This is a genomic window from Campylobacter parajejuni (assembly GCF_046764905.1).
Taxonomy (GTDB): domain Bacteria; phylum Campylobacterota; class Campylobacteria; order Campylobacterales; family Campylobacteraceae; genus Campylobacter_D.
In genome coordinates this window covers 111,730-156,856 of record NZ_JBKORB010000005.1, presented here as the reverse complement: position 1 = coordinate 156,856, position 45,127 = coordinate 111,730, and the positions used below count along the sequence as shown (strand labels likewise).

Genomic DNA, 45,127 nt, shown 5'->3' with positions numbered 1-45,127 from the left:
GATTTTATGAATTTCATTCATATTAGAACCTACTCTAGCTTGTAAGACATCAAGAAGTTTATTAAGAACATTTTTAAGTTCAATGAGTTGTGGGTTTCTTGGATTAGCTGTAATTCTTGCTGTAAGATTACCACTTTCTACTACTGAAACTGTTTCTACACTTTCTTTTACAGCTTGATTATCTTGTTCTAAACCTTTTTTAGTAGCTAGAATGTTTTCATTGATGGCATTTGATATTTGACCAAATTCATCATTAGTTTTTACATCAATAGTAGCTATGTTCTTTGTTTTATGATTGATGAAATCAAAGAAGGAATTGATGTTTGACGAAATGGCAATGATGGAAAAATTGAGTTGTTTATAAAAAAAGAAAGCAAAAGGACAAATAGCAACAATGAGTAAGGTAGCAATGGCTAATGACTTGATAAATCCTGCTTGAAAATGCTCAGGGATAAGTTCCATTTCTTTTTGGATGTAAGGCTCCAGAGTATCGACATAAACGCCTGTTGAAATCCATATATCATCGGTGTTAGGTATCATAACGCTATAAGCATTTTTTTGAGCTATGCTTGATTGGCTTCCGCCCTTAGTAAAATCATAAAACACAAAACCCCCGCCATTCAAGGCTTTTTTGTATAATTCTTGAACATAATAAACACCATTGGCATCTTTAGCGTCTTTTAAATCTTTGCCGATTAAATCTTTTCTTACAGGGTGAGCGACATTGGTTGTTTTTTTATAAACGAAAAAATAACCGCTCTTGTCTTGTTCAAATCTAAAATTTTCAATGGCTTTATCGATGATGGCGATTTTTTCTTTTTCATTCGGGACATTTTCTAATAAATCACCTAAAGACTGAGCCATTGCTAGGGTTAAGGTTTGGATTTTGTTATTGACTTCTCCTTCTAGTATATCGCGGGACTCATTCATTAACATTTTTAAGCCATTTTGATTATTAACGAAAAAAGTTGCAAAAGTCGCTATGACAGAAATCAATGCTGCGAACGCTAAAAGAAGCATTTTACCACGGATTGTAAATTTCATAATTATCCTTTTTTAAATTTTTAACGAAAATTGTTCGCAATTATAATATTTTATTTATAAATATTTCTTTAAAATGTAATAAATATCAAAAAAAAAAAAAACAAAATTTAACTATATTTAAATATAAAATCCATAATATTAACTTATTGTTTAAAATTAAATTTAATTCTAATGGTAAGTAAAATTATAAAATTCTCAAAATATAAGGTATTTTTCTACAAAAGGCTTTTTTAAATCAACTTAGATGAATTTAAATACACTTAAGAGTATGATAAAATTGAGGATTGTTAAAGCTTGGTGGGAAAGGAACACTCGCACTAAATTCCTTATAAGTATGACCCGGAAGAGTGTTTATAATTTCTATGGTATAGGAAACGCTGGTGTTTTTCATCTGGGCATTTTTAAGATTTTGCTCTTTAAAAATTTCAGCACCGACTTCTTTTTGATTGAGTATGCTTAACATTAAATAGCACTTTCTAATGTCAAAGCGTGTGAGATTTTGAACCTTTCCGCTGATGATAACGCTTTCGTGTCTTAAATCCCTTGTGTAAGTGAGTTTGCTTAGTTCTGCTTGAGTGATGAATTGGTTAATGGTAAGAAAAATAGAATAAATAAGCAAAGCCGTGAAAATGCTTGCTATGGTATAACAAGCCAAAGCGATTTCTCTTTGCTTGATTTTTAAGAAAATCAAAAGACAAACTAGACCAAAACAAAGGATTAAAACGACAAAGACTATGATATGAAACAAAGTAATTTGCATTAAAAACACTCCGAATTTAAACGAATAGTGTAGTTATTGTCGTAATTAAAATTTTCAAAGGAAATTCTTTGGAATTGGCTTGTATTTTTTTTAAGCTCTTTTAAATCTTTACTTTTTTGTCTTAGGGGTAAAAATTTCTTTTTGTATTTTTCTACTATGCCATCATCTGGCAGTGCGTCTGTGAAAATTTTGGCTATGACTTTGCATTCTTTAAAATTATGCTTAGAAGTGTTAGTGATATTAAAATCAATCATCAAAGCTTGGGTGCTTTGTATCATTTTATGTTCGATTATGGAAGTTTGCCTACTTCTTGCTTCTTTGTCAATGAGTTTATAGCCATAAACATAGACTAAAAAACAAAGCACAATATCTAAGCCTATGATAAAAAGAGCTATCACAGGTCTATGACGTAAAAATACGCAAAGTAGTAAAACGCAAGTGAAAAGGAAAAAAACTAACAAAATCAGCATATAATCGACCAAGTATAAATGTGTGGTGTAGTAAAGCACGATTTCTCTTAGTTTTTCCACCCACTTATCCTTAGTTCATATTTGCAGAACTTTGCTTTTTCGCGTCCTTAGTATCCACCCATATATTTGGCACTGCTCCGCCCGGAGTTAAGAAAATTTTCGCATCTTGATTGACTTTTAAAGCTTCGTTAAATTCTTTTTGTGTTTCGATTTGCTTGAGATTAAGCAAAGGAGAATTTAAGCTATTGGCGATTTCTTTGTTAGAATAAGCCTGTGCATCTGCTTCGATTTTAACAGCTGTGGCTTTACCTTTGGCACTGATTATGGTAGCATTAGCTTCCCCTTCGGCTAGGGCGGCTTTTTTTAGGGCTTCTTGATTGGCTCTTTCGACTTCGTATTTGGTTCTTTCTGCTTCTTGTTTAGCGATTTGAACGCGTTCAATTTGCTCTTTTACCTTAGCAGGCAGTATAATCTCTCTAAGTTGCACAGCACGAAGTTCCACAGGCTCATTTGGCTGGGCTTCTATGGTCTTTCTAATGCCTTCTTCGATTTGGGTTGCAATAGCGTTGCGATTGGTTGGAAGCTCTTCAGCTGTGTATTTACCTACTACACTACGCACTACATCACGCACCACAGGGTCTATGATTTTATTTTCCCAGTTTAAACTCCAAGTTGCGATGGTTTGTGGGACTTGAAGGGGATTTAAGCGGTATTGCACTGTTACATCAATAGACACAGGCAAACCGCGAGAATCAAGCACCGAAATGCTGTTTTTGTTAATCACACCTGAGCCTGAAGCTAAATTTTCATTACTTCCTTCTATGGAAGCATAGTTGATTTGCCTTACTCTAGTATCGATGATGGTGATTTTTTGTATAAAAGGCATGAAAAAATGAAGTCCCGGCTCCAAAGGATTTGGGTCGTATTTACCTGTGGTTGATTTAATCCCCATTTCGCCTGAATTAATCACCATAAAAGGCTTTGCAACCACTAAAAACAAAACAACAATAATAGCCCCATAAATAAAAGGAGCCAATTTTCCAAAGCCCTTAAAATTAAACTCAGGAGCTTTGAAGTTGAAATTTTGGCGGTTGTTGTTTGCGTTATTGTTATTTGAATTTCCATTTTTTTTATTAAAATAATCATTTAAATCAGCTGGCATTTCTTTCCTTTAAATATAAGTTAGCATAGCGGCGTATTTTTCATGGCGTCCATAAACCACATCAAAATACGCATTTTGAAGTTTTTTTGTGATAGCACCCCTGCTACCCTTGCCTATAATTCTCGCATCGATATTGTTAATAGGCGTAATTTCAGCGGCTGTTCCAGTGAAAAATGCTTCATCAGCGGTATAAACTTCATCTCTTGAAATTCTTTGACGCAAGACACTAATGCCAAGGTCGTGAGCGAGTTTGAGCGTTGTGTCTTGAGTAATGCTTTTTAGGGAAAAATCATTAGGTGGAGTGATTAAAACCCCGTCTTTTACCATAAAAAAGCATTCTCCTGTGCCTTCTGCGATAAAGCCTTCTTCATCTAGCATTAAAGCCTCTTCATAACCTGCTTCAATGGCTTCGAATTTAGCAAGCTGAGAATTAAGATAATTCGCACTGGCTTTAGCCTTGCCCATGCAGGATTTTACGCTGTTTCTTGCAAAAGATGAAATTTTTACTTTTATGCCTTTTTCTAAGCCTTCTTCGCCTAAATAAGCCCCCCATTCCCAAGCAGCAATGCCTACTCTTACAGGAGCTTTTATATGATAAAGCCCCATAACTCCATCGCCTAAGAAAATCAAAGGGCGTATATAGACATTGCTTTTAAAATGATTCGCTCTTAAGAGTTCTATTTGAGCATTCTCAAGCTCTTTTTGAGAAAAAGGACAATTTAAAAGAGTGATTTTTGCAGACTCTAAAAGTCTTTTGGTGTGTTCTTCAAGTCTGAAAATCGCCAAGCCTTTATCTGTTTTATAGGCTCTAGTTCCTTCAAAAACTGCATTGCCATAGTGTAGAGAATGGGTTAAAAAATGCAAAGTGGCATCTTTAAAATCAATCAATTTCCCATCCATCCAAATTTTATCTGCTGATATCATTTTTAGCCTTGTAAATTGTATTTATTGAGTGTTTAAAAAAACTTTTAATTCTAGCAAAAGTAGATTAATGATAAGCTTTGCTTCTATGAAATTTTGAAATTTCTTTTTGGTTAAATTTGATTTGAGATAATTTATAAATTTTAAAGGAGAAAATATGCCAATAATTAATATCAAACTTGCTAAACCGGCTTTAAGCAAGGAAGAAAAAGCCCAGCTAATAGCCGATATAACCGAGCTTTTAAGCACTAAGTATAATAAAAACAAAGAAAGAACCATAGTGATGATAGAGGATATTGAAAATTATGATATAGGTTTTGGGGGTTTAAGCGTGGAGCAAATCAAAGCAAAACAATGTTAAGACTTGTTTGCTTGTTTTTACCCATTTTTTTGTGGGCTAAACCTGATTTGGATTATCAAAAAATAGAGCCTTTGAGTGCTTTAGCTCAAAAAAATTTCAACATAGAAAAGAACAAGTTAAATTATAAGGATAAAAGCTATCAAATTTTCATCGCACAGAGTAAGGGTGTTGTGGCTGTTAAAAAAGCTTTTTATATCCTTGATGCAAACAAGCATTTTCCTTTGCTTTTAAATGCCTTAAGTGAAGCTTCTAAGCCTTATATTATCATAGGTATAGGTTATGATAATGAGCTAGGCTATGATTTAGAGCAAAGGACAAGGGATTATACGCCTAAGGTTGAAGGCGAGAGCTTGGGCGGGGGTGAAGCGGAATTTTTTAATTTTTTAGTTCAAAAGCTTTTGCCTACTATCAAGGCTAAATATCCTAGCGTGGAGAAACAAGCACTTTTTGGGCATAGTTTTGGCGGACTTTTTACGCTCAATGCCCTTGTCAATCACGAGCTTATTTTTGATGCTTATTTTATCGCTTCGCCTTCGCTTTGGTGGGGAAATGCGAGTTTTTTACCTGCTCGTTTTAATCCTGCAAAATGTCCTGAAATTATGATTTTTAAAGGAACACTTGAGAATACAAGAAAGCAAAATGAGCTTAAAAGTTCGCAATTAGCTCAAAATTTACAAGAGCAAAGCGGGTGCGAGGTGTTGTATAGTGAGTTAAAAAACAAAAATCACGGCAGTGTTATTAAACCTGCCTTAATTTTGGCTTTAAATCAATTTTTAAAGGAGTAGAAAATGTTAAACATAGGCGATAAAGCCCCTGAATTTGAGCTTTTAAACCAAGATGAGATTAATATAGCCTTAAGGGATTTTAGGGGTAAAAAGGTAATTTTATATTTTTATCCTAAGGATAATACGACAGGCTGCACCACGCAAGCTTGTGATTTTACGCAAAATTATGAAAATTTTGAGAATAAAAATGCTGTGATTATTGGCATAAGTCCTGATAGTGTCAAGAGTCATCAAAATTTCATCGCTAAATTTAAGCTTAAGCATATTTTACTCAGCGATAGTCAAAAAGAAATCGCTAAAGCTTATGGAGCGTGGGGACTTAAGAAAAATTATGGCAAAGAATACGAAGGGCTTATTCGCTCGACCTTTGTCATCGATGAGCAGGGCAAAATCGAAGCGATTTATAGCAATGTCAGGGTGGCAAATCACGCCCTAAAAGTGCTTGAGAGTCTTTAATGCTTGTGCATATTTGTTGTAGTGTGGATAGTCATTATTTTTTACAAGAATTACAAAAGGCTTATCCTAAAGAAAAACTTGTGGGCTTTTTTTACGACCCTAATATCCATCCTTATAGTGAGTATGAGTTAAGATTTTTAGATGTGAAAAGAAGCTGTGAAAAGCTAGGAGTGAAGCTTTACAAGGGCGAATACGAGTATGAAAAATGGCTTAATGCTGTAAGGGGCTATGAAGATGAGCCTGAAAAGGGGGCTAGGTGTGAAATTTGCTTTAATTTTAGAATGGGTGGCAGTGTGGAATTTGCCAAAAAGCTAGGCGAAAAAAGGCTGACAACTACACTTTTAACCAGTCCTAAAAAGGATTTAGAGCAGCTTAAAAATGCCCTGCAAAAAGAATGTGAGCCTTATGGTATAGAGTTTTTAGCTCCTGATTTTCGTAAAAACGGAGGCACGCAAAGACAATTTGCCCTAGCCAAGCAAAGCCAACTTTATCATCAAAATTATTGCGGTTGTATTTATGGGCTTAAAAAACAAAAGCAAAGCAAAGCCTTTATTGATGAGCTGATGAGTCCTATAACTAGACAAATTTTACCTGCAAGTATAGAAGAGAGAATAAGGCTTTATAAAAGAGTAAAAGTCCTTGAAAAAAGGGGCATTAGCTTTACTCTTAGAAGAGAGAAATTTCTTAATTATCGGCTTTTAAGTGCTGTGCTAAAACGGGATAAAAGGGTCATTAAAAGTCATATTTTATTTTATTCGCATTTTAAAAATGCTTTAAGTAAATTTTCTCTTAGTGAGCATTGTAAGGGCATTTTTCAAAGTATGAAAGATGAAATTTGCTTGTGGGATTTTGAGTATTTGAATGCAAAATGCAAGCATAAATTTAAAAATTTTGATGATTTTTTAAGGCGTCCTTTGAGTATCAAGCAAGAAATAGCCCTAAGGCAAAAGCATTTTGCTCCTTATAATCTTTCACCCATTATTGTGATAGAAAGCCTAGAAAAAGGCACTTATGAGCTAGTAGCAAGGAGTGAAATTTATTTTGATAGCAAAGAAAGTATTGAAAAAGGAGAAGATTAAAAAATGAAGAAATTATTTTTATTGTTTTTGCCTCTTTTTTTAGTGGCTGGGGAATTAAACAAATATGGCTTTGAATTTAAAAATGGAGCTTATAACTTGGTGGAATTTAGCAAGGCTAAACTTTGTCTTAATAAGCTTTGCGAACTTAGTGAGCTTAAAACAAAGGGCGAAAAAAGCTTTATTAGTTCTTATAAAGATGAGCAAAATCAGGCTTTAAACAGCTATGAAAATAATCTTTTCTTCATAGAAAATACTAAGCTTACGCTAGGGGAGCTTGAACGCACTCAAAAGCTTCATTTTCAAAGCGACAAACAAGCTTTCGATGCACTTTTAAAGGATAAGGAGCGTTTTTTAAATGAGAAGAGTTATTTTGGCGATGAATTCCATCAAAGACTTAAAATCAGCAAAATCACAAAGGATAAAATTTTCTTTGAAAATTTTGTAACTTATAGTTATTCTCAAGCTGCACATCCGAGCTTTTATCAAAGTGGCTTTTCTTTGGATACTAAAAATTTCAAGCTTAAAAGCTATATTCTAGCTGATGTGATTAAAGACAGCAAAGAAGTTAGAAAATTCCTTACAAAGGCTTTAGAGCAATATTTTAATGAGGATAAAGCTTATGATTTGTTGCGAAAAAATTATTTTGATGAAGATGAATGGGGTTTTAATCTTTTTAAACAAGAAGTGGTTTTTAAACAAGATGGGCTTTATATTAATTTGCGTTCTTTGCTGGGTGAAGCAGGACGGAATTTGGACTTTTTCGAGCTTGATTATAAAAGCCTTAAAAGCTTTGCTAAAGGGGATTTAGCAAGGCTTATTCAAGATTAATGTGAGAGTATTCTCTCATAATTTTATTTTTAAAAAGCTCTATCTTTGTAGCAACACTTTGCATTAAATCAATAGAGCTTAAAACATTGATTTGTGAGACCTTATTGTGTGGAGTGAAAATTTTTTCTACAATAGCATATACATAGGCAGATTTGCGTAAATTTTCAGGTGCATTTTCAGGATTTTTAAGATGATGAACGCTACCTAGTAAAAAGGGGTCTGAATTCCAGCTTGTCAGTAAGAATTCCAAAAATTCTATATGGTCGCAATCTAAAAATTCCTTTTCCACTTCCAAAATATTATCAAAACCATTTGCGGCAAGTTTGTCATAGAAGTCATCGGCTAGGTTATTCATTATCAAAATTTAAGAAAAGATGATAATACCCAGCCTTAAAAGCATTAGCGAAGGTAAGATAACATGCAGTCTTTTGTCTTCTTCTAAAATCCAGCTTGAGATGAAAAAAGCTTCTTTTTGACACTCCTTTAAAAAATCTTCTCCACTAAGTCCATAGGGAGAAATATCGCAAAAACATTTGAGTTTATTTTCTTTTTTAACACCCTTATCGTCCCTTGGAAGTATGTCAAATTTAAAATTATCCCGCACGAATTCAGCCACAAGCACATTTTTCACTCCATTAGAGCCTAGTAGAGAAAAAATGCGTTCTAGCGGGGTATCGGGGTCGAAATTATAGAGGGGCGAACGCACACTTTCAAGTAAAATTTGCCTGTCGTATTCGTTGTTTTTGAGAAGTTCTAGCATTATGGGATTGGGCATATATACCCCATTTTCCCTTAAGTATTCGTTAAAAGCGATTACACTTTTAGGTAAAGGTGGTAGGGTGTTTATCGCTTGAAGTAAAAAATCTTTCATAAATTTTTCCTTAAAATATTTAATATCTGCAAAATTTATAACAAAAAGGATAAAAATTTAATATTTTTCTAAAAAATCAAAAAAAAAAAAAACGATTTTTGTTTCTTTTCGTAACAAAAATTTTAATATTTTAAGTTTTTTAAAAATATTAAAAAATAAAAATTTTTCAAAATTAATCAGCTAATTTTTAATGAATTTTTTATATAATAAAATTTTCAATTGTTCTTAAGGTTAATTTATAATGATAGATGTAATGCAAATTCAAGAAATACTACCTCATCGCTATCCTTTTTTGCTAGTTGATAAAATTACAGAATTAAAAGTTAAAGAAGTGGTGCGTGGCTATAAAAATATCAGCATAAGCGATAGTGTTTTTACAGGGCATTTTCCAGCTCATCCTATTTATCCGGGTGTTTTGATTTTAGAAGGTATGGCTCAAACGGGCGGAGTTTTAGCCTTTGAAAGTATGGAAGCTAAGGTTAATCCTAAGGAAAAAGTGGTGTATTTTACCGGTATAGATGGGGCGAAATTTAGAAATCCTGTGCGTCCGGGCGATAGGCTAGATTATGAAATGAGCGTGATTAAAAATCGCGGGAATTTGTGGATTTTCAAGGGTCAAGCTTTTGTGGATGGAAATTTAGTTGCAGAGGCAGAACTTAAAGCTATGATAGTGGATAAATGATGAAAAAAATTCATCCAAGTGCAGTGATAGAAGAGGGTGCAGAGCTTGGCGATGGCGTTGTGGTGGAAGCTTATGCTTATGTAGGTAAGGACGCTAAAATTGCTAACAATGTCATCATCAAACAGGGTGCTAGGATTCTTTCAAACACAAGCATAGATGAAAATTCCCGTGTTTTTTCTTACGCCATAGTGGGCGATATTCCCCAAGATATTTCTTATAAGGATGAGCAAAAAACAGGAGTCATCATAGGCAAAAACGCTACCATACGCGAATTTGTTACCATAAATTCAGGCACAGCTAAGGGTGATGGTTTTACTCGCATAGGGGATAATGCTTTTATTATGGCGTATTCTCACATAGCTCACGATTGTCTTTTAGGAAACAATATCATTTTGGCTAATAATGCGACTTTAGGCGGACATGTGGAGCTTGGGGATTTTTGCGTAGTGGGGGGACTCACGCCTATTCATCAGTTTGTAAAAGTAGGCGAAGGAGCGATGATAGCAGGAGCTTCAGCACTTTCACAAGATATAGTGCCTTTTTGTTTGGCAGAAGGAAATCGTGCGAGTATTAGAAGTCTTAATCTAGTGGGCTTAAGAAGGCGTTTTGATAAGGATGAAGTCGATAAACTTAGCAAGGCTTTTAAATTTTTGTTTAGACAAGGGGATTTAAAGGAAAATGCTAAAAATTTACTTGAAAAGCAAGAAAGTGAAAATATTAAAAAAATGTGTCAATTTATACTAGAAACCAAGCGTGGAATTCCTGTTTATAGAGGTAAAAACAATGCCTAGAAAATGTAGCTTTTGTAATGAGATGGAAAATTCACAAAGAAGAATTTTAGCCAACGAAAATGACAATGCTTTTATTTGTGAATATTGTGTTGAAGGTGCTTATAGCATTATTTACGGAGAAGAAAAAGAATTTAAAGAACCCAAACAAAATCCTAATATAGAATTTAAAGACCTTACGCCCAAAGAACTTAAAGCTTATTTAGACCGCTATGTTATAGGACAAGATAGGGCTAAAAAAGTTTTCAGTGTCGGGGTATATAATCACTATAAAAGACTTTTTAAAGCAGAACTTCAAGACGATGATACAGAGCTTTTTAAGTCCAATATCTTACTTGTTGGTCCCACAGGTAGCGGTAAAACCCTACTAGCTCAAACTTTGGCTAAATTTTTAGATGTGCCTATAGCAATTTGTGATGCGACTTCTTTAACTGAAGCAGGCTATGTAGGCGAAGATGTAGAAAATATTTTAACGCGTCTTTTGCAGGCTGCGGACGGGGATATAGAAAGGGCGCAAAGGGGTATAGTTTTTATCGATGAGATTGATAAAATCGCTAGAATGAGTGAAAACCGCTCCATCACCCGTGATGTAAGTGGAGAAGGAGTGCAACAGGCTTTGCTTAAGATTATAGAAGGAAGTTTGGTAAATATCCCACCAAAAGGGGGAAGAAAGCATCCTAATCAGGATTTCATACAAATAGACACGGCAAATATTTTATTCGTTTGTGGTGGGGCGTTTGATGGCTTAGAGACTATTTTAAAGCGAAAGCTTGGCGATAAGGTAGTGGGCTTTTTTGATGAAGCAAAAGAAGAAGATAAGGCTTTGCTTGAAAAAATAGAACCTGATGATTTGGTGCATTTTGGTTTAATCCCCGAGCTTATAGGGCGTTTGCATGTGATTGCTTCCTTAAATGAGCTTAATGAAGATGATATGGTGCGAATTTTAACCGAGCCTAAAAATGCTATTGTTAAACAATACCAAAAGCTTTTTGCCATCGATGGAGTGAATTTAAGGTTTGAAGAAGATGCTCTAAGGGCTATTGCAGGGCTTGCATTAGAAAGAAAAACGGGAGCTAGGGGGCTTAGAAGTATTATAGAAGAAATGATGGTGGATTTGATGTTTGAATTACCAGAATATAAAAACTATGATATAGTTATTACCAAAGAAGTTGTTAAAGACAATGCAAAAGCTTTATTAATAAAAAGAAAAATAAGTTAAAAAGGATAGAAATGATATTAGACCAGCTGATAGGATTTTTTTCTAGTGATATGGGAATTGATTTAGGAACAGCCAATACGCTAGTTTTGGTAAAAGATAAGGGCATAGTGATTAATGAGCCTTCTGTTGTAGCAGTTGAAAGAGAAAGATATGGCTCAAAAGCAAAAATTTTAGCCGTGGGAAAAGAAGCTAAGGATATGGTCGGTAAAACCCCGGGTAATATAGAAGCTATTCGTCCTATGAAAGATGGTGTGATAGCGGATTTTGATATGACTGAAAAGATGATTCGTTATTTTATAGAAAAAACACACCGCCGCAAAAGCTTTTTGCGTCCTAGAATTATTATTTCTGTGCCTTACGGGCTTACTCAGGTAGAAAGAAAGGCTGTGCGTGAGAGTGCTTTAAGTGCGGGAGCTAGAGAGGTGTTTTTGATTGAAGAGCCTATGGCAGCAGCGATAGGGGCGAGTTTGCCTATACAAGAACCTAAGGGGAATTTGGTTGTCGATATAGGGGGTGGCACGACTGAGATTGGTGTAATTTCTTTGGGTGGGCTTGTGATTTCAAAGTCCATCCGCACAGCTGGAGATAAGCTTGATATGAGTATAGTTAATTATGTAAAAGAAAAATATAATCTTATCATAGGCGAAAGAACGGGTGAAGAGATTAAAATCACCATAGGTTCAGCCATTCAGCTTCCAAAAGAGCTTTCTATGGTGGTAAAAGGACGCGACCAAGTAAGTGGGCTTTTAAGTCGTATCGAACTTACAAGCGAAGATGTAAGGGAAGCCATGCGTGAGTATTTAAAAGAAATTGCCGATGCTTTAAAAATGGTTCTTGAAATGATGCCACCTGATTTAGCTAGCGATATAGTCGAAAATGGCGTGGTTTTAACAGGGGGTGGAGCCTTAATCCGCGGTCTTGATAAATATTTAAGTGAAATCGTTCGTTTGCCAGTTTATATTGCCGATGAACCCCTTTTAGCCGTAGCAAAAGGAACGGGTAAAGCTTTAGAGGAAATTTCATTACTGCAACAACTCACCAATGAAGAATAAGATTTTTTATGTTCTTGTCTTAGCCTTTTTGGTTTTTATATCTTTTTATTATGGAGGACTTGTTAAACAAAGCGTTCTCCGTATCAATGATATAGTTATAAGCAATTTTTATAATATTAAAGATTATTTAGGGGAAAAAATTTCCCAACATTTTAATCAAATTGACCAAATTCAAAAATTAAAAGCTAGAAATAAAGAATTAGAAGATATTGCCGTAAAGGTAACTAGCTTTGCAAATCAATTAAATCGTATTTTAGAAGAGCAAAATTCTACAAAATATTTACCCCAAGTTTCTTTAACTAGGGCTATTTCTTATGTCCAGCTTAATGATTATAAAAAATTATGGCTTGATTGGAGTAAAATTCCTAGTGGTAAAAATCTAGGACTGATTTATCAAGGATATACCGCAGGTATAGCTATCAATAAAAATGGCAGAGCTATGGCTCTTTTGCAAGGAGATGGGGGCTGCGTTTTTTCTGTTTATATAGGAAAGTCTAAGGCTCCGGGCTTGATTCAAGGCGAAGATGATAAGGTTGTGGTTAAATTCATTCCAAAATGGGCGAAGATTAATATAGGAGATGAAATTCTAACAAGCGGACTGGATAATATTTTCTTTGCCGATGTGCCAGTTGGGATTGTTACGCATATAAGCGATGGGGATATGTATCAAAGTGTGGAGGTAAAACCCTATGCTAGAATTTCCATTCCTGCTTATTTGCATATAGTGGATAATTTATAAAGTATTTAAAGGGTTTTTAAACTAAAAAATTTATAAAAACAAAATGGTTTTTGATTTTAAAACTTAGTCTAAAAGTAATTTTGTTATCATTAAGCTAAATTTATAGGAAAAGTTATGCCAAAACGAACAGATATTAAAAATATTTTACTCATAGGAAGTGGTCCTATTGTTATAGGACAAGCTTGTGAATTTGATTATTCAGGCACCCAAGCAGCCAAAACCCTAAAAGAGCTAGGCTACAAAGTTGTTTTAATCAACTCCAATCCCGCTACCATTATGACAGACCCTGAATTTGCCGATGCAACTTATATAGAACCCATTACAAAAGAAAGTATTTTAAGCATTATCAAAAAAGAAAAAATTGATGCTATTTTACCCACTATGGGTGGGCAAGTGGCTTTAAATGTGGCTATGGAAGTTTATGAAAGCGGACTTTTAGAAAATGTGAAATTTTTAGGAGCGAATCCTGAAGCGATTAAAAAGGGTGAAGACCGCCAAGTTTTTAAAGAATGTATGAAAAAAATCGGTATGGATTTGCCAAAATCCATGTATGCCTATGATTATGATGAAGCTTTAAAAGCCGTAGATGAAATAGGCTTTCCTTTGATGATTCGTGCTTCTTATACCTTAGGGGGTGCGGGTAGTGGCGTGGTTTATAATATGGATGAGTTTAAAGAGCTTACCCACGCAGCCCTAGCCTTATCGCCTATCCATGAAATTTTGATTGAAGAAAGTTTATTAGGCTGGAAAGAATACGAAATGGAAGTCATACGCGATAAATTGGATAATTGTATCATAGTATGCAGTATAGAAAATATCGACCCTATGGGCGTTCATACAGGAGATAGTATAACCATAGCCCCAGCCTTAAGCCTTACGGATAAAGAATACCAAGTAATGCGTAATGCTTCCTTTGCTATTTTGCGTGAAATTGGCGTAGATACAGGCGGCTCTAATGTGCAATTTGCCATAAATCCAAAAGATGGGCGTATGATAGTCATAGAAATGAATCCAAGAGTCTCACGCTCCTCAGCCCTTGCTAGTAAGGCAACGGGCTATCCTATCGCTAAGGTCGCTACGCTTTTAGCAGTGGGTTTTAGCTTAGATGAGATTAAAAATGATATTACAGGAACTCCAGCTTCTTTTGAGCCTGTGATTGATTATATCGTTACAAAAATTCCTCGCTTTACCTTTGAAAAATTTCCCGGAGCCAACACAATTTTAGGCACAGCAATGAAAAGTGTAGGTGAAGTGATGGCAATAGGACGCACCTTTAAAGAAAGCATACAAAAGGCACTTTGCTCTTTGGAGCGTTCTTTAAGTGGTTTTGATAGGGTGGAATTTGAAAGTAAAAATGAGCTTATTTTTAAAATTCGCAATGCCAATGAAAAGCGTTTGCTTTATATAGCTCAAGCTTTTAGAGAAGGTTTTAGCGTAGAAGAGCTTTATGAGCTTTGTAAAATAGATTCTTGGTTTTTAACGCAGATTAAAGAAATCGTGGATTTTGAAGAGCAAATTGATATGGATATTTTAAATAACAAAGCTCTTTTAAGAAAAGCCAAAACTATGGGCTTTTCGGATAAAATGATAGCCTTGCTTGTCAATTTGAAAGATAATTTAGAACTAAGTCAAAATGATATTTATTATGCAAGAATGAAACAAAAAATCATAGCCGAATTTAGCGAGGTGGATACTTGTGCGGGCGAGTTTGAAGCTTTAACTCCTTATCTTTACTCCAGTATCAATGTAAGCGAACTCACTCAAAGTAAAAACGAAAATAAGGACAAAAAAGAAAAAAAAGTGATGATTATAGGTGGGGGACCTAATCGCATAGGACAAGGCATAGAATTTGATTATGCTTGTGTGCATGCTTCTTTTGCGCTTAAAGATATGGGTGTTAAAACCCTGATGTATAATTGTAATCCCGAAACCGTTTCAACCGATTATGATACAAGTGATATTTTGTATTTTGAACCTATTGATTTTGAGCATTTAAGGGCTGTGATTGAAAGAGAAAAGCCTGATGGGGTCATAGTGCATTTTGGGGGACAAACTCCTTTGAAATTTGCTAAACGCCTTAGTGCTTTTGGGGCTAAAATCATAGGCACAAATGCAAGAGTAATTGATAAGGCAGAAGATAGAAAGAAATTTGCTGAATTTATTACAAAGCTAGGCATTAATCAGCCAAAAAATTCTACTGCAAGCAGTGTGGAAGAAGCAGTGCTTAAGGCTAGTGATATAGGCTATCCTGTGCTTGTGCGTCCAAGCTATGTTTTAGGGGGGCGTGCGATGCGTGTGGTAAATGATGAGAGTGAGCTTAGACTTTATATGCAAGAAGCTGTGGATGTGAGCGATAAAAGCCCTGTTTTGATTGATGAATTTTTGGATAATGCCACAGAAATTGATGTGGATGCTATTTGTGATGGTAAAGATGTCTATGTGGCGGGGATTATGGAGCATATAGAAGAAGCAGGAATCCATTCAGGCGATAGTGCTTGCTCCTTGCCGCCTTGTAATATCGATGATAAAATGCAAGAATTTATCACTCAAAAAACAGCCGATATTGCTTTAAATTTGGGTGTTGTAGGGCTTTTAAACATACAATTTGCCTTGCATAATAATGAGCTTTATATAATAGAAGTTAATCCTAGAGCTAGTCGCACCGTGCCTTTTGTGAGTAAGGCAACGGGCATTCCTTTGGCAAAGGTAGCAACGCGTGTGATGTGGCAAGGAAATTTAAAAGAAGCTTTGAAATTTTATGATACTTTTAAAGTGGTTCGTTATGACACTAAAATTTTACGCCCTAAAACTCCAAAATATATGAGCGTAAAAGAAGCAGTGTTTCCCTTTGCAAAGCTTAGTGGAAGTGATTTAGAACTAGGACCTGAAATGCGTTCAACGGGCGAGGTTATGGGGATAAGCAAGGATTTTGCTAATGCTTTTGCTAAGAGTCAAGTGGCTTCTTTTAATCCTCTGCCAAAGAGCGGAGTGGTTTTTATTTCTCTAAAAAATAGGGACAAAAAATACAGCAAAAAACTGGCTGAAAAATACCTTAAACTAGGCTTTAAACTCGTAGCTACAAGTGGCACCCGTAAAGAAATTTTAGAAAGCGGTTTTGAATGTGAATTGGTGCATAAAATTTCAGAAGGGCGTCCTAATGTTGAAGATAAGCTTAAAAATGCAGAAATAAACCTAGTCATCAATACTAGCGATAGCCATAGCTTTGAAGGCGATACGAAAAAAATCCGCGAAAATATTATTCGTTTTAAAATACCTTATTTTACGAATTTACGCTCGGCTTTAGCGGGGGCAAAGAGCATTAAGGCTATACAGGATAAAAGCTATTTGGAAGTAAAAAGCTTACAAGAATGGCTTAAAGCTTGATTTATTTAGCCCAAACAGACACCACAGCAGGATTTTTAAGTAAAAATTTAGAAGAGCTTAATGCTTTAAAGGGTAGAGATAAAAATCAGCCTTGTCTCATCACTACGGCTAAATTGAGTGAGTTAAAAGAACTTGCAAGAGTTCCCACTCCTTTTAAAAATTTAGTGCGTCGTTCAAAAAAGACTAGCTTTATCTATCCTAATCAAAAAGCCATTCGTATAGTCAAAGAATGCAAACACGCAGAATTTTTAAGCAAAAATGGGTATTTTTATTCTTCTTCGGCGAATAAGCACGGGCAAAGCTTTGATGAAAAATGGGCTAAAGAAATAGTTCTAAAAAACAAGGGAGTGGTGCTTGATGAAGAATTTTTTGAAAATACGCCTTCAAGTATATTTAAACTTTCAAAAACTAATAGAGTAAAAATACGCTAAAAGCTAATTTTTAAACATATCCTCAAAAATAGCGTAGTATTTCCAAGATTTAACTATATCCATTCTCGCATTTTTGATATGCTGTGTTTCCTTATCTAAAATTGATTTTAAGTAAATTCTATCCGCTGGGTGTTCTCTTAAGTGCTGGATAACTTCGTTTATATTTAAGAGCTTTTTATTTTCTAGTAAAATTCTATCATTTAACTTTGATATAAAATTAAGCAGATATTCAGAAAGCTTCTTAAAAGCATCGCAGTCTGAAGAAATACGCAAAAAATCATTTTTGTGTATATAAATACCAAAGAATTCATTTCTTTTTTTCATTAAAAATTCATACAAATCCAAATACGCAAAATAATTTTTACGGTGATGAAAATCAAAATTTATGGCAATATCATTGATTTTAAAAAATAAGGGCAACCAAAGCATACAATGAGCCTTAAAATAATTTGTGCGTATGCATTCGCTATTTTTATAATCAGAAATGATTTTAAAATTTAAATCCTTAGACATCGATTTTAGCTTTAAGTCTATATTAGAACTTCTAATATCCTTAAGATCTAAATAAAAAATTTTGTGTTTGCCAAATACTCTCATAAAATCAGCATATACAAAGAGAAAAGAGAAATTTATAATTCTTATGTTTTTATTGAAATACGAGCTATTTTCATCTATAAAAATATCTTCAAATTTATCATTTAGGGTAAAATCTTGTTTTTTGGTTAGCTTGAGTTGGGTTTTATCCCATCTGCCTTTTCGGGCTAAAATATGTTTGATAAGTTCTATTGGGTCTCTAACTTGACATAATATGGAGCATTTTTCCTTAGAAAACAAATGAAAAAATTTATCCCTGTCTAATTTATTGTAATAAACAGCATCACTTAGGGCTATGGCATACATTTGCGAAGGATTGGATAATAAAATTTCTAAAATTTTAAAATATCTTTGTTTTGCTTCCCCCCCCCGTAGCAATAAACAAATAGGTGTCTATAATTTTTAGATTAGTTTTTGCCAAAAAATAATCCCTTAGAGATAACATACCACAACCATGACTGTAAAGCCATAAAAAAGCGTAGTTTTCGGGTAGGGGTGCATTAATATTCCAAAGAATTTCTGGTGGAGTTTTGTGATAGTTTATGAATTTTGGATTAAGTAAGGGAGGATAGGGGTGATTTGCATCCATAAATTTGTTTTTAAAAACTTCAGATTCTATCCAACTTTTTATGTCATCAATATTTTTTATAAAAAATTTAAGATTATTTAGGACTAAATGAAAGAAAGGTTTATAATGAGAAATTTGATTTAATAAGATAGATATTTTGTATTTTTTATCGCTTTTCATAGCTTGCTCAAAATATCTTCAAAAGCCATACAAAACTGCTCTAAACCATCTCTTAGTAAATCATCACAAGCCTTTTCTCTTTCTTCTTGGAGTATGATTTGATTTAATTGGGTGTAAATTTCAAAATTCATCAAGGGCTTTTTAAATTCTTTTTTACCTTCAAAGGCTTGTATGGCATCAAGTGGAGCGGTATTGATGCTATTTTCAAAAAGAAGTTCTTTGATATAATAATCTTTTGCCAAACCCGCTTCTTTAACCCCCGTGCTTGCAAATAAGGCACGAATATTAGCCTCATTTTTAGCGATGATATTGTTATAAGCTAAATTTGCATTTAAAATTCCTATGCGATTTGGCTCTTTTGCCTTGTGGTTTAAAAGCCTATCAAAACGACTTACAAAAATACTTATAACCGCTTGTGGAGTTCTTAAATCATCCTTTAAGGCTGCATTGTTTTTTCTAAATTCCATTAAGCCCAAATTCAAGGCTTCAAAGCATTTTTGACTTTGCTCAAGGGAGAAAATCAAAGTAGCATTGACATTAATGCCGTTTTTCATCAGCTCATACATCACTTCATAAGAAGCCTTTGTAGCTGGAATTTTAATCATTACATTTTCTTTGCCAATAGCACTATAAAGCCTTTTAGCTTCGCCCAAACTAAGAGCAGTATTATCATAAAGTCTTGGGTCTATTTCAATACTAATAAAACCATCATTTTTTTGATGAAAAAGGTGTGCCAAGCTATTGGCTGCTTTTTGAATATCAGCAATGGCTAATTCTTCATAAATTTCTTTTGCCTTTTTGCCCCTTAATTTAAGAATTTTATCCTTATAAAAAGGAGAAGTTAAAATGGCATTTTTAAAAATCGTAGGGTTTGAGGTTGCTCCATTTACCCCAAAGGCTAGTAAATCCAAAAATTCATTATCCAAAAAATTATTTTCTATAAAATCGCACCAAAGAGAAAATTTTTTCATTTTATATTGCCTTTATAATTTCTTTTAAATCTTTTGTATCTATGCAAATATCAGCCTTAGAGCGTAAAATTTCTTTAGCACAAAAGGCTATTTTTAAACCACTTTCATCAAACATCGCCACATCATTTGCTCCATCACCCACGCACATCACTTCAGTTGTTTTTAAATTCAAAAAATTTTTTAGTCTTTGCAACATCAAGCCTTTTGAATTTAAAAACATCATTTCTCCGCCCACTAGTCCTGTTAAAATACCCTTTTTATGGTGTAAATAATTTGCAAAACCTAGCTTGATTCCAAGTTTTTGCATAGCAGGGTCTATGCCTTCGTGAAAACCCCCACTGAAAATAACAATTTGTATATTTTTGGATTTTAAATGTGAGATAAGCTCATAAGCTCCGCACATCAATGGAAGCGTAGTGCCTAATTCTAAAACTTTTTGATAAGACATACCTTTTAAAAAACTCACCCGTTTTTGAAGACTTTCAAAAAAATCAAGCTCTCCAGCCATAGCGTGGCAGGTAAGTTCGCTACTTTCCCTGCCCTTACCATAAGCTGAAGCTAAAATATCGATGGTTTCGCCATCCATTAGGGTAGAATCAAAGTCAAAAACACAAAGTTTTATCATTAAAATTCACGCTTAAGCAGGGCTTCAACCTTAAGTATAGTTAAAATATTTTCATCTCTTTTTCCTATACCATAAATCATACCCTTTTCTTTAACCAAAGTTTCAGGCGGTGGATCTATTCTATTTCTGTGAATTTTAATGGCTTCTGTAAGTCTATCTATGACAAAACCGGCATTTCTTCCAACCCCAGTGCCATTTGTTTCCCCTCTTAAGACTATATATCTTGTTTGAGAAGTCATTTTGGAACTTCCTAGGTTAAAGCGTTGGGCTAAATCAATAAGCGGCATAACATTACCACGCATATTAAAAACCCCTAGAACATAATCAGGCACACTAGGAACCCTTGTAAATTCTATGGGTTTAATGATTTCTTGTATGTTAAGGATGGGAATAGCGTATTCTTCATCTCCCACGACAAAACCCACAAGCTGGATAATATCATCTTCTTTTTCGATGTCAGGACCAGCCATCTGAGTTTGCTGTTTTTGCAAAATTTGCTCTAATTTTTCATTACTCATATTCTTATCCTAGTTTCAAATTTTTTCTAACTACATTTTCCAAGTATTCTGGAGAATAAGGCTTGGTAATATACTCAGTCATACCTACTTCAACCCCTCTTAAGCGGTCTGTTTTGCTTGTTCTTGAAGTAACTGCTATGAGTGGCAAGTTGCGATATTTAGAATATTTTCTAATCTCACCTGCTAGAGTATAACCATCCATTCTTGGCATTTCAATGTCAATAAGCATGGCATCAATATCATGCTCACCAGACTTGATAATATTAAGCGCTTCAACTCCATTTGTCGCTTCTACAAGGCTTACACCTAGTGGCTCTAAAGCCTTTTGCATAAGGGTTCTATCCATTTTAGAATCATCAACGATTAACACTTTATAATCACTTGGTTGTTCTTTAGGTTTTTTAGCACTAGATTCAAGCTGAGCTTTAATATCGACTTTAATTTCTTTTGCCATATCCATCATCGCACCCACATCGATGATAAGTGTTACCCTACCATCACCTCTTATGGTCGCACCGGCTATGCCTTGAATGTTTTGTAAATAATCACCCATAGACTTAATAACAATTTCTTCTTGACCCACAAGAGTATCAACTATGATACCCAGCTTACTTTCAGCCACGCCTATGACCACGACATAGGTTTGGTCTCCACTTTCAAGCACTTGTTTAACTCCAAAGACATCCGAAAGTCTTACAAGAGAAAGCACTTCATCTCTTAAACGCAAGACATTTTTACCTTCAATGGTATAAATATCATCAATTGGCACCCTAACGGTTTCAAGAACGCTAGCCAAAGGAATGGCATAGAATTCTTCTTGAGTTCCTACAAGTAAGGATTGGATAATAGCTAAGGTAAGTGGAATTTTAAGCTTAAACGAACTCCCTTTACCCAACTCACTATCAATTTCTATGACTCCGTTAAGCTTTTCTATATTGGTTTTAACCACATCCATTCCCACGCCACGACCCGATACATTTGTAACCTTAGCCGCAGTAGAAAAGCCCGGTTTGAAAACCAAAGCAAAGGCTTCTTTGTCGCTCATTTGGTCTGCTTCTCTTTCGGTAATCAAATTTTTCTCTATAGCTTTTGCCTTTAAAGCATTTGGGTCAAGTCCTTTACCATCATCGGTAATTTCAACCACTATATGATTTCCTTCATTATAAGCTTTTAATTGGACTACACCTTTTTCAGGCTTTTCATTAGCTGCACGAGTGGCTGGATCTTCGATACCATGGTCGCACGAATTTCTAATCATATGCATAATAGGATCGCCAATTTCTTCTACAATAGACTTATCAAGCTCAGTTTCTTCACCTGTAATTTCAAGTTCTATTTGCTTTCCTAGTTCGCGACTTAAATCCCGCACAACTCTTGGGAATTTATTGAAAACTTTTGCAATAGGTTGCATTCTTGTTTTCATTACGGCAAGTTGGACATCGGTTGTAATGATGCTAAGCTGACTTACCACTTGATTAAGCTCTTCAAGGAATTTTTCACCTTCATAACGCTCTTCAACATCATCGTAAATTTTAAGTAAGCGGTTTTTGCCCAAAACAAGTTCGCCGATTAAATTCATTAAATGGTCAAGCCTTTTGACTTCCACACGTATAGTTTGGTCCATAGCACCGCTACCACCTCCTGAAGCTGGGACTTTTTTCTCTCCACCTTCTACTGGTTTATTTGCAGTATTTGCACTCGGTTTTGGCGTGGCATTTGCACTTTGTTTTTTTTGCGCACGACGTGCTTGGTCTTCTGCTTTTCTAACTTTTAAAAGTCTTTCTATTTCAGCTTCAACTTCAGAATCGCTTAATTTATTTACATCTACTTCAGGTTCTGGAGCAGCTTCTTCTTTTTTTGGCTCCGTTTCGGTTTTTGGTGTGGTGTTTTCGCTTGAAGCATTAGCTGTGGTTGGAGCTTCTCCTTCTGAAATAGCTGTGAGTCTAGCACAAATAGGTGCTATATCCATACCAATAGCCGTATCGTTGCCATTATCGCGAATGGAATTAAGCAGGGTTTTCATTCTGTCAATAGACTCTAAAACCACATCCATAATATCCGGAGTTATTTTCAATTCCCCGTGTCTTGCCTTATTTAATACATCTTCCATATGATGTGTTAATTTTGTTAAAACATCAAAATTTAAAAAGCTTGATGAACCTTTAACCGTATGAGCAACGCGGAAAATTCTATTTAATAATTCTAAGTCTTCAGGATTGGACTCAAGCTCTACTAAATCATGGTCGATTTGCTCAACAAGCTCAAAAGCTTCAACCAAAAAGTCTTCAAGTATTTCTTGCATATCTTCCATATTTTACCCCTGTTCTTGAGATTGATGTTTTTTTATGACCTTAGCAATTTCATTAAAGAAATCGCTAGCGTTAAATTTAACCAAATAGCCTTCGCCACCGGCTTCTTGAACACCTTTCTCATTCATAAATTCATTTGATAAAGATGAGTTAAAGACTATAGGAATATCCTTAAATCTTGCGTCTTCTTTAATGCGTGCAGCAAAATGAAAGCCGTCCATTTGTGGCATTTCAACATCACTGACTATAATTTTTAGAGTATCACTCAAACCTTCGCCATAAACTTGACTAAGCTCTTCTAGTTTTTTTAGTCCTTCAACTCCATCTTTAGCTTCAATAACTTGAAAGCCCATTTGCTGCATCATCTCTTTCACACGTTTTCTAGCTGTCATACTATCATCTAAAATAAGTGCAGACCCACTGAATTTTTCTATTTTTCCAAAATCAATTTCTGTTTTTGGCGCATAAATTCCTAAATCCTCAACAACGCTTTCAAGGTCTAAAATCAATAACACTTCATCATTTTCAATGCGTGTTACACCTGTAATCTTTCCTTTATCTAAAGCACCTGAACCCGTAGAAAAGGTAGCTGGCTCTATATCTTTCCAGTTGATTCTGCGAATTCTTTTTGCTTCATGGACAATAAAACCTATGAGTATATTGCTAAATTCAGTAATGATAACTCTAGGCTTTAGCATAGTGCTTTCAGGCTCTGTGATTTGCATCCATTTAGCAAGATTAACCACAGGTATAACCACTCCACGAAGGTCAAAAATCCCTTCGATATAATCAGGCACACCCGGAAGTTCCGTAAGACTTGGGATTTTGATAATCTCCCTAACCTTAGAAACATTAACACCATAAATTCCTTCATAGACTTTATCGTGTCCTTGCTTAAATATACGGAAATCGACAAGCTCCATTTCATTTGAACCCGTTTTCACGATATTTTCATCAAACATTTTGACCCCTCAATTTCTGTTCTCGAAATTTGATTTCTTGCTCGTATTCTACTATAAAAAAACTTCTCTCATATGCAAAACTAGCCAAGTTGAAATATTTAATACCTTCTTCATTTAAAATAAAATTTTGATGATAATGCCCTTCACATACCCAAAACCCTAAATTTTCATATTTTTCATATCTTTTTTTGGCTAAATTCTCAAAATTTTTTATTTTATAAAAAAGGTTTTTTTTGTTTTGTTTTTTAAGAATTTGATTGGAAATAAAATGACAACTCAGTCTATTTAAAAAATTTAAAAATACAAGCAAATAATGATTTCTTAGGCTTTTGAGTATGAATTGCAAAAAGGGAGTTAAAAAAATATCCCCGTGAGCTAATTTTATAAAAAACTTAGCTTGAGTGAGATTATTAGCTTTACTTGTATGCAAATTAAGTTTGATGGGTTGTTCTTGAAGTTTAAAAATTTTAACCCTTTGAAAAAAACGGCTAAGATTAAAATCGTGATTGCCTTCGATATAGATAATTTCCATTTTTAAAGCCAATTCTTCAAGCAAGTCAATATAAGGCTTTGCAAATTCGTGCGTAGCAGAAATTTCGCCCACAAGCAAATCAAAAATATCTCCCATAAGTATGAGTTGTGAAGTGGAAATTTCAGCCTTTTTTAAAGCCTGTAAAAATTCCCAAAACCCCTTTCTTTGTTCGTTTTCGTGGGCATCAGCGATTAAAATCGCTCCATTTTGAAGTAAAATTTTTTGTCCTTAAAATTGCAAGGGTTCGTAGCTAATGGAAAGGATTTCAAACTCACTTTCGCCTTTTGGCAAACGCACCTTAAAATCATCGCCTTCTTTTTTTCCAAGCATAGCCCTTGCAATAGGTGAAGCTATGGAAATATAGCCTTTGTCTAAATTTCCTTCGCAACTACCCACTAGAGTGTATTTGCTTTCCTTTTCGCTTTGTAAATCCAAAATCACAACGCTTGAGCCAAATTTCACGCTATCGTGTTCGTAGCTTGAAGGGTCTATGACTTGTGCTCTTGCGAGTAAATCGCCCAGTTCGCTAATGCGACTTTCTATTAAGGCTTGTTTTTCTCTTGCAGCGTGGTATTCGGCATTTTCTTTTAAATCCCCATGAGAGCGTGCAGTGTCAATCTCCACAACAACAGCAGGGCGTTCCTTATCTTTTAAATTTTTTAATTCAGCGACTAATTTATCATAACCAAATTGACTCATAGCTTCTTTTTGCATGATTTATCCTTTTAAATTTCATTTAATATCTTTGCTAAATTCTTAGCACTTCCAAATTTCAAATACTCTTTTAAAAAAGCAACTTTAGCAAAAAATGCCTTATAATCATATTTATTATAAGCTTGGTATAAATTTAAAGCACTCACTTCATCTTGTAAAAATTCAGGATGTAAAGCCTCTTTTCCCGCAAAATCACAAAAGATATTGGCAAGTCCTATGTATTTGAGTTTGACAAAAAGTTTTGCGATAAAAATATCAATAGCTTTTGCCTTGTAAGCTAAAATAAAAGGAGTTCCAACTAAGGCAGCTTCTAAGGTAGCTGTGCCACTACAAATAAAGGCAAAATCCGCTTTTTTAAGAAGCTTTGGGGTGTGGCTTTCTATTTTAAATTCCCCAAGTTCGCCATAAATTTCAAGCTTGTTAAGATTAAAAGAAGGAATACAAAGAATTTTTTCCCCTTGAAATTTCTTAGCAAGTTCTCTAAAAATAGGCATTAAACGCATGATTTCACTTTTTCTAGAACCGGGCAAAAAGGCGATAATTTTTTCATTTTCTCTTTTTGAAAGCAGGGTGTTTATAGCCTTTGCGTCTTTAAATTCTTTGATTTCATCTAAGAGTGGATGCCCTAAATAAATGCTTTTGTTAAAAAATTTCTCATCAAGGGGTAAAATGGAGCCTAGTATGTCAAAATGAGCTTCTATAATAGGAATGCGTCCTTTTTTCCACGCCCAAACCTGAGGTAAGATATAATAAATTCTTTTTATTTTGGAATTTGCTTTTTTCAAAGCTTTAGCAAAAGGGATATTAAAAGCAGGAGAATCTATACATAAAATCGCATCCATTTTTTGAGTAAAACTTAAATCTACAAGCTCTTTAATCGCTCTTTTGGCTTTAAAAATAAGAGGCACAATCTCTACAAAACCCATAGCGCTAAATTCGTGTGAGCTATAAAGTGGTTTTGAGCTTAAAGCGAATTCTTGGCATAAATTTTCATCATAAATACCAAAAAGTTCAAATTCTCCAAATTCTTGCCTATAAGTTTTTAACACTTCTTTTAAATGTAAATTGGCTGATGGTTCTAAGGCACAGACTAAAAAGCTTTTCATTCTCACTCTTTTTTAAAATTTAAAATATAATCATAGCCCATTTTCACTTAAGACTTTTTTGAAAATTAAAAGCTAATGTTTAAGGCTTGACAAATTAAACTTTTAAGGTGTAATTTTTACTTAACGAAACAAAACTTATAAAAGCGTTAAAAATTTATTAAGATATTAGCACAAAGTAAAGTATAATATAAACTTAGCTTTTAAGCTTTTGGATATTGATTTTAAAGGAGAAAATATGGACATAGTGCAGAGATTTTTAAACTACACAAAAATCAACACTACCACAGATAGAAAAAAAGGAGCAGCTGGGCTTATGCCTTCGAGTGAGAATCAAAATGAGCTTGCTAAGCTTTTAGAAAAAGAGCTAAGAGAATTAGGGCTAAGTGAGATAAAAAGAAGGGATAATGCCATCACTACGGCTTTACTTCCTGCTAATACTAAGGACGCACCTGCCATAGCCTTTTTTGCTCATTTGGATACAAGTTGTGAGCAAACAAGTGATACAAAGGCAAGTGTAACACTTTACAAGGGAGGCGATATTTGCCTTAATGAAGAATTAGGTATTTATTTAAAGGCTAAGGATTTTAAAGAGCTAGAAGCTTATGTAGGCGATGAGATTATCCATACAGATGGAACAAGTTTGCTGGGTGCTGATGATAAGGCGGCGATTGCTGAGATTATGGATATGGTGGAGTTTTTTGTGAAAAATCCCCAGCAAAAGCACGGCGATATTATAGTGTGTTTTTTGCCTGATGAAGAGCAAGGACTTAGGGGAGCTAAAGCTTTGGATATTAGCGAAATAAAAGCGGATTTTGGATACTGCCTTGATTGCTGTGGTATAGGGGAATTTATTTATGAAAATTGGAATGCTGGAGACGTGGAAATAGTCTTTAGCGGAGAAAGTGCGCATCCTATGAGTGCGAAGGGTAAGCTTGTCAATTCCTTGCTTTTGGCTCATCAATTTATTTCTATGCTCCCTCGTGGCGAAGCACCTGAATACACTGAAAATAAAGAAGGATATTTTTGGGTAAAAGAGCTAAATGGTAATAGCGTTAAAAGTGTTTTGACTATGGATGTAAGAGAATTTGATGCACAAAAATACCGACAAAGAATGCAGTTCTTAAAAGATTTAGTAGAAGCTTGTAATAAAATTTGGGGACAAGAAAGAGCGAAAATTAAATTAAGCGATAGATATAAAAATGCCTTTGATAGCTTAAAAACGACCGATAGTCCCGCTATACAACTAGCCTTAAAAGCCTATGAAAAGCTAGGCATTAAAACTAAAATCATTCCTATGAGAGGAGGATATGATGGGGCGGTAATTTCTCAAAAGGGTGTTCCGTGTCCCAATATTTTCACCGGCGCTCATAATTTTCACTCCATTTATGAATATTTGCCTGTAAATTCTTTAAAAATGGCGAGTAAGGTTTTACAAGAAATTATCCTAGACGCCGCTTCAAAGTAAGACAAAGGCTATTACAATCACACCTACAAGCCCACCTAAAGCGGTTCGTTTTACCACTTCTAGGGGGCTTACTCCCGCCATAGCTGAGACTAAAATACAAGCTCCAAGTATAGGCGAAAGATACCTGCCTAGCACGGCTGACATCGCTACGGCTGTGCCAAGTTTGGCTTGGTCAAAACCTAAATCCTGTGCGTGTATGGTAACAGCACTATTAAAAGCTAAGGCTGCCGCATCGCCTGAGCCTGTAATCATCGCCATAATAAAGGGTATGAAAGTCCCACCTATGGACACATAGCTTTGCTCATTTTTAAGCCATTCTATGACTAAATCAATCACTCCACAAGCCTTAAGTCCCGCAACAAAAACTGAAGCAGCAATGATAATACCGATAATCTCAGCATAAGATTTTCCCATACCATTAAAAAATTCCTTACAAATTTTATCAGGCTTAGTTAGAGTAATAACTACAGCTATAATAGCTCCAAGCACCATAGCTTCGGCAACGCTAACTTTTTTTGTCCAAGCTAAAAACCCCCATTCGCTTAAAGAGCTTGCTCCGCTTAAAAGTATAAATAAAGGCACTAAAGGCATTAAGGCGTAGGCTAAATTGATTTTTTCTATAGGTTTTTCTTGGATATTGTTATCAGCTAATTTGTAAATTTTTCCTTTTTGGTAGTCTTTTAAAAGTAAAGCCATAATCATCAAGCAACACATCATAATAAACCCTGAACTAAGAGCATTAGGCACTTGCACAGCTACAATTTCAGGAATGCTCTGTGTTGTCATTTTAGAAATAAAAACCGTGTGCGAAACACCCGGACTTAAAATCCCACCCATAGTCCCTGTAAGCACCACAGCAGCAGCCATAGCCGGATGGATACCTGAATTCATTAAAAGTGGAATCAACGTAGCTCCCACAGCTGCACTACAACCTGCGGCTGAAGGTATGGCTATGGCTATGAGAAAGGTAATGATAAAACAAAGTGGAATAAGAAAAAAACCTATATTTTTCAAAGGTTTGGTAAGTAATTTAACTAAGTGTTTATCGCATTGTGTGAATTTCATCACAAAGGCAAATCCCATACTCGCACAAATAGCTTGAATAAGAGCAGCTTGAGACATCGCATCAGCGAAGGCTTTAAGGGCATCAAGTGGTTTTAAAGAAAGTAAGCAAAGTCCAAAACCTATACCGATAAACACGCTTTTTGTGTCTGCTTTTTTGATGAGAAAAAATACAGCTAAAGCCGTAGCACCAATGGCAAGGAAGATATAAAAAATTTGCAAAGCTGACATTTGCGACCCCTTATAGAGAATAATTTTGATGAAGTTTTAAATTTTGAATTTGCATAGGATGAGTAAGTTTTAAGGCGTCTTTGAATCCTACAACTTTAAATTCCCCATCTTGCACTCTCAAACCGCAACCTTCAGGCAGGGCGTAAATGCTTTCTTTGGGATGGGTGATTAAAAATTCTTCCAAACGTTCTTCTCTGCTTTCTCCGTTGTGATTAGGGATTTTTCCGCTTATAAAATGGGGGTTGATATGGTGTGTAAATACGCCTAAAGCTTCAAAACTCTTTGGCATAACAATAGGCATATCATTGGTTGTTGCTATGCTTTTCCCGGCGATATTTGACCCTGCTGACCAGCCCACATAGGCATTGCCATTTAAGATGCTTTGTCTAAGCGTATCTAGTAAATCAAGCTCATAGAGTTTGTGTAAAAGCATAAAGCTATTGCCTCCGCCTGTGATAAAAGCCTTGCTTTTCAAAATGGCTTCTTTGGGATTTGAAGCGTGATGGATAGAATGGATATTTAAGGGTTCTAAAGCCTTTTTGACCTTTGCTTCATACTCATCGTAGCTTAAACGCACTCCAGCATAAGGGATAAATAAAATAGCTTCCTTATCAAGTCCATAACTTTGAAAAAAATCAAATATAATTTCTTTTGCGTGGCTTAAATAAGGGCTTTGTTCATAGCCTGAAGCACTGAATAATAAAAGCTTTGACATGGAAAATCCTTTGAAAAATTTAAAATTTAGATTTTATTAAAAATTTGCTTAAAAATTTTAAAAATTTCAAGGATTTGTCGGGCTGTCTTTTAAAATGGAAATGTTTTCATTTGGGACAAGTTTAGTGATGTTTTTTTCGCCTAAGCCTTGGATATTATCTACAAAACGCACATAAGCAAACTGAGAATCCCTAAAAAGCAACTCGCCAATGAGAAATTTCTGTTTGTCTTTAAGATAAATTTCCACTCTTTGCGCACTTAATCCTTTGGAATTAAGAAAAAATTTAAATCCTTTTTCGAAATACTGAGGAAAAAGAATAGCTAGATAGCTTATAAATATGAAATTCATAAAGATTATACTGAGAGAATTTTTAAGATTTTTTCTTTCATAATAATAAAAAAACGCTCCTAAAAATACAAAATAAACAAAAGCAATAACACCGCAAAAAAGTAGCCATTTCGCTTCATAATGATGAGAAGTGAGTATAAAAATAAGAAATACAACAAAAAACAAAATACTTAAAACAGAGCAATAAAAGAGAAAATCGCTTTTCTTTTTTTTGAAGATGATGTAATGTATGACTATGTTAAAAGGTAGGGCTAAAAAGGCAAAGACTAAAAGATATATAAAAAGAAAAATAAAAATCCATAAATGGTCAAAAGAAAGCAGGTCAAAAGAGAAAAATTGATTAAGCCTCACATAGCTTATAGTAAAGATAAAAAAGCAAAAAATACAAAATCCTAAAGTAGCAAAAAGGATTAATTTAGAGAATTTTGGGATAATTTCTGATAAGTCGTTTAAAAAATTTTGTTTCATTACTTTGTCCTTAAGTTTTTATTCAAAATTGCTTAGTTTTAAGATGAACTTAAATTTCTAAGCCTTGTTAAAATGTTTAGAAGCTTATTTTAACTTAGCTTTTTTTGATAAGCTTCTCCCCAGCTTTGAAGGCTCATTAGTATAGGCTCTAAGCTTTTGCCTAGCGGGGTTAGGCTGTATTCTACCTTAGGCGGCACTTCGGCAAAGATTTTTCTTTTGATGAGTTTTGCCTCTTCAAGCTCTCTTAAATTCTGGGTTAAAACCTTTTGGGATATGCTTTGATTTTTACTAGCTCCTATACATTTTTTAAGCTCACCAAAGCGTTTTTTGCTCTCTAAAAGGTCTCTTATGATGATGATTTTCCATTTATTGCCTATTAAATTTAGGGTAGTTTCCACAGGACAGGGTGAAAAATATTCATTCATTTTTTATCCTTTTACATTAAATTTAAAAATTTTCCTAGCCTTAAAAAGCTTTAAATTTCATAATAGTATCTAAAAAGTAAGTATAGCATAAAAAAGTTTCTACTTGATTTTTTATACTAAATATATTTATAATTCTAACATAATTTTTAAAATCAAAGGAGAAAAAATGAAGATAGCTATATTAGCAGCTAGTGGTAAAGCAGGTAGAGCAGCCCTAAATGAAGCCTTAAATCAAGGCTTTGAAGTGAGTGCCTTTGTAAGAAAACAAAGTCAAATAGACAGCAGAGCAAAGCAAATCATCAAGGATATTTTTAAGCTAAGTTTTGAAGATTTGCAAGCTTATGACTGCATTATCGATGCCTTTGGTGAGTGGGAGGATTTAAGCCTTCATTTAAAGCATATTGAGCACCTACACAGCATTTTGCAAAATAATAGTGCCAAGCTTTTGGTAGTCGGCGGTGCAGGAAGCTTGTTTTTAGAAGATAAAACCCGCTTGATGGATAGTGCGGATTTTCCTAAAGAATATTTGGGCGTGGCAAGGGCTACGGCTGAAGTTTTGGACTTTTTAAGGGATAAAAGGGATATAAATTGGCTGTATTTTTCCCCAGCGGCTGAGTTTTATGAAGGAGCTAGAACGGGCAAATTTAAACTCATAGGCGAGAATTTTGAGCTAAATAGCAAAAATCAAAGCCGTATTTCTTATGCGGATTATGCCACGGCTTTGCTTGATTTGGCTAAAGATGAGAGTGCTAAGTTTAAAAGAGTATCCATCATAGAGCTTTAAGCTGTCTTGTCCTTAAGGCTTTTTTTGTTACAATGCCAAAAAGGACAAGAATGAAAAGAATTTTAATCACCAATGATGATGGCTTTGAAAGCGAGGCACTTTTAAAGCTTGTCAAAAGACTTAAAAAAGACTTAAAAGCTCATATTTTAGTAGTCGCTCCTGCTAGGGAAAAATCCGCTTGTTCGCATGCTATTACCCTTAGCCAACCCTTGCGTTTTGTAAAAGTGGCTAAGGATTTTTACAAGCTTGATGATGGCACTCCGTCTGATTGTGTGTATTTGGCTTTGGCGAAATTTTATAAAAAAACCCTGCCTGATTTAGTTATCAGCGGGATAAACAAAGGAGCAAATGTAGGAGAGGATATAAGCTATTCAGGCACTTGCGGCGGGGCTATGGAAGCTGTTTTGCAGGGTATTCCAGCCCTTGCACTTTCTCAGCTTTATGAAAACCCTAAGAAATTAAATTACAAAAATGCTTTAAAAATCACTTCTAAAATCGTTAAAAAGATATTAAATAAAGGCTTTCCTTTAAACAAAAAAGAATTTTTAAATGTCAATTTTCCTGCTAAAAAGCTAAGGGGCATAAAAATTTGCAAGATGGGCAAAAGGGTATATAATTTTAAAGCCAGTTCTCATAGCAATCCTAGGGGACAAGAATTCTTTTGGTTGCCGCTAACGGATTTGGAATTTAGGGGTAAAAATAGCGATGTAGCCTTTTTAAAACAAGGCTTTGCGACTATGACGCCCATAAGGCTTGATTTTACTGCTTATGAGAGTTTTAAAACGCTTAAAAAATGGTTAAGAAATACTTAAGAGGAAGAGAAAATGAATGACAGATACACGCGGGTAAAATGGCTTGTGGGAGAGCAAGCTTTGGCTAGGATTGCTAAGACTAGGGTGCTAGTTTGTGGGCTTGGAGGCGTGGGTGGAATTTGCGTGGATGCACTCTTTCGCAGTGGCTTTAAGGATTTTACTCTCATCGATGCAGACAGCTTTGAAATCACTAATCAAAACCGCCAACTTCACAGCGAACACTTAGGGCAGAACAAGGCTGAGGTCTTTGCTAGAATTTACGCAGCAAAAGGCATAGTAAAGAAAGTAAGTAAGGAGTTTTTGTCCCAGTTTGATTTAGACGAGTTTGATTTAATCATAGACGCCATAGATGATATAAGTGCTAAGGTGGCTTTGGCTATGAGTGTGGATTTAAAACGCCAAATTTTCATCTCTAGCACAGGCGGGGCTAGGAAGCTAGACCCTACTCGTATCAAAACCACGAGCATTTTTAAAACGCACGGCGATGCTTTAGCTAAGAAATTCCGCTATGAGCTTAGGAAGGCTGGATTTAGGGGTGATTTTGATGTGGTTTTTTCAGACGAAGAGGCAAAATGCAAGGATTTAGGCTCTTTTGTGGGTGTTACGGCTTCTTTTGGTTTGGCTTTGGCAAGTTTAGCAATGAGAAAAGTGCTTGATAAAAAGGGCTGATTTTCGGGATTTAGACCCTTGTATCAAGCTTTTTAAGCAAAGTGTAAGTAAGCTTTGTAAAAATGATTACACGAAAGAACAAATTCATGCTTGGATTAATATAGAGCAAAAAGCTTGGGAAGAAAAATTCGCAAAAGATTTCGTTTATATCTATGAAAAACAAGGAAAAATTGTAAGTTTTATAAGTTTAAAAGAAGATGAGAAAATGCTTGATTTGCTTTTTACTCACCCTAAATTTACAAGACTTGGTTTGGCTAAAGATTTGCTTGATTTTGCGTTAAAAAAATACTCTTGCAAAGAACTTTATGTTTTTGCTTCTTTGAGTGCAAAGCCTTTCTTTTTAAAAAATGGCTTTGATGTTATTAAGGAAAATGAAGTCTCAAAAGAAGGGCAAATTTTAAAAAATTTTTTAATGAGAAAGGGAAACTTATGAAAAAAATCATCTTGTTTTTATGGATTTTAAATTTTGCCTTTGGGCAAGATAAAATATTAGAAGATTTTTTTAAAAATTATAATACAAGTGGGACTTTTATAGTCTTTGATGGAAAAAATTATGCAAGTAATGATTTTAAAAGAGCCAAAAAAGCCTTTTCCCCTGCTTCAACTTTTAAAATCTTTAATGCTTTAATTGCACTTGATAATGGCGTAGTTAGAGATACAAAGGAAATTTTTTATCATTATAAGGGTGAGAAAGTATTTTTACCCTCTTGGAAGCAAGATGCTAATTTAAGCTCAGCTATAAAACGTTCTCAAGTACCTGCTTTTAAAGAATTAGCAAGAAAAATAGGACTTAAAACCATGCAAGAAAGTTTAAATAAACTCTCTTATGGAAATGCAAAAATTTCAAAAATTGATACTTTTTGGCTGGATAATTCTTTACAAATTTCTGCAAAAAATCAAGCTGATTTACTTTTTAAACTCTCGCAAAATTCTTTACCTTTTTCCAAGAAAAGTCAAGAAGAAATTAAAGAAATCATTCTTTTTAAAGAAGATAAAATACAAAAAATTTATGCTAAAACAGGTTTTAATGATAATATAAATTTAGCTTGGATTGTTGGATTTGTAAAGACTAAAAACAAAATTTTATCCTTTGCTTTGAATGTTGATATAAAGGATATTAAAAATATTAAAATAAGAGAAGAATTATTAAATAGGTATTTAGCTACATTCTTCCAACTATGATAGGATTAAAAGCTTTTACTGAAAGTATGAGCGTATCGCCTGTTTTGATATTTTGATAGTCTTTTAAGAATTCTTCTTCGCTAAGTGTGATTTTAACGATATTTTGATTTAAAAGCAGGGTTAAAACCACCAAAATATCATTTTTTTTAATTTCTAGCAAAACTCCACTCAAGCGTAGTTTAGCACTGATATTGGAGTGGGTAAAAAATTCATTTTTAGGAAAATCTTTAGTGATTTTTCCATTTTTAAGCTCTAAAATTCTGTGGCTTAATTTGTAAATTTCGGCTAAATCGTGGCTAACTAGAAGGGTGCTAACCTTAAAATGATGCAAAATTTTGCCTAGCTCATCTTGCAAATTTGCACGCATTTTAAAATCCAAAGCACTTAAAGGCTCATCTAAAAGTAGTATCTTAGGCTCTCTTGCTAAAGCCCTTGCTAAAGCTACTCTTTGTGCCTGTCCCCCGCTTAAATTTCTAGGATAAATTGAAGCTAAATTTTCAAGCTCCATTAAGGCTAAAAGTTCATTTACTTTCTTTTTAGAATGGGCTGCATAAGCGATGTTGTCCCTAACATTCATATTAGGAAAAAGCGCATAATCTTGAAACACAAAGCCGATTTTTCTCTTTTGTAAAGCCAAATTTACACTCTTAGAAGAGTCAAACCAAAGCTCGCCTTCTACTTCTATGCGTCCATTTTGGGGTTTTATAAGCCCTGCAATAATCTTTAAAAGCGTTGTTTTTCCCGTGCCGCTTTCGCCAAAAAGTGCGGTGATTTTTCCTAGTTCTAAGCTTTTGTTGATGTTTAAATCCAAAACACCTTTGGCTGTATGGATAGGGTGATTGATGTCGATTTTTATCACTCAAAACTCATTTTTTTATTGACAAAATAAAGGCTTACAAGCACTAAAAAAGAAAAAACAAATAAAACAAAAGCGTATTGATGGGCTAAGGTATAATTTAAAACTTCAAGCTCATCATAAATAGCTATGCTTGCTACTAAAGTTTCGCCCTGTTTATGTCCTCCTATCATCATCACAACTCCAAATTCTCCTATGGTATGAGCAAAACTCATCGCACAAGCACTAAAAATCCCCGCTTTAGAATTAGGCAAAATCACTCTAAAAAGGGTGTAAATTTTACCCTTGCCTAAGCTATAAGATGCATCAAGTAGGTTTTGATTGATAGATGAGAACGCACTTTGCAAAGGATTAACCATAAAAGGCAAAGAAAAAATTAAAGAAGCAAAAACAAGTCCTTCAAAGGTAAAAACCAAAGAAAGATTTAAATATTCTTTTAAAAACTGCCCCAAAAAGCTATTGGCTGAAAAACTAACGAGCAGGTAAAATCCCAAAACACTAGGGGGTAAAACCAAAGGCAAAGAAACGAGACTTTGAAGGATTATTTTAAAAGGAAAACGCACAAAACTTAATAAATAAGCCAAAAAAACACCTATAAAAAAAAGAATAAAAGTCGTAATAAAAGCAAGTTTAAAAGTAAGAAAAAGCGTCTGTAAAAAAGCCCCATCAAGCACGGCTTGTCCTTAAAATAATATCATTTGCCTTGACAAAACAAAGCCATTCTTGTTCTTTGTCAATTTGAAGTTCTAGGGCTTTTTCTTTGGTAATAATGCTAGAAAGCCAAACGCCCTTAAAATCAAAAAAGACTTGATATAAAAGCTCGCCCTTTTTGATTTTTCCAATTTTGGCTAAGAAAGAATTTTCAACACTCAAAGGCGAGTGGGGCGTGGTAAAACAAAGCTCGTGTTCTTTAAAAAGTAGCTCCACTTTTGCATTGATTTTTAAATTTTCTAAGGATTTTAACTCAAGCATCAAAACGCTAAAAATTATCTCTTCACAAGCTATTTTAACGATGACTATATCTTCTTGATTTAAAAGCTTACAAATTTTTCCTTTGATGAGATTCACGGCGCGCTAAATCCATATTTTTTGAAAATTTCTTTTGCTTTGCTAGAAGCGATAAAATCACTAAATTCAAGAGCTAGTTTTTTGTCTTTAGCGTATTTTGTGATGACATAGCTTTGCTCTAAAGGAGTAAAATATTTTGAATCAACAATAACAGCCTTGCCTTTAGGGTGGTTAGCAGGAGAAACTAAAGAATAAGCCACTATGCCTAAATCCGCATTTTTGCTATCTACATGTAAAACAGGCACGGAAATATTTTCACCCAAAACGATTTTATCTTTAAAAACCGCTTCTAAATTTAAATTCTCAAGCACCTCCTTAGCCGCTACTCCATAAGGGGCTACTTTTGGATTGGCTATGCTTAAATGCGTGATTTTGTCCGCTTTGTCTTTTAAGCCTAAAACACCCCCTTGAAGCAAATTTTCATCCAAGCTATATAAAGCCACAACGCCCAAAACATAAACTTTTGGTTCGCTCAAAGCATTTTTATCATCATAAATTGCCTGAGCGTATTTCGTATCTGCTGAGAAAAAGAGGTCAAATTCCCTACCTTGTTTTAAAAGCTCATAATACTTCCCAGAAGCACCAAAAACAAGCTCTATTTTGTCATTAGGATGTGTTTTTAAAAACTCATTCTTAACTTCATTCATAGCTTTTGAAGCCGAAGAAGCAACAAAAATACTTAAATTTTCAGCACTTAAATTAAGGGCAAAAAACAAAAATCCCAAAAACAGCACAATTTTTTTCATTTAATTTTCCTTGTATAAAAATTTAATTTTTAAATTATATCACAAAAAATTTATTTTATATCATTTTTGCACAAAATAAATATTTTAAAATATTGATTTTATAGACAATATTAGTTATATTCTTTTATCCTTTCAACTATGTATTTTTGATACCACTCATTAGCTTCTAGCTCATTTAAATTTGCCTTATAAGCTTTGTCAAATATAGAATATAGCTCGCTATATTTTTTGCTATTTTTTATAATGGTTTTGAGTTCTGTGCTTTGTAAAGATGCTATTTTCATTCCCTTTACATACTTAGAGCTATCGTTTGTATCATAAAAGGTATAAGTTTTGCGATTTCTAAAGTCGCTTAACGTGTTTATATCTAAACGAGTAGCAATAAATACACAATATGAGTTTAAATTGCCACTTTGTAACAAATGTTGTCCCAAATGCCTTGTAACAGGCTCTAGCTCCATTTGTCTTTGACCTGTTTTGTTAGAAAGTGTAGCTTCAAGTAGCAAAGTATGCTTTGGATAGTGCTTCGTTTCTTTATACTCATAGACAATATCAGCCCCGCCACCGTTTGCGTGAGATTTTGGCAATAAATTAGCATCTAGGCTTAATTTCATATAATCTAAAATTTTGCCTTGTCTTTCACTGATTTTATACCACACAATGCCAAGCACATATTCAAATAGAGTATAAACTTCAGCATTATCCGTAATATACTCTTTAATTTTGTCATCAGCCCTGTTTTCAAAATTCTCTAGCAATTCTATCAGTTTTGCATCGCTAAATTTTTCATCAATTAACTCATTAAATCTTGCATAACGCTCTTTTTCAAGCTCGTTTATAGCTTCATTTAAACTAGTAATGCTTAATCTTAGTTCATTATTGATTGAAGTTATAATTGTGTTATCACTTAACACTAACACGGGCGAAATTTCATTTAGCTCACAATCATCTTCTAAAAGCGTGCTTTTTTATAAGCATCGTTATAAAGTTTATCAATTACACCCTTAAAGAAGTGCTTTGGGATAAGGTCTAGGCAAATCTTGCTATCTTTAAATAAAAAGATGTCGCTCAAGTTCATATACCTACGATTTAAATCAAAATAATCATAAAGTGTAGCTTTTGCTTTAAATAGATGCATTGTTTTAAAAAATAAAGCTCTTAGCTCACTCTCATCTGTAATATTATTAAAGATAGTATTGTTTAAGACTTTATCAAGCTCATTTTTGATTTTTTTCTCTGTTATTCTAGGCGTAAAAATATAGCCATTCCACCATTTTTTTAGCTTTAGTTTTTGTATGGATAAAAATAATTTGATAAGAGAAGCTTCATCTTTTTTGCCATCTAAAAAAATATTTTTCAAGCTCAAATATACACTATAATAAGGCACATCAAATTTGGCACTTTTTCTATTCATACCTATATCGCAAAAGGTGATTTGACTAAGGTTTGGGCAATGTAAAAACCATTCTAATGCCTCGTTGTAATTTGTCATTGAAAGCAGTCTATTTATAATAATTTCATCAATATTAATCTCATTTTTTCGCAATAATGAAATTTGATTAGAGATAGATTCTGTATATTTAGCATTAGTGCAAAGTGGCAATAGATAGGTAAATTCCTCATCATGCAAATATCCATGCCTACTTAGCATATATAAGGTAACAATAAAGGGTCTTACTACATTATTTTCTATTTTGCAGTTGTTTGTTTTTAGGAGCTGTTTTAGATACATAAAGCTATCTTTTGAAATTTGCAAGGCATTGTCTATGCTAAAATCGCCATTTTGGCTAATTTGTAGGACTTTTTGCCCTGCATTTGTTAGCTTTCTTTCATTATTAAGCAATCCTAACTCAACAAGCCCAGAAGTCTTTTCTCTTGCATCTTTATCTTTTCTCAAGGCACTACCATCTACAAAATTATTTTGTTGTAAAAAGTCGTAATACTCGGCTTGTAAAATAGTATTTGCACTCCAAGTTTTATTTTGATTTTGCGGCAGTTTCCAAAACCTATCAAGCAAAAGAAGCTGGATTTCAATCGTTCTATTAAAATTTTCAGTTCTAAAACTCGTTGTTCCTAAGTTCCAACAATAGCTTTTATATGCGAATTTTCCCATTTTCATTCCTAATAATTTGTTATCAAAACTTCATCGCTTGATAAGCTTTTATCTTTGGTTTGATAGTTTGAATTTGAGTATTTATAGTTGAGATGATGAGTTTTGTAAGTCCTATTTTCTAGCCAAGATTTTAAAATTTCATTTGTTTTACCTTTGCTTGTTAGCACATTTGAAAGGGCAAATTTGATTTTTTTACTATGTAAAACATCTAAAAATTCCAATAAATCTAGCTCATCTTTATCAAGCCAACCACCCTTTTCGTTATATGTAGCACAAGTGATTAAATAGGGCGGGTCAATATATACAAAGTCGTTTTTATTTAGCCCCTGCGTATTAAAATTTCTAAAATCAGCACTAGAAAACTCGCTATTTTGCTCATGCAGTCTTTTTATAAAATTAATAAGCTTTTGCTCCATTTTTGCATTAAAATCACGCTTGCCAACGGGTAGATTAAACTCGCCATTTGAGTTAAAGCGGATTTGATTATTAAAGGCATAGACTATCATCACATAAAATAAAATGTAATAATCGTTAGCGGCACAACTCATAGCATTAAAATCATTTCTTAGTTTTAAAAAACAGCTTTTATTATACTTGCCAAGTCCCTTTTTGCTATCGCAATTATAAAATTCATAACCGTATTTGCTAACTAGTGAAAGCTCGTATTTTGTGATGGTGTGATAAATTTTTTCTACCGTGTTTTTGCTATTTGTATCCTTAAAAAACTTGCATAATTTTATTACTTTGTCATTTATGTCATTATAAATTATTTTATTGCTTTTTACATTTAATCCTACATTACAACCCCCACAAAATAAATCAACAAAGGTATCAATTTTTTTTGGAAAAAGCGGTAAAATTTGCGGAAGTAGCTTAAATTTACCACCCGTATAGTTGAGTGCAGAGGCAATCAATACACCTTGCATAAAAATAGCCTTTCGCTGTTGTCTTTTATATTGGATTTGCCTGTGCTAAAGGCTTTATAATCTTGTGAAAATACTAATACCTTGCCTTTTTTATTTAAAGCATCCATTATGATTTCATCGCTAATTCTAGCATTAGAGCGGTCATTGCCTTTACTTGCCATATTGTTATATGAAAATAAGATATATTTTGCATTGATATTTGAGATTAAATCCACAAAAGCTTCACTTGCATTACTATTACAATACTTGCTTTTTATATGCCTCCTATTCATCTTGCGAGCGATACCAAATACTTGTGGCTTTTGCCAAGTGGCAACATTTTCCAATAAATGATAGGCATCGCAATACTGCCTTGAATTATAAGGAGGGTCAATGTATATTAAATCTGCATAAATTTCTCTTACCAATTCATTTGCATCTTTGTTAAAACAACGATTACTAGCACTGAGTTTATTGCTTAGTTGTGGCATAGCAAGAGTTAGGTCATTAGCCAATTTCGCTCCTTTTCTAAAGGCATCATAGTGTCCGCAAGTTGCCGCTATTTTATCCATTGCATAAAGCAATGAAGTAATCAGTATCGCCCTCTCTCTTTCATTAATATCCAAACTTTCAATACTCTCACGCACAAAGCCTATTTTTGAGCAAACTTTATCACTAAAATAGGTATTGCTAAAATTTTCGCTCATATAGTTTGCTTCCAATCTATCATAGGCATTAAAGTCTTTTAAAATTTTCTCTAGCTTTTTACGCTCAAAGCTTTGTGGGCTAAACCAAGCGATATTGCTAATATAATTGCTTTGTAATATATCATTTGTGTATAGCGTTTTTTCTATAAATGCACTAGCAACTGAGCCTGTGCCTGAAAATATATCAGCGACTGATTTGATACCTTGACACTCAGCTTTAACAACTTCTAGGATAAAGGGTAAAAGCTTTGTTTTATTGCCAAGATAACGGCGAGAACCTATGTTAAAAGTAGTTAAACCATTCATTTGCTTTTCACACCTCATTTTTGCACAAAATAAATATAGGATGGTAAGTCAGTTTATTTTGAAAATTTTCTTCATATTTTTTTAAAAATTGTTTTGATAAGGGATAATAACCTAAGGAATTTACCCCGCTTGATTTTAAGTGTTTAAAAACATCTAAAGCTGTATCAAATTGTAAAGTGATTTGCTCCTGTTCTAGGTCTATATTTGAAAAATAGGAGCTAAAAATTTGTTTTAGCTTCAAAAAATCAAAATATTTTAAAGAAAAGCCCGTGCTTGTTTTAATCTCTTTTAAATTTTGCCCCCCAAAACTAGAAAGCAATAAAATCCCTTTTTCATCTAACATCTTTGCAAGTATAGGCAAAATGCGTTCTAAATCAAGCCATTGTAAGGTAGCATTTGAAGTGATAAGGTCGAATTTTTGTTTGCTAAGGGGATGTAAGGCAATATCATTCATATCAAAAATTTCAAACTTAAAATCATTTTTGTAAGGCAAAATATCATTGCAAATAAACTCATCATAATTAATGATTTTTTGAAGGCTGATGCTAAATTCTCCCCTTGCACAGCCAAATTCAAATACCCTTGAAAAATGTTTGCGTCTTAAATTTTTAAGTTTCAAGCAAAGTTTATGAGCCATAAAGGCTTGAATAATGGAATGTTTTTGATAATTAGACCCCGCTTTTAAAAAATTCAAAGCTCATCCCAAGTTTTAAAATGAAAAAAAGCAAAATGGGGTTCATTTAGAAAAATCAAATTTTCAAAGCTGTTTTTCAAAGCATTTTGCGGAAAAATCCCATCTTCATTGCTAGAATAAATTTTATCCCAAATAAAATTTTCATCTTGGTTTTTTAAGGCAAAATCAAAAAGCATTCTAAGCTCCTTTTCTAAGGCTTTTTCTTCTTTAAAAATAAAATTTGTCGCTAAATTTTCTCGTCCTTTTAACAAGACTTCTTTAAAATTTTCTAGTTTGAAATTTTTGATGGTTTTGCTAAAAATAGCAGGATGAATGCCTTTAATCTTATCTATGCCTAAATTTGTGCCATTTAGGGCTATTTTTTGCTTAAAGCTCAAATTTTTTAAAAGTTTGCTAGCCACACAAACCCCCATAGAAAAGGCGATGAGAGTAGGTTTAAGAAAGGCTTTAAAATCAAAATTTAAATCAAAATTTTCATAATCATAAAATAAAAGCACATTTTTATCACTCTTTAAATGTGAAAAATGCGTAGTATGCGAAGCAAATCCCCCAAAGATGACTATCAACTCTTTTGAATTAGGATTTTTGTGTAAAAACTCATATCTCATAAAAGCTCTATTATCCTTTCAAGTTCTTGCATACTAAGTCCTGAGTGTAGGGAAAAGCGAATTCTAGCTGTGTTTTTTGGCACCGTAGGTTCTTTAATCGCAGGTGCGAAAATTCCAGCGTTTTCGAGCTTGTTAGCTAATTCTAGGGCTTTTTTATTTTCTCCTAAAAGCAAAGAAATGATATAAGCATCGCCTAAGATAGTGCTGTTTTTTTGCTTAAGCTTATCTTTAAAATAGGTGCTTAACAATTTTAAATTTTCTCTTTTTTCTTTAAAATAAGGCATTTTTTTAAAAACAAATTGCGTCCAAGCTACATTAAGGGGTGGCAAAGCCGTAGAATAAATAAAAGCTCTGGCTTTGTTGATGAAAAAGCTTTTGTATTTTTTTTCACATATTATACAAGCACCTAGTGAAGAAAGGGCTTTTCCAAAAGTAAAAACCAAAAAATCCACTTCATTTTCCAAACCCAGCTTTTTAACAAGTCCCAAGCCTTCATCATCAAAACAACCTACACTATGAGCTTCATCTATGTAAAGTTTGATTTTTTCATAACGCTTTTTTAGAATTTGCAAAGCCTTAAAATCGCTAAAATCCCCATCCATACTAAATAAAGCTTCGCTTAAAATGATGATATTTTCGTATTTGCCGTAGTTTTTTTGCACTAAATTTTCTAAGTGATTCATATCCTTATGATGAAAACGAAAAAAACAAGCCCCGCCCAATCTCAAACCATCAATCATACTTGCGTGAATGAATTTATCAGCCAAAAAAAGCGTTCTAGGAATGCTAGCAAGTGCGGCTATGCAAGAGATATTAAGATGGTAGCCGCTATTAAAATGCAAAATTTCTTTAGCCTTAAATTTGTCCTTTAAAAAGCCTTCTAATTCTTCATAAATTTCAAAATTTCCACTCAAACTTCTTGAACTTGAACTTGAAAAAAACAAATCTTGTTCTTTTAAAGTGCTTAAAAATTCATGCCTTAGTTCCTTAGAAGAAGCTAAATTTAAATAGTCATTTCCTGCCAAATTTAAAAGCTTTTTATCTTTTTTAAAAACAAAATTACCCTCGTGTCTTAAGGGCGTGAGAGTTCTTAGATTATGATTTTGCTCTAAATTTTGCAAAATTATTTCAAGGCTCATTTTTTTCCTGTGAATTTAGAAATTTAAAGTATTATTTTGCCAAAATATTTTTAAAAAAGAAGTTATAATGCAAGATAAAATTCTAAAAGAACTTGATTTAAAACACATTTGGCACCCTTGCACGCAAATGAAAGACCATGAAAATGTGCCTTTAATTCCCATCAAAAAAGCCAAAGGAATATGGCTTTATGATTTTAATGATAAGGCTTATATGGATTGTGTGAGTTCTTGGTGGGTGAATCTTTTTGGGCATTGTAATGAAAAAATTTCAAGTGCGATTAAAAAACAAGTTGATGAGCTTGAACATGTGATTTTAGCGGGTTTTTCGCACGAGCCTATTATCAAACTTTCAGCTAGGCTTTGTGAAAAAGTGGGCGGGGATTTTACTAAATGCTTTTATGCGGATAATGGCTCAAGTGCCATTGAAGTCGCTTTGAAGATGAGTTTTCATTATCACTTCAATCAAGGAAGGAAAAGAAATAAATTTTTATCCCTAAGCAATTCTTATCACGGCGAAACCTTAGGGGCTTTAAGTGTAGGCGATGTGGCACTTTATAAGGATACTTATAAAGCCTTGCTTTTAGAAGGTTTAAGCGTGAGTGTGCCAAAAAATAAGGACTATCAAAAAGAGCTTGTCGAATTAAGGGCTGTGCTAGAAGAGCATTCTTGTGAGCTTTGTGCTTTTATTTTAGAGCCTTTGGTGCAGTGTGCGGGAAATATGCATATGTATGAAGCAAGTTTTATCGATGAGGCTATAAAACTTTGCCGTGAATTTGGGGTTTTAGTGATTTTTGATGAAATCGCTACGGGTTTTGGACGCACAGGAACGCTTTTTGCCCTAGAGCAATGTAAGCAAAAGCCTGATTTTATCTGTCTTTCAAAGGGTATTACGGGGGGCTTTTTGCCCCTTTCTGTGGTGCTGACAAAGGATGCAATTTACAATGCCTTTTATGCGTCTTTTAATGAGCAAAAAGCCTTTTTGCACTCTCATAGTTATACGGGAAATGCCCTAGCTTGTGCTGCGGCAAATGCGGTTTTGGATATATTTGAAAATGAAAATATTTTAGAAAAAAATCAAATTTTAAGTGCCTTTATGCAAAAAGAATTTTCAAGACTTAAGAGTTTTGATTTTTTGGGGAATTTTAGAACTTGCGGTATGATTAGTGCCTTTGATATTTTAAGCACTAAGTTTGAACGAGTAGGGCTTTTTGTGTTTCAAAAAGCCTTAGAAAAAGCCCTGCTTTTAAGACCGCTTGGAAATACCATTTATCTTATGCCTCCTTATATCATCACAAAGGAGCAAATTTCTTATGTGGTGGAGAGTTTGGAGCAAATTTTTAAGGAATTTTAACCCAAAAGCCTTTGCATTTGCTCTTTAAAATCCGCATTTAAAATGCTTTCTTCATCAAAAAAATCAAGATTTATGATAGGGATTTGTGTGTAGTTTTGGACAAATTCATCTTGTAAAATATCTTTTTTGCCCATCATAGCAAGGGCTAAAATAAGGATATTTTTTTGCTTTAAGGCTTCAATGCTAAGTAAAATATGATTAATGCTTCCAAGATAATACTTTGCCACTAAAATAGTCGCTCTTTTATTTTTAGACATAAAATCTATCATAGTGTGTTTTTCATCCATAGGAGAAAAAAGCCCCCCTGCTAGTTCGATGATTAAATTTTCACTCTTAGGTAAGACAAGTTCTAAGGCTTTATA

Annotated in this window: 50 protein-coding genes and 1 pseudogene (1 of these 51 cut by a window edge); 19 read left to right on the top strand and 32 right to left on the bottom strand. The window is 34.0% G+C overall.

Annotation, left to right across the window (positions count from 1 at the left end):
* From ACLL8X_RS06510 to ilvE, 5 genes are all read right to left on the bottom strand, one after another.
* A partial coding sequence (locus ACLL8X_RS06510; RefSeq protein WP_411990111.1) for a cache domain-containing protein occupies positions 1 to 1,044 on the bottom strand: 1,044 nt, incomplete at its 3' end.
* 250 nt (positions 1,045 to 1,294) lie between these two features.
* Positions 1,295 to 1,804, bottom strand: a complete 510-nt coding sequence (locus tag ACLL8X_RS06505; RefSeq protein WP_411990110.1) for a DUF2393 family protein — start codon at positions 1,802 to 1,804, stop codon at positions 1,295 to 1,297.
* A complete protein-coding gene (locus tag ACLL8X_RS06500; protein ID WP_411990109.1) occupies positions 1,804 to 2,334 on the bottom strand; it encodes a DUF2393 domain-containing protein in 531 nt (176 codons plus the stop codon). The genes ACLL8X_RS06505 and ACLL8X_RS06500 overlap by 1 nt, the downstream gene beginning before the upstream one ends.
* 10 nt (positions 2,335 to 2,344) lie before the next feature.
* Positions 2,345 to 3,436: a prohibitin family protein gene (locus ACLL8X_RS06495; RefSeq protein ID WP_411990108.1), complete on the bottom strand. Its 1,092-nt coding sequence runs from the start codon at positions 3,434 to 3,436 to the stop codon at positions 2,345 to 2,347.
* Positions 3,437 to 3,445: 9 nt separating this feature from the next.
* Positions 3,446 to 4,360, bottom strand: a complete 915-nt coding sequence (ilvE, locus tag ACLL8X_RS06490) for a branched-chain-amino-acid transaminase (RefSeq protein ID WP_411990107.1) — start codon at positions 4,358 to 4,360, stop codon at positions 3,446 to 3,448.
* 154 nt (positions 4,361 to 4,514) lie between these two features.
* Between ilvE and ACLL8X_RS06485 the strand changes: the two genes are divergently transcribed.
* From ACLL8X_RS06485 to ACLL8X_RS06465, 5 genes are read left to right on the top strand one after another with little or no spacing between them, the layout of a single operon-like run.
* Positions 4,515 to 4,718 (top strand): tautomerase family protein, encoded by a 204-nt coding sequence (locus tag ACLL8X_RS06485; RefSeq protein ID WP_411990106.1) that lies wholly within the window; start codon positions 4,515 to 4,517, stop codon positions 4,716 to 4,718.
* Positions 4,712 to 5,503, top strand: a complete 792-nt coding sequence (locus tag ACLL8X_RS06480) for an alpha/beta hydrolase (protein ID WP_411990105.1) — start codon at positions 4,712 to 4,714, stop codon at positions 5,501 to 5,503. The genes ACLL8X_RS06485 and ACLL8X_RS06480 overlap by 7 nt, the downstream gene beginning before the upstream one ends.
* A gap of 3 nt (positions 5,504 to 5,506) precedes the next feature.
* Positions 5,507 to 5,959 carry a thioredoxin-dependent thiol peroxidase gene (bcp, locus tag ACLL8X_RS06475; protein WP_411990104.1) on the top strand — a complete coding sequence of 151 codons (453 nt, stop codon included), beginning with the start codon at positions 5,507 to 5,509 and terminating at the stop codon, positions 5,957 to 5,959.
* On the top strand, positions 5,959 to 7,038 hold the full coding sequence (locus ACLL8X_RS06470; RefSeq protein WP_411990103.1) for an epoxyqueuosine reductase QueH: 1,080 nt from the start codon (positions 5,959 to 5,961) through the stop codon (positions 7,036 to 7,038). The genes bcp and ACLL8X_RS06470 overlap by 1 nt, the downstream gene beginning before the upstream one ends.
* A gap of 3 nt (positions 7,039 to 7,041) precedes the next feature.
* Positions 7,042 to 7,866 (top strand): hypothetical protein, encoded by an 825-nt coding sequence (locus ACLL8X_RS06465; protein WP_411990102.1) that lies wholly within the window; start codon positions 7,042 to 7,044, stop codon positions 7,864 to 7,866.
* Here ACLL8X_RS06465 and ACLL8X_RS06460 read toward each other — a convergent pair.
* Positions 7,853 to 8,221: a hypothetical protein gene (locus tag ACLL8X_RS06460; protein WP_411990101.1), complete on the bottom strand. Its 369-nt coding sequence runs from the start codon at positions 8,219 to 8,221 to the stop codon at positions 7,853 to 7,855. The genes ACLL8X_RS06465 and ACLL8X_RS06460 overlap by 14 nt on opposite strands.
* Positions 8,222 to 8,230: 9 nt before the next feature.
* Entirely contained in the window at positions 8,231 to 8,737 is a 507-nt protein-coding gene (locus tag ACLL8X_RS06455; protein ID WP_411990100.1) for a hypothetical protein, read from the bottom strand.
* Between the two features lie 241 nt (positions 8,738 to 8,978).
* Here ACLL8X_RS06455 and fabZ point away from each other — a divergent pair, with 241 nt between their 5' ends.
* The 7 genes from fabZ (at position 8,979) to ACLL8X_RS06420 (ending at position 17,032) form a co-directional block, all read left to right on the top strand.
* Positions 8,979 to 9,419 carry a 3-hydroxyacyl-ACP dehydratase FabZ gene (gene fabZ / locus ACLL8X_RS06450; protein ID WP_411990099.1) on the top strand — a complete coding sequence of 147 codons (441 nt, stop codon included), beginning with the start codon at positions 8,979 to 8,981 and terminating at the stop codon, positions 9,417 to 9,419.
* Complete coding sequence (gene lpxA / locus ACLL8X_RS06445; RefSeq protein WP_411990098.1) at positions 9,419 to 10,210, top strand: acyl-ACP--UDP-N-acetylglucosamine O-acyltransferase; 792 nt, start codon at positions 9,419 to 9,421, stop codon at positions 10,208 to 10,210. Before fabZ ends, lpxA begins: the two co-directional genes overlap by 1 nt.
* On the top strand, positions 10,203 to 11,426 hold the full coding sequence (gene clpX, locus ACLL8X_RS06440) for an ATP-dependent Clp protease ATP-binding subunit ClpX (protein ID WP_411990097.1): 1,224 nt from the start codon (positions 10,203 to 10,205) through the stop codon (positions 11,424 to 11,426). The genes lpxA and clpX overlap by 8 nt, the downstream gene beginning before the upstream one ends.
* 11 nt (positions 11,427 to 11,437) lie before the next feature.
* Positions 11,438 to 12,478 carry a rod shape-determining protein gene (locus ACLL8X_RS06435; protein ID WP_002851700.1) on the top strand — a complete coding sequence of 347 codons (1,041 nt, stop codon included), beginning with the start codon at positions 11,438 to 11,440 and terminating at the stop codon, positions 12,476 to 12,478.
* Positions 12,468 to 13,217 carry a rod shape-determining protein MreC gene (gene mreC, locus ACLL8X_RS06430; protein WP_411990096.1) on the top strand — a complete coding sequence of 250 codons (750 nt, stop codon included), beginning with the start codon at positions 12,468 to 12,470 and terminating at the stop codon, positions 13,215 to 13,217. The genes ACLL8X_RS06435 and mreC overlap by 11 nt, the downstream gene beginning before the upstream one ends.
* Positions 13,218 to 13,331: 114 nt before the next feature.
* Positions 13,332 to 16,601, top strand: coding sequence for a carbamoyl-phosphate synthase large subunit (carB, locus tag ACLL8X_RS06425; protein WP_411990095.1), 3,270 nt, complete (start codon positions 13,332 to 13,334; stop codon positions 16,599 to 16,601).
* A complete protein-coding gene (locus ACLL8X_RS06420; protein ID WP_411990094.1) occupies positions 16,598 to 17,032 on the top strand; it encodes a Sua5/YciO/YrdC/YwlC family protein in 435 nt (144 codons plus the stop codon). The genes carB and ACLL8X_RS06420 overlap by 4 nt, the downstream gene beginning before the upstream one ends.
* A gap of 3 nt (positions 17,033 to 17,035) precedes the next feature.
* Here the strand turns inward: ACLL8X_RS06420 and ACLL8X_RS06415 are convergent, their stop codons facing one another.
* From ACLL8X_RS06415 to lpxB, 9 genes are all read right to left on the bottom strand, one after another.
* Positions 17,036 to 18,004, bottom strand: coding sequence for a DUF2972 domain-containing protein (locus ACLL8X_RS06415; protein WP_411990093.1), 969 nt, complete (start codon positions 18,002 to 18,004; stop codon positions 17,036 to 17,038).
* A 366-nt stretch (positions 18,005 to 18,370) separates the two neighbouring features.
* Positions 18,371 to 19,345, bottom strand: a complete 975-nt coding sequence (locus ACLL8X_RS06410) for a transaldolase (protein ID WP_411990092.1) — start codon at positions 19,343 to 19,345, stop codon at positions 18,371 to 18,373.
* 1 nt (position 19,346) lies between these two features.
* A complete protein-coding gene (serB, locus tag ACLL8X_RS06405; protein WP_411990091.1) occupies positions 19,347 to 19,970 on the bottom strand; it encodes a phosphoserine phosphatase SerB in 624 nt (207 codons plus the stop codon).
* A complete protein-coding gene (locus ACLL8X_RS06400; protein WP_411990090.1) occupies positions 19,970 to 20,488 on the bottom strand; it encodes a chemotaxis protein CheW in 519 nt (172 codons plus the stop codon). Before ACLL8X_RS06400 ends, serB begins: the two co-directional genes overlap by 1 nt.
* A 4-nt stretch (positions 20,489 to 20,492) precedes the next feature.
* Complete coding sequence (locus ACLL8X_RS06395) at positions 20,493 to 22,799, bottom strand: hybrid sensor histidine kinase/response regulator (protein ID WP_411990089.1); 2,307 nt, start codon at positions 22,797 to 22,799, stop codon at positions 20,493 to 20,495.
* A gap of 3 nt (positions 22,800 to 22,802) precedes the next feature.
* Complete coding sequence (locus ACLL8X_RS06390) at positions 22,803 to 23,759, bottom strand: chemotaxis protein (protein WP_411990088.1); 957 nt, start codon at positions 23,757 to 23,759, stop codon at positions 22,803 to 22,805.
* Complete coding sequence (locus ACLL8X_RS06385; RefSeq protein WP_411990119.1) at positions 23,752 to 24,510, bottom strand: metallophosphoesterase; 759 nt, start codon at positions 24,508 to 24,510, stop codon at positions 23,752 to 23,754. The genes ACLL8X_RS06390 and ACLL8X_RS06385 overlap by 8 nt, the downstream gene beginning before the upstream one ends.
* Before the next feature lie 9 nt (positions 24,511 to 24,519).
* Positions 24,520 to 25,005 carry a transcription elongation factor GreA gene (gene greA / locus ACLL8X_RS06380; protein WP_411990087.1) on the bottom strand — a complete coding sequence of 162 codons (486 nt, stop codon included), beginning with the start codon at positions 25,003 to 25,005 and terminating at the stop codon, positions 24,520 to 24,522.
* Positions 25,006 to 25,016: 11 nt separating this feature from the next.
* Positions 25,017 to 26,111: a lipid-A-disaccharide synthase gene (gene lpxB, locus ACLL8X_RS06375; RefSeq protein WP_411990086.1), complete on the bottom strand. Its 1,095-nt coding sequence runs from the start codon at positions 26,109 to 26,111 to the stop codon at positions 25,017 to 25,019.
* 235 nt (positions 26,112 to 26,346) lie between these two features.
* On the opposite strand from lpxB, the gene pepT reads away from it, so the two are divergent.
* Positions 26,347 to 27,576, top strand: coding sequence for a peptidase T (pepT, locus tag ACLL8X_RS06370; protein WP_411990085.1), 1,230 nt, complete (start codon positions 26,347 to 26,349; stop codon positions 27,574 to 27,576).
* Here pepT and dcuC read toward each other — a convergent pair.
* The 4 genes from dcuC to rrpB all read right to left on the bottom strand — a co-directional run bounded on the left by dcuC (position 27,568) and on the right by rrpB (position 30,825).
* Positions 27,568 to 28,860 carry a C4-dicarboxylate transporter DcuC gene (gene dcuC, locus ACLL8X_RS06365; protein WP_411990118.1) on the bottom strand — a complete coding sequence of 431 codons (1,293 nt, stop codon included), beginning with the start codon at positions 28,858 to 28,860 and terminating at the stop codon, positions 27,568 to 27,570. The genes pepT and dcuC overlap by 9 nt on opposite strands.
* A 19-nt stretch (positions 28,861 to 28,879) precedes the next feature.
* Entirely contained in the window at positions 28,880 to 29,584 is a 705-nt protein-coding gene (gene pepE, locus ACLL8X_RS06360; protein ID WP_411990084.1) for a dipeptidase PepE, read from the bottom strand.
* Between the two features lie 66 nt (positions 29,585 to 29,650).
* Positions 29,651 to 30,400 (bottom strand): hypothetical protein, encoded by a 750-nt coding sequence (locus tag ACLL8X_RS06355; RefSeq protein ID WP_411990083.1) that lies wholly within the window; start codon positions 30,398 to 30,400, stop codon positions 29,651 to 29,653.
* An 89-nt stretch (positions 30,401 to 30,489) separates the two neighbouring features.
* Positions 30,490 to 30,825: a MarR family transcription factor RrpB gene (rrpB, locus tag ACLL8X_RS06350; RefSeq protein ID WP_411990082.1), complete on the bottom strand. Its 336-nt coding sequence runs from the start codon at positions 30,823 to 30,825 to the stop codon at positions 30,490 to 30,492.
* A gap of 166 nt (positions 30,826 to 30,991) precedes the next feature.
* On the opposite strand from rrpB, the gene ACLL8X_RS06345 reads away from it, so the two are divergent.
* The 5 genes and pseudogenes from ACLL8X_RS06345 to blaOXA form a co-directional block, all read left to right on the top strand.
* Positions 30,992 to 31,609 carry an NAD(P)H-binding protein gene (locus ACLL8X_RS06345; protein WP_411990081.1) on the top strand — a complete coding sequence of 206 codons (618 nt, stop codon included), beginning with the start codon at positions 30,992 to 30,994 and terminating at the stop codon, positions 31,607 to 31,609.
* Positions 31,610 to 31,659: 50 nt separating this feature from the next.
* A complete protein-coding gene (gene surE / locus ACLL8X_RS06340) occupies positions 31,660 to 32,421 on the top strand; it encodes a 5'/3'-nucleotidase SurE (protein ID WP_411990080.1) in 762 nt (253 codons plus the stop codon).
* A gap of 12 nt (positions 32,422 to 32,433) precedes the next feature.
* Complete coding sequence (locus tag ACLL8X_RS06335; RefSeq protein ID WP_411990079.1) at positions 32,434 to 33,090, top strand: tRNA threonylcarbamoyladenosine dehydratase; 657 nt, start codon at positions 32,434 to 32,436, stop codon at positions 33,088 to 33,090.
* Positions 33,074 to 33,523 carry a GNAT family N-acetyltransferase gene (locus ACLL8X_RS06330; RefSeq protein ID WP_411990078.1) on the top strand — a complete coding sequence of 150 codons (450 nt, stop codon included), beginning with the start codon at positions 33,074 to 33,076 and terminating at the stop codon, positions 33,521 to 33,523. The genes ACLL8X_RS06335 and ACLL8X_RS06330 overlap by 17 nt, the downstream gene beginning before the upstream one ends.
* Positions 33,520 to 34,251: pseudogene (blaOXA, locus tag ACLL8X_RS06325) on the top strand (OXA-184 family class D beta-lactamase); the annotation flags it as partial. The gene ACLL8X_RS06330 and the pseudogene blaOXA, both read left to right, overlap by 4 nt.
* Before the next feature lies 1 nt (position 34,252).
* Here blaOXA and ACLL8X_RS06320 read toward each other — a convergent pair.
* From ACLL8X_RS06320 to ACLL8X_RS06270, 11 genes are all read right to left on the bottom strand, one after another.
* The gene (locus ACLL8X_RS06320; RefSeq protein WP_411990077.1) at positions 34,253 to 35,131 is read right to left on the bottom strand and encodes a sulfate/molybdate ABC transporter ATP-binding protein; all 879 of its coding nucleotides are present in this window, start codon (positions 35,129 to 35,131) and stop codon (positions 34,253 to 34,255) included.
* A complete protein-coding gene (gene modB, locus ACLL8X_RS06315; RefSeq protein ID WP_411990076.1) occupies positions 35,128 to 35,802 on the bottom strand; it encodes a molybdate ABC transporter permease subunit in 675 nt (224 codons plus the stop codon). The genes ACLL8X_RS06320 and modB overlap by 4 nt, the downstream gene beginning before the upstream one ends.
* A complete protein-coding gene (locus ACLL8X_RS06310) occupies positions 35,795 to 36,196 on the bottom strand; it encodes a TOBE domain-containing protein (protein WP_411990075.1) in 402 nt (133 codons plus the stop codon). Before ACLL8X_RS06310 ends, modB begins: the two co-directional genes overlap by 8 nt.
* Positions 36,193 to 36,942: a molybdate ABC transporter substrate-binding protein gene (gene modA, locus ACLL8X_RS06305; protein WP_411990074.1), complete on the bottom strand. Its 750-nt coding sequence runs from the start codon at positions 36,940 to 36,942 to the stop codon at positions 36,193 to 36,195. The genes ACLL8X_RS06310 and modA overlap by 4 nt, the downstream gene beginning before the upstream one ends.
* Before the next feature lie 110 nt (positions 36,943 to 37,052).
* Positions 37,053 to 37,871, bottom strand: a complete 819-nt coding sequence (locus tag ACLL8X_RS06300) for an AlwI family type II restriction endonuclease (protein WP_411990117.1) — start codon at positions 37,869 to 37,871, stop codon at positions 37,053 to 37,055.
* A 23-nt stretch (positions 37,872 to 37,894) separates the two neighbouring features.
* Positions 37,895 to 39,055: an AlwI family type II restriction endonuclease gene (locus tag ACLL8X_RS06295; protein WP_411990073.1), complete on the bottom strand. Its 1,161-nt coding sequence runs from the start codon at positions 39,053 to 39,055 to the stop codon at positions 37,895 to 37,897.
* 8 nt (positions 39,056 to 39,063) lie between these two features.
* Positions 39,064 to 39,981: a DNA adenine methylase gene (locus ACLL8X_RS06290; protein WP_411990072.1), complete on the bottom strand. Its 918-nt coding sequence runs from the start codon at positions 39,979 to 39,981 to the stop codon at positions 39,064 to 39,066.
* Positions 39,966 to 40,973, bottom strand: a complete 1,008-nt coding sequence (locus ACLL8X_RS06285) for a DNA adenine methylase (protein WP_411990071.1) — start codon at positions 40,971 to 40,973, stop codon at positions 39,966 to 39,968. Before ACLL8X_RS06285 ends, ACLL8X_RS06290 begins: the two co-directional genes overlap by 16 nt.
* A gap of 7 nt (positions 40,974 to 40,980) precedes the next feature.
* Complete coding sequence (locus tag ACLL8X_RS06280) at positions 40,981 to 41,667, bottom strand: methyltransferase domain-containing protein (protein ID WP_411990070.1); 687 nt, start codon at positions 41,665 to 41,667, stop codon at positions 40,981 to 40,983.
* Complete coding sequence (locus tag ACLL8X_RS06275) at positions 41,664 to 42,275, bottom strand: pimeloyl-ACP methyl esterase BioG family protein (RefSeq protein WP_411990069.1); 612 nt, start codon at positions 42,273 to 42,275, stop codon at positions 41,664 to 41,666. The genes ACLL8X_RS06280 and ACLL8X_RS06275 overlap by 4 nt, the downstream gene beginning before the upstream one ends.
* Positions 42,272 to 43,414, bottom strand: a complete 1,143-nt coding sequence (locus ACLL8X_RS06270; protein WP_411990068.1) for an aminotransferase class I/II-fold pyridoxal phosphate-dependent enzyme — start codon at positions 43,412 to 43,414, stop codon at positions 42,272 to 42,274. Before ACLL8X_RS06270 ends, ACLL8X_RS06275 begins: the two co-directional genes overlap by 4 nt.
* A gap of 67 nt (positions 43,415 to 43,481) precedes the next feature.
* Here ACLL8X_RS06270 and ACLL8X_RS06265 point away from each other — a divergent pair, with 67 nt between their 5' ends.
* Entirely contained in the window at positions 43,482 to 44,765 is a 1,284-nt protein-coding gene (locus tag ACLL8X_RS06265) for an adenosylmethionine--8-amino-7-oxononanoate transaminase (RefSeq protein ID WP_411990067.1), read from the top strand.
* On the opposite strand, the gene ACLL8X_RS06260 is transcribed toward ACLL8X_RS06265, so the two are convergent.
* Positions 44,762 to 45,127, bottom strand: partial view of a dethiobiotin synthase gene (locus ACLL8X_RS06260; protein WP_411990066.1) — the 3' portion only. It continues 228 nt past the right edge of the window; only the last 366 of its 594 coding nucleotides appear in the window; its start codon lies off the right edge, out of view; the stop codon is at positions 44,762 to 44,764. The genes ACLL8X_RS06265 and ACLL8X_RS06260 overlap by 4 nt on opposite strands.

Coding starts and splice junctions, on each gene's coding strand:
- ACLL8X_RS06505 (WP_411990110.1), bottom strand. CDS start 1,804: ATGCAAATTACTTTGTTTCATATCATAGTCTTTGTCGTTTTAATCCTT.
- ACLL8X_RS06495 (WP_411990108.1), bottom strand. CDS start 3,436: ATGCCAGCTGATTTAAATGATTATTTTAATAAAAAAAATGGAAATTCA.
- ilvE (WP_411990107.1), bottom strand. CDS start 4,360: ATGATATCAGCAGATAAAATTTGGATGGATGGGAAATTGATTGATTTT.
- ACLL8X_RS06485 (WP_411990106.1), top strand. CDS start 4,515: ATGCCAATAATTAATATCAAACTTGCTAAACCGGCTTTAAGCAAGGAA.
- ACLL8X_RS06480 (WP_411990105.1), top strand. CDS start 4,712: ATGTTAAGACTTGTTTGCTTGTTTTTACCCATTTTTTTGTGGGCTAAA.
- bcp (WP_411990104.1), top strand. CDS start 5,507: ATGTTAAACATAGGCGATAAAGCCCCTGAATTTGAGCTTTTAAACCAA.
- ACLL8X_RS06470 (WP_411990103.1), top strand. CDS start 5,959: ATGCTTGTGCATATTTGTTGTAGTGTGGATAGTCATTATTTTTTACAA.
- ACLL8X_RS06465 (WP_411990102.1), top strand. CDS start 7,042: ATGAAGAAATTATTTTTATTGTTTTTGCCTCTTTTTTTAGTGGCTGGG.
- ACLL8X_RS06460 (WP_411990101.1), bottom strand. CDS start 8,221: ATGAATAACCTAGCCGATGACTTCTATGACAAACTTGCCGCAAATGGT.
- ACLL8X_RS06455 (WP_411990100.1), bottom strand. CDS start 8,737: ATGAAAGATTTTTTACTTCAAGCGATAAACACCCTACCACCTTTACCT.
- fabZ (WP_411990099.1), top strand. CDS start 8,979: ATGATAGATGTAATGCAAATTCAAGAAATACTACCTCATCGCTATCCT.
- lpxA (WP_411990098.1), top strand. CDS start 9,419: ATGAAAAAAATTCATCCAAGTGCAGTGATAGAAGAGGGTGCAGAGCTT.
- clpX (WP_411990097.1), top strand. CDS start 10,203: ATGCCTAGAAAATGTAGCTTTTGTAATGAGATGGAAAATTCACAAAGA.
- ACLL8X_RS06435 (WP_002851700.1), top strand. CDS start 11,438: ATGATATTAGACCAGCTGATAGGATTTTTTTCTAGTGATATGGGAATT.
- mreC (WP_411990096.1), top strand. CDS start 12,468: ATGAAGAATAAGATTTTTTATGTTCTTGTCTTAGCCTTTTTGGTTTTT.
- carB (WP_411990095.1), top strand. CDS start 13,332: ATGCCAAAACGAACAGATATTAAAAATATTTTACTCATAGGAAGTGGT.
- ACLL8X_RS06410 (WP_411990092.1), bottom strand. CDS start 19,345: ATGAAAAAATTTTCTCTTTGGTGCGATTTTATAGAAAATAATTTTTTG.
- serB (WP_411990091.1), bottom strand. CDS start 19,970: ATGATAAAACTTTGTGTTTTTGACTTTGATTCTACCCTAATGGATGGC.
- ACLL8X_RS06400 (WP_411990090.1), bottom strand. CDS start 20,488: ATGAGTAATGAAAAATTAGAGCAAATTTTGCAAAAACAGCAAACTCAG.
- ACLL8X_RS06395 (WP_411990089.1), bottom strand. CDS start 22,799: ATGGAAGATATGCAAGAAATACTTGAAGACTTTTTGGTTGAAGCTTTT.
- ACLL8X_RS06390 (WP_411990088.1), bottom strand. CDS start 23,759: ATGTTTGATGAAAATATCGTGAAAACGGGTTCAAATGAAATGGAGCTT.
- greA (WP_411990087.1), bottom strand. CDS start 25,005: ATGCAAAAAGAAGCTATGAGTCAATTTGGTTATGATAAATTAGTCGCT.
- lpxB (WP_411990086.1), bottom strand. CDS start 26,111: ATGAAAAGCTTTTTAGTCTGTGCCTTAGAACCATCAGCCAATTTACAT.
- pepT (WP_411990085.1), top strand. CDS start 26,347: ATGGACATAGTGCAGAGATTTTTAAACTACACAAAAATCAACACTACC.
- pepE (WP_411990084.1), bottom strand. CDS start 29,584: ATGTCAAAGCTTTTATTATTCAGTGCTTCAGGCTATGAACAAAGCCCT.
- ACLL8X_RS06355 (WP_411990083.1), bottom strand. CDS start 30,400: ATGAAACAAAATTTTTTAAACGACTTATCAGAAATTATCCCAAAATTC.
- rrpB (WP_411990082.1), bottom strand. CDS start 30,825: ATGAATGAATATTTTTCACCCTGTCCTGTGGAAACTACCCTAAATTTA.
- ACLL8X_RS06345 (WP_411990081.1), top strand. CDS start 30,992: ATGAAGATAGCTATATTAGCAGCTAGTGGTAAAGCAGGTAGAGCAGCC.
- surE (WP_411990080.1), top strand. CDS start 31,660: ATGAAAAGAATTTTAATCACCAATGATGATGGCTTTGAAAGCGAGGCA.
- ACLL8X_RS06335 (WP_411990079.1), top strand. CDS start 32,434: ATGAATGACAGATACACGCGGGTAAAATGGCTTGTGGGAGAGCAAGCT.
- modA (WP_411990074.1), bottom strand. CDS start 36,942: ATGAAAAAAATTGTGCTGTTTTTGGGATTTTTGTTTTTTGCCCTTAAT.
- ACLL8X_RS06295 (WP_411990073.1), bottom strand. CDS start 39,055: ATGGGAAAATTCGCATATAAAAGCTATTGTTGGAACTTAGGAACAACG.
- ACLL8X_RS06290 (WP_411990072.1), bottom strand. CDS start 39,981: ATGCAAGGTGTATTGATTGCCTCTGCACTCAACTATACGGGTGGTAAA.
- ACLL8X_RS06285 (WP_411990071.1), bottom strand. CDS start 40,973: ATGAATGGTTTAACTACTTTTAACATAGGTTCTCGCCGTTATCTTGGC.
- ACLL8X_RS06275 (WP_411990069.1), bottom strand. CDS start 42,275: ATGAGATATGAGTTTTTACACAAAAATCCTAATTCAAAAGAGTTGATA.
- ACLL8X_RS06270 (WP_411990068.1), bottom strand. CDS start 43,414: ATGAGCCTTGAAATAATTTTGCAAAATTTAGAGCAAAATCATAATCTA.
- ACLL8X_RS06265 (WP_411990067.1), top strand. CDS start 43,482: ATGCAAGATAAAATTCTAAAAGAACTTGATTTAAAACACATTTGGCAC.